At 73.7% G+C, this 56,011-nt stretch carries 54 protein-coding genes (2 of these 54 cut by a window edge); 29 read left to right on the top strand and 25 right to left on the bottom strand.

Going from position 1 to position 56,011, the window contains the following annotated elements; all coding sequences use genetic code 11:
• The 6 genes from H505_RS0123890 to H505_RS44005 all read right to left on the bottom strand — a co-directional run.
• Positions 1-752 carry the 5' portion of an anti-sigma factor family protein gene (locus H505_RS0123890; RefSeq protein WP_125618939.1) on the bottom strand. 40 nt of this gene lie to the left of the window's left edge, so only the first 752 of its 792 coding nucleotides appear in the window; the start codon lies at positions 750-752; its stop codon lies beyond the left edge, outside the window.
• Complete coding sequence (gene sigM / locus H505_RS0123885) at positions 749-1,372, bottom strand: RNA polymerase sigma factor SigM (protein WP_026403987.1); 624 nt, start codon at positions 1,370-1,372, stop codon at positions 749-751. Before sigM ends, H505_RS0123890 begins: the two co-directional genes overlap by 4 nt.
• A 177-nt stretch (positions 1,373-1,549) precedes the next feature.
• Positions 1,550-3,208, bottom strand: coding sequence for a protein kinase family protein (locus tag H505_RS0123880; RefSeq protein WP_026403986.1), 1,659 nt, complete (start codon positions 3,206-3,208; stop codon positions 1,550-1,552).
• A 206-nt stretch (positions 3,209-3,414) separates the two neighbouring features.
• The gene (gene murJ, locus H505_RS44015) at positions 3,415-5,310 is read right to left on the bottom strand and encodes a murein biosynthesis integral membrane protein MurJ (protein WP_245592617.1); all 1,896 of its coding nucleotides are present in this window, start codon (positions 5,308-5,310) and stop codon (positions 3,415-3,417) included.
• A gap of 673 nt (positions 5,311-5,983) precedes the next feature.
• On the bottom strand, positions 5,984-8,377 hold the full coding sequence (locus H505_RS44010) for a DUF6049 family protein (RefSeq protein ID WP_051301092.1): 2,394 nt from the start codon (positions 8,375-8,377) through the stop codon (positions 5,984-5,986).
• 185 nt (positions 8,378-8,562) lie between these two features.
• On the bottom strand, positions 8,563-9,165 hold the full coding sequence (locus tag H505_RS44005; RefSeq protein WP_064743692.1) for an aminoacyl-tRNA deacylase: 603 nt from the start codon (positions 9,163-9,165) through the stop codon (positions 8,563-8,565).
• 403 nt (positions 9,166-9,568) lie between these two features.
• On the opposite strand from H505_RS44005, the gene H505_RS44000 reads away from it, so the two are divergent.
• Together H505_RS44000 and H505_RS0123850 are read left to right on the top strand one after the other, a co-directional pair.
• Positions 9,569-11,149 carry a CCA tRNA nucleotidyltransferase gene (locus tag H505_RS44000; protein WP_157433105.1) on the top strand — a complete coding sequence of 527 codons (1,581 nt, stop codon included), beginning with the start codon at positions 9,569-9,571 and terminating at the stop codon, positions 11,147-11,149.
• On the top strand, positions 11,146-12,468 hold the full coding sequence (locus tag H505_RS0123850) for an adenosylmethionine--8-amino-7-oxononanoate transaminase (RefSeq protein WP_026403985.1): 1,323 nt from the start codon (positions 11,146-11,148) through the stop codon (positions 12,466-12,468). The genes H505_RS44000 and H505_RS0123850 overlap by 4 nt, the downstream gene beginning before the upstream one ends.
• Here the strand turns inward: H505_RS0123850 and H505_RS0123845 are convergent.
• The 4 genes from H505_RS0123845 to H505_RS0123830 form a co-directional block, all read right to left on the bottom strand.
• On the bottom strand, positions 12,465-13,748 hold the full coding sequence (locus H505_RS0123845; RefSeq protein ID WP_026403984.1) for an MFS transporter: 1,284 nt from the start codon (positions 13,746-13,748) through the stop codon (positions 12,465-12,467). The two genes, H505_RS0123850 and H505_RS0123845, sit on opposite strands and share 4 nt — an antisense overlap.
• A gap of 207 nt (positions 13,749-13,955) precedes the next feature.
• Positions 13,956-15,737 carry an ABC transporter substrate-binding protein gene (locus H505_RS0123840; RefSeq protein ID WP_051301091.1) on the bottom strand — a complete coding sequence of 594 codons (1,782 nt, stop codon included), beginning with the start codon at positions 15,735-15,737 and terminating at the stop codon, positions 13,956-13,958.
• A 185-nt stretch (positions 15,738-15,922) separates the two neighbouring features.
• Complete coding sequence (locus H505_RS0123835; RefSeq protein WP_026403982.1) at positions 15,923-17,002, bottom strand: inositol-3-phosphate synthase; 1,080 nt, start codon at positions 17,000-17,002, stop codon at positions 15,923-15,925.
• 73 nt (positions 17,003-17,075) lie between these two features.
• Complete coding sequence (locus tag H505_RS0123830; RefSeq protein WP_026403981.1) at positions 17,076-17,696, bottom strand: PadR family transcriptional regulator; 621 nt, start codon at positions 17,694-17,696, stop codon at positions 17,076-17,078.
• 492 nt (positions 17,697-18,188) lie between these two features.
• Between H505_RS0123830 and H505_RS52485 the strand changes: the two genes are divergently transcribed.
• From H505_RS52485 to H505_RS48040, 4 genes are all read left to right on the top strand, one after another.
• Positions 18,189-21,908, top strand: coding sequence for a transglycosylase domain-containing protein (locus H505_RS52485; protein ID WP_051301090.1), 3,720 nt, complete (start codon positions 18,189-18,191; stop codon positions 21,906-21,908).
• A gap of 896 nt (positions 21,909-22,804) precedes the next feature.
• A complete protein-coding gene (locus tag H505_RS0123820) occupies positions 22,805-25,018 on the top strand; it encodes a transglycosylase domain-containing protein (RefSeq protein WP_026403980.1) in 2,214 nt (737 codons plus the stop codon).
• Between the two features lie 154 nt (positions 25,019-25,172).
• A complete protein-coding gene (locus H505_RS43990) occupies positions 25,173-26,615 on the top strand; it encodes a glycosyltransferase family 87 protein (RefSeq protein WP_084550711.1) in 1,443 nt (480 codons plus the stop codon).
• A 161-nt stretch (positions 26,616-26,776) separates the two neighbouring features.
• Entirely contained in the window at positions 26,777-27,307 is a 531-nt protein-coding gene (locus H505_RS48040) for a barstar family protein (protein ID WP_026403979.1), read from the top strand.
• 13 nt (positions 27,308-27,320) lie between these two features.
• On the opposite strand, the gene H505_RS0123805 is transcribed toward H505_RS48040, so the two are convergent.
• The 3 genes from H505_RS0123805 to H505_RS0123795 all read right to left on the bottom strand — a co-directional run bounded on the left by H505_RS0123805 (position 27,321) and on the right by H505_RS0123795 (position 29,148).
• On the bottom strand, positions 27,321-27,692 hold the full coding sequence (locus H505_RS0123805; RefSeq protein ID WP_026403978.1) for a DUF4190 domain-containing protein: 372 nt from the start codon (positions 27,690-27,692) through the stop codon (positions 27,321-27,323).
• A 205-nt stretch (positions 27,693-27,897) separates the two neighbouring features.
• Positions 27,898-28,668: a deoxyribonuclease IV gene (locus tag H505_RS0123800; RefSeq protein ID WP_026403977.1), complete on the bottom strand. Its 771-nt coding sequence runs from the start codon at positions 28,666-28,668 to the stop codon at positions 27,898-27,900.
• Between the two features lie 153 nt (positions 28,669-28,821).
• Positions 28,822-29,148 (bottom strand): hypothetical protein, encoded by a 327-nt coding sequence (locus H505_RS0123795; RefSeq protein ID WP_125618492.1) that lies wholly within the window; start codon positions 29,146-29,148, stop codon positions 28,822-28,824.
• A 204-nt stretch (positions 29,149-29,352) separates the two neighbouring features.
• Between H505_RS0123795 and H505_RS43985 the strand changes: the two genes are divergently transcribed.
• The 6 genes from H505_RS43985 to H505_RS43980 all read left to right on the top strand — a co-directional run bounded on the left by H505_RS43985 (position 29,353) and on the right by H505_RS43980 (position 32,530).
• Positions 29,353-29,553: a hypothetical protein gene (locus H505_RS43985; protein ID WP_034519533.1), complete on the top strand. Its 201-nt coding sequence runs from the start codon at positions 29,353-29,355 to the stop codon at positions 29,551-29,553.
• Positions 29,554-29,802: 249 nt separating this feature from the next.
• Positions 29,803-30,093, top strand: a complete 291-nt coding sequence (rpsF, locus tag H505_RS0123785; RefSeq protein WP_026403975.1) for a 30S ribosomal protein S6 — start codon at positions 29,803-29,805, stop codon at positions 30,091-30,093.
• Between the two features lie 38 nt (positions 30,094-30,131).
• A complete protein-coding gene (locus H505_RS0123780) occupies positions 30,132-30,695 on the top strand; it encodes a single-stranded DNA-binding protein (protein ID WP_026403974.1) in 564 nt (187 codons plus the stop codon).
• Positions 30,696-30,834: 139 nt separating this feature from the next.
• Positions 30,835-31,071, top strand: a complete 237-nt coding sequence (rpsR, locus tag H505_RS0123775; protein ID WP_026403973.1) for a 30S ribosomal protein S18 — start codon at positions 30,835-30,837, stop codon at positions 31,069-31,071.
• A gap of 19 nt (positions 31,072-31,090) precedes the next feature.
• Positions 31,091-31,537 (top strand): 50S ribosomal protein L9, encoded by a 447-nt coding sequence (gene rplI, locus H505_RS0123770; RefSeq protein WP_026403972.1) that lies wholly within the window; start codon positions 31,091-31,093, stop codon positions 31,535-31,537.
• 270 nt (positions 31,538-31,807) lie between these two features.
• Entirely contained in the window at positions 31,808-32,530 is a 723-nt protein-coding gene (locus H505_RS43980) for a peptidoglycan recognition protein family protein (protein WP_084550715.1), read from the top strand.
• 9 nt (positions 32,531-32,539) lie between these two features.
• Here H505_RS43980 and H505_RS0123760 read toward each other — a convergent pair whose 3' ends face one another.
• Together H505_RS0123760 and H505_RS0123755 are read right to left on the bottom strand one after the other, a co-directional pair.
• On the bottom strand, positions 32,540-32,728 hold the full coding sequence (locus H505_RS0123760) for a hypothetical protein (RefSeq protein WP_026403971.1): 189 nt from the start codon (positions 32,726-32,728) through the stop codon (positions 32,540-32,542).
• Positions 32,729-32,820: 92 nt separating this feature from the next.
• Positions 32,821-34,149 carry an MATE family efflux transporter gene (locus H505_RS0123755; RefSeq protein WP_026403970.1) on the bottom strand — a complete coding sequence of 443 codons (1,329 nt, stop codon included), beginning with the start codon at positions 34,147-34,149 and terminating at the stop codon, positions 32,821-32,823.
• 334 nt (positions 34,150-34,483) lie between these two features.
• Between H505_RS0123755 and dnaB the strand changes: the two genes are divergently transcribed.
• Positions 34,484-36,655, top strand: a complete 2,172-nt coding sequence (gene dnaB, locus H505_RS0123750) for a replicative DNA helicase (RefSeq protein WP_026403969.1) — start codon at positions 34,484-34,486, stop codon at positions 36,653-36,655.
• A gap of 28 nt (positions 36,656-36,683) precedes the next feature.
• Here the strand turns inward: dnaB and H505_RS0123745 are convergent, their stop codons facing one another.
• Entirely contained in the window at positions 36,684-37,241 is a 558-nt protein-coding gene (locus H505_RS0123745) for a TetR/AcrR family transcriptional regulator (RefSeq protein ID WP_026403968.1), read from the bottom strand.
• Positions 37,242-37,304: 63 nt separating this feature from the next.
• Between H505_RS0123745 and H505_RS0123740 the strand changes: the two genes are divergently transcribed.
• The gene (locus H505_RS0123740; RefSeq protein ID WP_026403967.1) at positions 37,305-38,267 is read left to right on the top strand and encodes a DsbA family oxidoreductase; all 963 of its coding nucleotides are present in this window, start codon (positions 37,305-37,307) and stop codon (positions 38,265-38,267) included.
• Between the two features lie 12 nt (positions 38,268-38,279).
• On the opposite strand, the gene H505_RS0123735 is transcribed toward H505_RS0123740, so the two are convergent.
• Positions 38,280-38,774, bottom strand: coding sequence for a hypothetical protein (locus H505_RS0123735; protein WP_026403966.1), 495 nt, complete (start codon positions 38,772-38,774; stop codon positions 38,280-38,282).
• A 1-nt stretch (position 38,775) separates the two neighbouring features.
• The gene (locus H505_RS0123730) at positions 38,776-39,738 is read right to left on the bottom strand and encodes an aldo/keto reductase (protein WP_026403965.1); all 963 of its coding nucleotides are present in this window, start codon (positions 39,736-39,738) and stop codon (positions 38,776-38,778) included.
• Positions 39,739-39,840: 102 nt separating this feature from the next.
• Between H505_RS0123730 and H505_RS0123725 the strand changes: the two genes are divergently transcribed.
• From H505_RS0123725 to H505_RS0123715, 3 genes are all read left to right on the top strand, one after another.
• Positions 39,841-40,440, top strand: a complete 600-nt coding sequence (locus H505_RS0123725; protein WP_026403964.1) for a TetR/AcrR family transcriptional regulator — start codon at positions 39,841-39,843, stop codon at positions 40,438-40,440.
• Between the two features lie 34 nt (positions 40,441-40,474).
• A complete protein-coding gene (locus H505_RS0123720) occupies positions 40,475-41,053 on the top strand; it encodes a TetR/AcrR family transcriptional regulator (protein ID WP_026403963.1) in 579 nt (192 codons plus the stop codon).
• Positions 41,054-41,125: 72 nt separating this feature from the next.
• Positions 41,126-41,908: an oxidoreductase gene (locus H505_RS0123715; protein WP_026403962.1), complete on the top strand. Its 783-nt coding sequence runs from the start codon at positions 41,126-41,128 to the stop codon at positions 41,906-41,908.
• 51 nt (positions 41,909-41,959) lie between these two features.
• Here H505_RS0123715 and H505_RS0123710 read toward each other — a convergent pair whose 3' ends face one another.
• Together H505_RS0123710 and H505_RS43975 are read right to left on the bottom strand one after the other, a co-directional pair.
• A complete protein-coding gene (locus H505_RS0123710; RefSeq protein WP_026403961.1) occupies positions 41,960-43,306 on the bottom strand; it encodes an ABC transporter permease in 1,347 nt (448 codons plus the stop codon).
• The gene (locus tag H505_RS43975) at positions 43,303-44,103 is read right to left on the bottom strand and encodes an ABC transporter ATP-binding protein (RefSeq protein ID WP_034519579.1); all 801 of its coding nucleotides are present in this window, start codon (positions 44,101-44,103) and stop codon (positions 43,303-43,305) included. The genes H505_RS0123710 and H505_RS43975 overlap by 4 nt, the downstream gene beginning before the upstream one ends.
• A gap of 763 nt (positions 44,104-44,866) precedes the next feature.
• Between H505_RS43975 and H505_RS0123695 the strand changes: the two genes are divergently transcribed.
• Entirely contained in the window at positions 44,867-45,499 is a 633-nt protein-coding gene (locus tag H505_RS0123695) for a DUF2975 domain-containing protein (RefSeq protein ID WP_051301088.1), read from the top strand.
• Positions 45,499-45,720, top strand: coding sequence for a helix-turn-helix domain-containing protein (locus H505_RS0123690; RefSeq protein ID WP_026403959.1), 222 nt, complete (start codon positions 45,499-45,501; stop codon positions 45,718-45,720). Before H505_RS0123695 ends, H505_RS0123690 begins: the two co-directional genes overlap by 1 nt.
• A gap of 73 nt (positions 45,721-45,793) precedes the next feature.
• Here H505_RS0123690 and H505_RS0123685 read toward each other — a convergent pair whose 3' ends face one another.
• Complete coding sequence (locus H505_RS0123685; RefSeq protein WP_026403958.1) at positions 45,794-46,297, bottom strand: GNAT family N-acetyltransferase; 504 nt, start codon at positions 46,295-46,297, stop codon at positions 45,794-45,796.
• A gap of 37 nt (positions 46,298-46,334) precedes the next feature.
• Positions 46,335-46,790 carry a MarR family winged helix-turn-helix transcriptional regulator gene (locus tag H505_RS0123680; protein ID WP_026403957.1) on the bottom strand — a complete coding sequence of 152 codons (456 nt, stop codon included), beginning with the start codon at positions 46,788-46,790 and terminating at the stop codon, positions 46,335-46,337.
• Between the two features lie 89 nt (positions 46,791-46,879).
• Between H505_RS0123680 and H505_RS43970 the strand changes: the two genes are divergently transcribed.
• On the top strand, positions 46,880-47,269 hold the full coding sequence (locus H505_RS43970) for a nuclear transport factor 2 family protein (protein ID WP_034519528.1): 390 nt from the start codon (positions 46,880-46,882) through the stop codon (positions 47,267-47,269).
• Positions 47,262-48,380 carry an epoxide hydrolase family protein gene (locus H505_RS0123670; protein ID WP_026403956.1) on the top strand — a complete coding sequence of 373 codons (1,119 nt, stop codon included), beginning with the start codon at positions 47,262-47,264 and terminating at the stop codon, positions 48,378-48,380. Before H505_RS43970 ends, H505_RS0123670 begins: the two co-directional genes overlap by 8 nt.
• A 6-nt stretch (positions 48,381-48,386) precedes the next feature.
• Here the strand turns inward: H505_RS0123670 and H505_RS0123665 are convergent, their stop codons facing one another.
• The gene (locus H505_RS0123665; RefSeq protein ID WP_026403955.1) at positions 48,387-49,175 is read right to left on the bottom strand and encodes an SDR family NAD(P)-dependent oxidoreductase; all 789 of its coding nucleotides are present in this window, start codon (positions 49,173-49,175) and stop codon (positions 48,387-48,389) included.
• A 37-nt stretch (positions 49,176-49,212) separates the two neighbouring features.
• On the opposite strand from H505_RS0123665, the gene H505_RS52480 reads away from it, so the two are divergent.
• Positions 49,213-49,647: a TetR family transcriptional regulator gene (locus tag H505_RS52480; protein ID WP_051301087.1), complete on the top strand. Its 435-nt coding sequence runs from the start codon at positions 49,213-49,215 to the stop codon at positions 49,645-49,647.
• Positions 49,647-49,946: a hypothetical protein gene (locus H505_RS43960; protein ID WP_034519521.1), complete on the top strand. Its 300-nt coding sequence runs from the start codon at positions 49,647-49,649 to the stop codon at positions 49,944-49,946. Before H505_RS52480 ends, H505_RS43960 begins: the two co-directional genes overlap by 1 nt.
• 36 nt (positions 49,947-49,982) lie before the next feature.
• Here H505_RS43960 and H505_RS0123650 read toward each other — a convergent pair whose 3' ends face one another.
• Entirely contained in the window at positions 49,983-51,161 is a 1,179-nt protein-coding gene (locus H505_RS0123650) for a methyltransferase (RefSeq protein ID WP_051301086.1), read from the bottom strand.
• A gap of 86 nt (positions 51,162-51,247) precedes the next feature.
• Between H505_RS0123650 and H505_RS0123645 the strand changes: the two genes are divergently transcribed.
• From H505_RS0123645 to H505_RS0123620, 6 genes are all read left to right on the top strand, one after another.
• On the top strand, positions 51,248-51,634 hold the full coding sequence (locus H505_RS0123645) for a YrdB family protein (RefSeq protein WP_034519518.1): 387 nt from the start codon (positions 51,248-51,250) through the stop codon (positions 51,632-51,634).
• Positions 51,631-52,002, top strand: coding sequence for a DUF6086 family protein (locus H505_RS0123640; RefSeq protein ID WP_026403952.1), 372 nt, complete (start codon positions 51,631-51,633; stop codon positions 52,000-52,002). The genes H505_RS0123645 and H505_RS0123640 overlap by 4 nt, the downstream gene beginning before the upstream one ends.
• A gap of 246 nt (positions 52,003-52,248) precedes the next feature.
• Complete coding sequence (locus tag H505_RS0123635) at positions 52,249-53,124, top strand: ABC transporter ATP-binding protein (RefSeq protein ID WP_341849570.1); 876 nt, start codon at positions 52,249-52,251, stop codon at positions 53,122-53,124.
• Positions 53,121-53,918, top strand: a complete 798-nt coding sequence (locus tag H505_RS0123630; protein ID WP_026403950.1) for an ABC transporter permease — start codon at positions 53,121-53,123, stop codon at positions 53,916-53,918. Before H505_RS0123635 ends, H505_RS0123630 begins: the two co-directional genes overlap by 4 nt.
• A 25-nt stretch (positions 53,919-53,943) precedes the next feature.
• Complete coding sequence (locus tag H505_RS43955) at positions 53,944-55,305, top strand: sensor histidine kinase (RefSeq protein WP_084550704.1); 1,362 nt, start codon at positions 53,944-53,946, stop codon at positions 55,303-55,305.
• On the top strand, positions 55,302-55,964 hold the full coding sequence (locus H505_RS0123620) for a response regulator (protein WP_026403949.1): 663 nt from the start codon (positions 55,302-55,304) through the stop codon (positions 55,962-55,964). Before H505_RS43955 ends, H505_RS0123620 begins: the two co-directional genes overlap by 4 nt.
• A 20-nt stretch (positions 55,965-55,984) precedes the next feature.
• Here the strand turns inward: H505_RS0123620 and H505_RS0123615 are convergent, their stop codons facing one another.
• Positions 55,985-56,011: the 3' portion of a DUF4180 domain-containing protein gene (locus H505_RS0123615; protein WP_026403948.1), read on the bottom strand. Its footprint extends 342 nt past the window's final position; only the last 27 of its 369 coding nucleotides appear in the window; its start codon lies off the right edge, out of view; it ends in the stop codon at positions 55,985-55,987.

Genomic DNA, 56,011 nt, shown 5'->3' with positions numbered 1-56,011 from the left:
GAACATTCCGGGCCGACGACCCAGATGTTCCACCCCCCTGTCCCTTCACCGCGCAGCGCTATCACGGTGGCCTGCCGGCCCTCGTACTCGGCCTGGTCGACCAGGTCGGGCGCACGTCCCCCGGTGACGCCCTGGACGCAGTCGGCCAGCCGGCCGCCGGGCGGCGCGGCCGGGAGCTTCCCGGCGCGGCCGGCGAGGCCGTCGACCTGCGCGGTCAGCGTGCCCGCGCGGTAGCCGGTGCCGCTGTGCACGACGGAGAACGCGGATCCACCCATGATCTGCGAGCCCGGCGACGAACCCTGCCCGGGCGGCGGGGCACCCGACGCGCCCTCCTCGCCGGACGCGTCCGCCGGGTCGTGGGCGGGCGTGGACGCCTGGCCGTGGTCGCCGTTCATCTCGTCCAGGGTGATGCCGCCGACCAACCCGGCGCCACCGAGCACGACGACCGTCGCGGCCGCCGCCGACAGGATCCGCCAATGCCGCCTACCGCGCCGCTGCTCCAGGCTCACCACGGTGGCGTTGTTCAGCGACTCCTCCGCAAGGGCGGTGTCGATGCGCTCAGCCAGCTCGGCGGGCATGGAGGGGACGGGTGCCTCCGCCAGGATCCGGGAGACGTCCGCGAGGTCGGCGGATCGGTCCCGGCAGTCGGCGCAGGTTTCCAGGTGCGCGTTGACGGAGGCGGCTTGATCGTCTTCGAGCAGTCCCTCGGCCAGGTCGGCGAGGACCTCGTAGTCCACATGTGCGGGGTTCACTTGGGCATGCCACCTCCTTCCACACCTCCGACGTTTTTCGGGTCCCGGCGGTTCCGGTGGTGGCGAAGGAGCGGCGCGAGCCGGGCCCGCCCGCGGGCGCACCGGCTCTTGATCGTTCCAGGTGGGACGTCGAGGACGCGCGCCGCGTCATCGACCGAATACCCCATCATGTCGACGAGGACGAGCGCGGCCCGCTGCTCGAACGGCAGCTGGAGCAGCGCGGTGCGGACGTCCAGGGAGACGCCGTGCGCGTCGGTCGGGTCGGGCATCTTCGGCGCGACGGCGTCGAAGGTGGCGTCGTCCCCCATCGGGGTGGCGGGCCGGACGGACTTGCGGCGGATCCGGTCGAGGCACGCGTTCACCACGATGCGGTGCAGCCAGGTGGTGACGGCGGCGTCGCCGCGGAACCGCCCGGCGGCGCGGAACGCCGACAGGCAGGCGTCCTGCAGGGCGTCGGCGGCCTCCTCCGGGTCGCCGACGGTGCGCAGCGCGACCGCCCACATCCGGTCCCGGTGCCGCTGCACGAGGACGGAGAAGGCGTGCGGGTCCCCTTGCGCGTGCCGGGCCAGCAGCTCCTTGTCGGGAACCTCGTCGACGGGGCGCATGCTCACCGACGCCATGAGCGACCGCCTTCTCGTCCGCGACCGGCCGCGCCTGCTGGGGAAGACACCACGGAATCCTGGGGGGAGGGGGACAATCTGCTCAGAGGCACGATACAGACAACGGCGACTTCCCGTCACAGGTCAGAGACTTCGCCCATCCGGAGATCACCAACGGCCGGGGGGCGGCGTCCGGGATCAATTGCCGTAGACGGTGACCTCGCCGAGGCGCCCCTTCAGCGTCCCGGGGAGTTCGGTGAACCACGCGAGGACGTACTGGCCGGTGGCCGCCGGGTTCGCGGTGAACGTCAGCTCGCCCTTGTTGCAGGGCTGCTGCCCGATGGGCTTCATCGCCTCGGGGGACGCGCTGTCGCCGACCTTGACCTGGAGGGTTCCGCCGGAGACGGGGCAGGCGACCTTGACGCTCGCGACGTTGACGGGCTTGCCCATGTCGAGCGTGACGCCCAGGCCCTCGGTGAGCCTGCCGAAACCGGTGTCGGCGTAGGTCTGGGTCTCCCACCCGCCGGACGGGCTGCCGTCGATCAGCGTTTCCTTGTTCTTGCGGATCGTGGCGTCCGGGTGGTTGCCGATCGGCTTCTCGGCCGCCTCGATGCCCTGCGGACGCAGCGCGCTGGGGGACGGCGCGGCGCTGTTCGTCTGCTGCGCCGGGTCGGTGACGCCGCCGTTCGGATCGCCGTTCGTGTCGTCGCCGCTGCTGGTCAGCGCCCAGGCGCCGACGCCGACGATGACGGTGAGGGCGGCCGCGGCGATGCCCATCAGCGCGCGGTTGGCGGGCTTGCGGGCGGCGGGGTCGCCGGGCGCGCGGTGGCCGGACGGCGTGTGCCGCGCGGGCCGCGTCGGCTGCGCGGCGTCGTGCCGGGCGGCGCGCTGCGGGATCTGCGCGGTCGCGTCCGGGGACGGGGGGCGCCGCGGCGGCGGGGGCGCCGCGCGGTGCCCGTGGTCGGCGCGGTTCGGCTGGTGGGTGTGGTGCGGGCGGTGCGGCGGCGGGGCCGGCTTCGCGGCGGGCCGGCGCGGCGGCGGCTGGGTGGAGCCGAGCCCGGCGAACAGCGGCAGCGGGGTGCGCGGGACGCCGCGCAGCGCCTTCGTCAGCTCCGCGGGCGTGGCGATCGGCTCGCCGCCGGGTGCGCCCTGCTCGATGCCGAGGCAGCGGCACACGATCGCGTCGACCGCGTGCGAGATCCCCGCCTGGACCTGCCGCGGCGGATGCGGGACGCCGTCCGTCGCGGGCGCGGCGGGCAGCACGGTGGACGCGCCGGGCGCGTCGGGGCCGCCGGGCCAGTGCGCGGTGAGCGCCGCGTACAGCAGCCGGCCGAGCCCGCGGACGTCCTCGGCGGCCGGGTCGGCGCTGGTGCGGTCGCGCAGGACGGCGTCGGTGGCGATGCCGAGCAGCTTCACGGTGCCGCCGGTCGTCCAGACGAGGTCGCCGGGCGCGAGGCACAGGTGCGACAGGCCGGCGGCGTGCGCGGCGGCCATCGCCTCGGACGCCTCGTACAGCAGGGTCGCGGCGCGGCCGGGCTCCAGCGGCGCCTTGGCGAGCATGCCCTCCAGCGTCTCCCCGACGACCCACTCGCTGACCACGTAGGCGCTCTCGCCGCTGTCGTCGGCGTCGAACACCTGGGTGAGGCGGGGGTCGGTGAGCCGGCTGGCGGACCGGGCGGACGTGACGACCTCGGCGATCCGGGGGAACTCGGGGTCGAAGGTGCGGACCGCGACGGCCCGCGCGAGGATCTCGTCGACGGCCTTCCACAGGGTGGAGCCGCCAGAGTCCTTGATGCGCTTCTCAAGCCGGTAGCGACCGGCGAGACGATTACCGGGCTCGATCATCGACGTGCTCAAGGCAACGTCCTGCGCAGGTGGTCAGATCCCATGTCCGTGGCGTGGCAGCTTACGCCTCCGACCCTCCTCTTTGCGTTCCCCAGGGTGTCGCCCCGCAAGCCGTAGTCCCCCACATGGTAGTGGCTAACCGCCCGGGCGGCCGCCTTATCGGCGCGCGTCCCGTGTACTTTGCCGCGCTTTACCGCCGTCCGGTAGTCACCGGACGGTCAGCGTCCCGGGATACGCCGGGCGAACGTGGAGACCATCGTCTGCACCTCCTCGACCCGCAGCAGCTTCGCGGCCACCAGGTAGAGCGCCCCGCCGCCGGCGGACCCCACGACCAGCGTGAGCAGCGCCGCGGGCATCGAGTCGACGCCGATCAGGGCGTCCACGGCGAGGTGCGTCGCGTACGCGAACCCGGCGAGCGGGACGACGGCCGCGAGCAGCTTCAGGTGCCCGCCGACGATGCGCCGCCCGTCCATCCCGCCGAGCATGCGGCGCAGCACCAGCCAGGACGTCACCGCGCCGGCGGCGTTCGCGATGCCGAGGCCCGCGGCGATGCCGACGACGACCCACGTGACGTCCAGGACGGCGTAGGCGGTGACGGCGAGCGCGATGTTGCAGCCGACGGTGACGAACCCGATCAGGGCGGGCGTCCGCGTGTCGCCGTGCGCGTAGAACACCCGCAGCATCAGCTGGTAGGTGGAGAACGGCACGAGCGCGATCGCGAACATCTGCATGATCCGCGCGATGACGAGCGCGTCGTCGGACGTGGCGTTGCCGTGCGCGAACAGCACCGTCGTGATCTCCGGGCCGAGCACCAGCATCAGCGCCGCCGCCGGCATGATGATCACCGAGGAGAGGCGCAGGCCGCCGGAGAACGCGGCGCGCAGGTCCGCGACCTTGCCCTCCGCGGCGAACCGGCTCATCCGCGGCAGCAGCGCCGTGATCACCGACACGCCGACGATCGCGTACGGGAGCTGGAACAGCTGGTAGGCGTTGAAGTACGGCGTGTACCCGTAGCCCTCGCCGAGGCCCGCCTCCACGGCGTTGTTCCCGGCCATGTTCGTGAGCCGCGTGATGACGACGAGCGCGCTCTGCGTCAGCGCGACGTACAGCAGCGTCCAGCCCGCCATCCGCGCGACCTCGCCGATCTCCCCCTTCTGGAAGTCCAGCCGGGGGCGCCAGCGGAAGCCGACCTTGCGCAGCGACGGCCACAGCGCCAGCGTCTGCAGGACGATGCCGCCGGTGGTGCCGGCCGACAGCAGGAGCAGCATCTCGTCGGAGATCGAGCCCGGGTCGACCGGCCCGGCGGTGATCGCCAGGAACGCGCCGCCGACCGCGATGACGACCAGGTTGTTCAGGACGGGCGCCCACATCGGCGCCCCGAAGCTGCCGCGCGAGTTCAGGATCGCGCCCGCGAACGCCCCGATGCCGTAGAAGAAGATCTGCGGCAGGAAGAACCGCGCGAACAGGATCGCGACGTCGCGCTGGTCGCCGGTGAAGCTGCTGCCGAGGATGTCGATGAACACCGGCGCGAACAGCACCGACACCAGCGTCAGGGCGCCCAGCCCGAGCACCGCGAGCGTGAACACGCGCTGCTCGTACCGCTCCCCGTACGTCCGGTCGCGCTCCTTGGCGCGCACCAGCAGCGGGACGACGATGCTCGTCAGGATGCCGCCGAGCAGCAGGTCGTAGATCTGGTTCGGGATCGTGTTGGCGGTGTTGTAGGCGTTCGCCAGCAGTCCCGTGCCGAGCGCCGCGACGATGACGGCCGTCCGCAGGAACCCGGTCACCCGGGACGCGAGCGTGCCCACCGCCATGATCGCGCCGGACTTCAGGATCCCGCCGGACGAGCCGCCCGACGAGCCGCCGCCGTCCGCGGCGCCCCCGCCGTCCGGGGGGACGACCGGGATGCCGTCGACCATGGTCTCCGCCGGGGCGGTCCCGCCGGGGGCGGGCATGTCGACGGCCGTCTCGTCCGCCACGGCGGGCGGCGGGACGCCCGGCGCGCGGGGGGCGCCCTGCGGGGCCGGACGTCCGAACGCGTCGTGGCCGGGAGCCCCGCCCTGCCCCGGGTGCCCCGGGTGCCCCGGGTGTCCGGGTCCCGGACGTCCGGGCATGCCCTGTCCGCCGCCCTGTCCGCGGCCCTGCTCGCCGGGGCTGCCCTGCCCGTATCCGGGGGCGGGCTGCGGGACGCCGAACTGCGCCGTGTGCGAGCGGCCCTGGCCGGGCGGGTGCTGCGCGCCCTGCCCCGGGTGCCCGTGGGCGGGAGGGCCGCCCGCGGGCCCGCGTCCGAACTGCGCGGTGTCCGAGCGCCCCTGCCCGGGACGTCCCCCGGCGGGGCCCGGCGGCGGCTGCGGCGGCCGGGGCGCCTGCGGCCGGTCCCACTGGCCCTGCCCCTGCCCTTGCCCGCCGGCGGGGCCGTGCTGGGCGCGGCGCGGGTCGGTCTGGCTCGGACGGCCGTCGGCGGGGCCGTGGCCGTACTGCGGCGCGCGTCCGGGCGGCGGCGGACCGCCGGGGCCGGCCTGCGGTGCCTGCGGCCGGTCCCACTGACCCTGGCCGGGCGCTCCCCCACCGGGAGGCGCCTGGGCGGCGCCGTGCCCCGGGTGCGGTGCCTGCGGGCCGCCCTGCGGCCGGTCCCACTGACCCTGCCCCTGCGGGGCGCCGCCGGGCCGGGCCTGCGGCTGCTGCGGCTGCGGCCGGTTCCACTGGTCCTGCCCGGGCGGTCCGGACGGCGCCGGCCCGGGACGGCCCTGCCCTGCGGGCGGACGTCCGTGGCGGGGCGTGTACGGGTCAGCGGGCGGTGTCGCCTGCCCCGGGGTCGGCGCGGGTGGCGCCTGACCGGGATATCCCCGGGTCGGGTCCGCCGGGTCCTGCGGGCGCCCCTGCGCCGGGCTCGGCCCCCGCCCCGTCGGCGTCCCAGGGGGCGGCCCCTGAGAGCTCGGGGTCGGGTAGGCCGGGTCCGGCGAACCCGGGGCCGGGGACTCCCCCCGGTCCTCCGGTCGCTCCTGGTCCCATTCCCGTCGACCCGTCACCGGCTGCCTCCGCTTTCCGGCGGCGCCTTGCTCTGATGGCCCGCACTCCGACGCCCACGAAGAGTACGGCAAGTCCGCCGCCGGTGATGAGCAGTGCGATCTGCCCGTATCCGGTGGCGTGCACGATCACGGTCTCGCCCTCCCCGAACGGGCGGCCGGTACTCGGGTTCACCATCTGCAGGTCCATCCGGAAGATGCCGTTGCCGCGCGCCTCCGCCGGCACCCACCGGGTGACCCGCTCCCCCGGCTGCAGCTCGATGATCTGCGCCTCGGGTTCGAGCGCGCCGAGCTGGAGCTTGGCGGTGCTCTGCGAGGCGATGACGAGCCGGACCCGGACCGCCTGGCCGGGCAGCGTGTTCTCGATCGACACCGGCAGCGTCCCGGTGCTGCCGGTCATGTTGATCCGCTTGCTCTCGGGGGTGAGGAACTGCACACGGCCCATGTCGCGGTCGAGCCGGTCCGCCAGGGCGACACGGGCCGCCTTGGCGTCCTCGGAGTCGGCCCGCCACGCCGACGACACGATCCGCAGCATGGCCTTCTCGTAGGAGAGCCGGTACGGCTCGATCATCACCGAGTGGAACGACTCGGCGCGGCGGCCGATCGTCCACACCCGCTTGAGGTAGCTCTCGCCGAGTTCGTACCGCTCGTAGTGGTCCGGGTAGTTGTTCCAGGTGCGGGGCTGCGGGGCGGTGTCCTCGATGTCGCTGAGCGGGGTCTCCGTCAGCCAGTCGGCGTTCTTGGTGTACTCCAGGAGCCGCTGGGCGAGGCCGGGGACCGGGTCCCAGCGCCGGTCGGGCGCGACGACGACGGTCCGCTGCAGGGCCGGCGCCTCCGCGGCGATCATCGCGGTCTCGGCGAGGAACCGCTGCTCGGTGAGCAGGGACGACCCGATCGTGTCGCCGCTGTCGCTGACGATGTCGCTGAGCTTCTCGTCGTAGAGCAGGGTCGGCTTGGCGCCGTGGCCGGTCTCGAAGGTGGTGGCCGCGTTCGGGGAGCCCTGCGCCGGGGCCTGGAAGTGCCGGCTGCTGAGCAGGAACGCGCCGCCGTCGCCGAGGACGTTCTTCGCCAGCCAGTCGGCCGTGTCGTGCCCGACCGAGCCGCCCGTCGGCCACGCGATGCGCGCGTCCGGGGCGCGGCCGAGGACCTCGGTGGCGATCTGGAGGTTCTGCGGCGCGAACGCGGCCCGCACCTGCTGCGGCATCTTGTGCCGGACGAGCGCGACCAGGTCGGGGTCGGCGTAGGGCAGCGTGAAGTACGGGTCGTCCTTGGCGGTCGCGGCGAGCGCCTTCAGCCACGCGTCGGCCTCCCGGCTCTGCGGCTTGCGCTGCCCCTTGTCCGCTCCCGGCGGCTGCACCGTGTACTCGCCGGACGCCATGGTCTTGACGTCGTCGAGGAGCGCGGGGTCGACGGCCCACGTGATCGGCGTGTCGGTCGCCTCGGCGGCGTTGACGAGCTGCGACAGCCGGCCTTCGGGGGCGAGGCCCTCGCGGAGCCCGTCGTCGAGGAACGTCGCGTCGTTCGTGCGGTGCTGCTCGTCGGCCAGCGGCCACACCCAGCCGAGCGCGACGGGCTTGAAGTTCGTGTCGTCCGGCATGTAGGTGATGAACGTGGTGAGGCCCCCGACGGGGGCCCCGGCCGCGTTCAGCACCTCGACGCCCACCGGGTAGACGCCGGGCGTCCCGGTGGGCGGGAGCCGCAGCGCCTCGGCGGTGGTCTCGAGCTCCCAGGCGTACTTCACGCCGGGTTCGGCGGCGGACCGCAGCCGCTGGGCCGGCCCGTAGTAGGGGAGCCGGTACGCGGGGGTCTCGCTGTACTCCTCCAGCGCGCTGCGGCTGATGATCGGCCGGTTGCCGAACCGCAGCCGCACGCTGACGCCGTCGAGGGCGGCGTCCGTCCGGTTGCGGACGAGGCCCTTGAGCTTGACCTTCGAGTTGCCGCGGACGGTCTTGGGGCCGATCTCCGTGAGGGCGATGCCGACCTGCGCGCGCGCGGACATGGGCGTTTCGGGCTGCAGCGGCCCCGCGGCCGTGCCCGTGCGGACGGTCGCCGCGCCGGGGGCCGCCGCGGACGTTCCGGCCAGCGCGGGGTTCGCCGCCCACAGGAGGCAGGGCAGCAGGGCGGCCGCCGCGGCCGCGCGTCTGATCGTTCGCACGCCGTATCCGCTCCAGGGCCGTCCGCTCAAGGGCCGTCCGCCATCGGGGACGCCGCGGGGCGGCGGGCATCGATTTCCCGCACCACGGCCCCGATGTTAGTCCGCGCGCCGGGGGCGTCAGACCTCCTTCCCGCGCGAGTGCCGAAATCCCGTCGATACCGGGCCGGAAGCCGCGCGGGCGTCCGTCAGGCGACGGGGTGGCGCGGGCCGGGCGCGTTGGGCTCGCCCTGCTGCCCGATGTGCCGGAGGGATCCGGCGGGGACCTCCTGCCGGACGTGCTCCGCGCGCAGCCCGGCGCCGAACAGGTCGGCCGGTTCGGCGCCGCACAGCTCGTACAGGGACCGGGCCCGGATGCCGAGCGCCGTGGACGCCTCCCCGGTCGGCGTGTAGACGACGTCGTCGGGCGGCAGCGCGTCGACCAGCCGGCGGTCGATCAGCAGCCGCATCGTGTCGGGCAGCAGCAGCGGGCAGACGAGGTCGGCGGCGTACTCGGTGGCCGCGTTGATGACGTCCGGACGGGCGGGACGCGCGTGCCGCGCGCCGACGGCGCGCCGGACGGCCTCGGCGGGCGGCCGGTCCCCGGCGGGGACGATCGCCCCGGTGAGGAAGCGGCCGGTGCCGCGGTGCCCGTCGCAGCTCAGGACGCGCGTCGCGAGGCAGCGGCCCGCGGGCAGGCCGAGGGCCCGCGGCAGTTCGTCGGCACCGCCGATCGCGATGGGCAGCCGTACGATCTCGTGCACGGTCTCCCATGCGAGCAGCGCGCGGTGGATGGCGAGAGCGTCCAACATGTTCGGCTCCATCCCGCGGGGCGGACCCCGCCTCACCCGAAACCGGTCACCCGGTGTCCCCATGCTTCGCACTGTGTGCCGAAAATCGGGGCATACCCGACGCGTCGGACTTCATCCGCGCGGCGCGGCACGCCGGACCCGTTCGATGCGCCGCCCTCACGCGCGCTGCCGCACCTGCGGCGGACCGGGGGCCTGCGGTGTCCCGCTACCGTTGTCGTGCGGGAGGCTCACCGGCGGTCGCGTCGGCGTCATCGGGGCATGTCCAGAACGTAACCCGGGGATCGCGCCATGTGAAGGGCCCGCGTCCTTCTTCCTCCGGCCGCGTCCCGCAAGGGCTCCCGCGCGCGTCCCCGTGGACCGCCGAAAGTCCTTTGTCAGCCCGTCAACCAAGGAAATACGCTCGATGGCCGTGCCCAATCAGGTGCCCAACCCAGACGCGAGCCCGGAGTCCCGGTTGCCGAACGACGACGCGAACGCCGCACCCGGGACGTCCGGCCGGAACGGGACGCCGGACGCGTCACCGGAAGCTTCGCCGGCGCAGCGCACCGCGATCGCCGAGCTGCTGCGCCGGATCGCCCCCGTCGCCGACGAGCTCGGCGAGCGCTTCGCGGCCGCCGGACACGAGCTGGCCCTCGTCGGCGGGCCCGTCCGGGACGCGCTGCTGCGCCGCCCCACCAAGGACGTCGACCTCACCACCGACGCGCCGCCGCCGCGCATCCTGGAGATCATCGACGGCTGGGCGGACGCCGTCTGGACGATCGGCATCGAGTTCGGCACCGTCGGGCTCCGCAAGAACGGCGTCGAGCTCGAAATCACGACGTACCGCAGCGAGTCCTACGACCCGAAGTCCCGCAAGCCCGAGGTGTCCTACGGCACGTCCCTGCACGAGGACCTGCGGCGCCGCGACTTCGCCGTGAACGCGATGGCGGCGCGACTGCCCGGGCACGAGTTCGTCGACCCGTTCGGCGGCCTCACCGACCTGCGGCGCGAGGTGATGCGCACGCCGGGCCGGCCCGAGGACTCCTTCAACGACGACCCGCTGCGGATGCTGCGCGCCGCCCGGTTCGCCTCGCAGCTCGGCTTCACCGTCGCGCCCGACGTCGTCCGCGCGATGACCGACATGGCCGGGCGGATCGAGATCGTCTCCGCCGAGCGGGTCCGCGACGAGCTGTCGAAGCTGGTCTGCGGCCGGCACCCGCGGGAGGGCCTGGCGCTGCTCGTCGACACCGGCCTCGCCGCGCACGTCCTGCCCGAACTGCCGAAGCTGCGCCTGGAGATCGACGAGCACCACCGGCACAAGGACGTCTACGAGCACTCGCTGATCGTCCTGGAGCAGGCCATCGCCCAGGAGGAGGACGGGCCCGACCTCGTGCTCCGGCTCGCCGCGCTGCTGCACGACATCGGCAAGCCGAAGACCCGCCGGTTCGAGTCCGGCGGCCGCGTGTCGTTCCACCACCACGAGGTCGTCGGCGCGAAGATGACCCGCAAGCGGCTGACCGCGCTGCGCTACCCGAAGGACGTCATCGCCGACGTGTCCCGCCTCGTCGAGCTGCACCTGCGGTTCCACGGGTACGGCACCGGCGAGTGGACCGACTCGGCCGTCCGCCGGTACGTCCGCGACGCGGGGCCCCTGCTGTCCCGGCTGCACAAGCTCACCCGCGCCGACTGCACCACCCGCAACCGGCGCAAGGCCGACCGCCTCCGCCGCACCTACGACGACCTCGAAGCGCGCATCGCGCGGCTCGAGCAGGAGGAGGAGCTCGCCGCGATCCGCCCGGAACTCGACGGCAACGAGATCCAGGAGCTCCTCGGCATCACGCCCGGCCCGCTCGTCGGCCGCGCCTACAGGTTCCTCCTCGACCTGCGGCTCGACCGCGGCGTCATCGGCAAGGAGGCCGCGGCGGACGAACTGCTCCGCTGGGCCCGCGCGGAAGGCGTCGTCCAGGACGGCGCCGCGCCCGCCGACGGGACGGAGGACGCGTGATCTCCCTGCAGCTCGGGCGGATGAGCCCGCACGAGGCCCAGCGGATCGTCGACTTCGACCGCGAGCACATCTGGCACCCGTACGCGCCGATGCCCGCGTCCGTCCCGGCCCTGCCCGTCGTGTCCGCGTCCGGGGTGCGGCTGACCCTCGCCGACGGCACCGAGCTGATCGACGGCATGTCGTCGTGGTGGGCGGCCGTGCACGGGTACCGGCACCCCGACCTGGACGCCGCCGTCACCCGGCAGCTCGGCAAGATGGCGCACGTCATGTTCGGCGGGCTCACCCACCCGCCCGCCGTCAAGCTCGCCGAACGGCTCGTCGAGCTCACCCCCGAACCGCTGACCAAGGTGTTCTTCGCCGACTCCGGCTCCGTCGGCGTCGAGGTCGCGATCAAGATGGCGCTGCAGTACTGGCGGTCGCAGGACCGGCCCGAACGGCACCGCCTGCTGACCGTCCGCGGCGGCTACCACGGTGACACGTTCGGCGACATGGCCGTCTGCGACCCCGTCAACGGCATGCACCACCTGTTCGGTGACGTCCTCGCCCGGCACGTGTTCGCGCCGCCGCCCCCGCTCGGCTACACCGCCGAACCCGACCAGGGCTACCTGGACGAACTCGCCCGGCTCGCCCGCGAGCACGCCGGCGAACTCGCGGGCATCATCGTCGAACCCGTCGTGCAGGGCGCGGGCGGCATGCGCTTCTACGCGCCCGAGTACCTGCGCGCCCTCCGCGACATCGCCGACGAGCACGGCATCCTGCTCATCCTGGACGAGATCGCCACCGGTTTCGGCCGCACCGGCGAACTGTGGGGCTGCGACCACGCCGAGATCGCCCCCGACATCATGTGCCTCGGCAAGGCCCTCACCGGCGGCTACATGACGATGGCCGCGACCCTCTGCACCGACCGCGTCGCGCACGGCATCACGTCCGGCACGGCGGGCGCCCTCATGCACGGGCCCACCTTCATGGCGAACCCCCTCGCCGCCGCCGTCGCGTCCGCGTCCATCGACCTGCTCCAGGCGCGCGACTGGCGCGACGAGGTCGACACCATCGAGGCGATCCTCACCAGCGAACTCGACGGCGCCGGCGAACTCCCGGGCGTCGCGGACGTCCGCGTCCTCGGCGCCATCGGCGTCGTCGAAGCCGACGACCCCGTCGATGCCGCGACCGTCCAGGAGATCGCGATGTCGTACGGGGTGTGGCTCCGCCCGTTCGGCCGGCTCGTCTACACGATGCCCCCGTACGTGTGCACACCGGACGAGACGACGCACATCGCCGCCGCCCTCCGCGCCATCGCCGAATCCTTCGGCGAGGACTAGCCGACCGCGGCCCGCTCGGGCGCGCGCGCCGCCGTCGCCCGGTACACCACCGTCCCGGCCCCGTACGCGACGATCACCAGCGCGAGCGCGAGCGGCGCCCGCCCGTCCGCGGGCAGCAGCGTCGCCGCGACCGCCGCCGCCAGCGCGAACACGGCGTTGAACAGCATGTCGTAGACCGCGAACACCCGGCCCCGGAACCGGTCGTCGACCGTCTCCTGCAGCGTCGCGTCCACGCACAGCTTCACGCCCTGCGACACCACCCCGAGGACGAACGCGCCCGCCGTCCACGCCCGCTCGTCGAACGGCAGGCACAGCACGAACAGCCCCACCGCGCCCGCGGCGAGCAGCCCGGACGTCCACGCGTCCTTCCCGATCCGCCGCACCGCCGGCGGGGTGAGCACCGCCCCGACGAAGAACCCGGCGCCGGACGCGCCCAGCACGAGCGTGAACAGCGCCATGCCCGCGTCCGCGTCGTCGGTGAAGTGGTACCGGCACAGCAGCAGCGTCATGATCAGCACCACGCCGTACAGGAACCGGTGGAACGAGATCGCGCCGAGCGCGAGCGCCGCCTGCGGGCGCCGCGCGAGGTGCCGCGCGCCGTCCCCCAGCCCGTCCAGGACGCCCCCGACCGCCTGCCGCGCCGACGACCGCTCCACGGCCGGCGGCCCCAGCCGCCCGCGCGGGAACCCCGTCGCGACCGCCCCGGCCAGCACGTACAGCCCCGCGGACGCCGCCAGGATCGCCGCCGTCCCGGTGTGGCCCGCTCCGAACGCCCACCGCAGCAGGGCGCCCACCCCGCCGCCGACGAACGCGACCACCGTCCCGGACGTCACCGAGAACGCGTTCGCGAGCACCAGCTCCCGGCGCCGCACCACGTGCGGCAGCCCCGCCGACAGCGCCGCGAGGAAGAACCGGTTCACGCCCAGCACCAGCAGCGCCCCGAGGAAGAACCCGGCGCCGTCCCGCCCGGTCGCGACCAGCGCCGCCACCAGCAGGACGAGCGCCGCGCGCAGCACCGGCGCCCACACCAGGATCTGCCGCCGCCGCCACCGGTCGATGAACACGCCCGCGAACGGGCCCAGCACCGAGTACGGCAGCAGCGTCACCGCGAACGCCGCCGCGGCCTCCCCGGCCGTGGCGCGCTGCTCGGGGGAGAAGAACACGAAACCGGCGAGCGCCACCTGGAACACGCCGTCGGTGAACTGCGAGGCCAGCCGCGTCGCGTAGAGGCGCCGAAAGTCCCGTCCCCGGAGAATCCCCCGCAACTCACCAGCCTTCACCCACCCACCCTACGCTCTCCCTTTACCGGCGGCCGACCGTCCGCCGAGGTGGGAGAAGGCGCACGGCCTCCGGGCGCAGGGCGCCCTCCGCCCGCGCGTGGCCAACCCCCGGGGGCGCGTGGGTTGGTGGGCGGGTCGCGCGTGTGTGGGTGTGCCGTCTGGTCGCGCGGGGTGGCCGCCCGGGGCGTGTGGGTGGCCGCCGGAAGGTCAGTCGTCGGTGGCGAGCCAGATGTGGGTGTAGTCGTAGCCGGCGGCGGTGGGGAGGAAGCGGGCGTTGCGGACGCGGGACGAGCGGAAGATCGTGTGGTCGCGGTTCAGCAGGGGGACGATCGCGGCGTCCTGCATGATCAGGACGTCGGCCTGCCGCCAGCACTCGGCGGTCTCCTCCGGGCCGGACGCCGTGAGCGCGGCGTCGATCAGCTCGTTCACGCGCGGGTTGTTGTAGCCGCCGTAGTTCGTCGAGCCGTTGCCGTAGGCGCGGCCGTCGAAGAGCGGCTGGATGATCGAGCGGCCGTTGTTGCCGTACCAGTCGGGCGTCCAGCCGGGCGCCGCGATGTCCCACTGGCCCTCGCGGGCGCGGGCGGGCGTGGTGATCGTCCCGCCGTAGAAGGAGCCGCCGGTGTCGGGCGCCAGCTCGGCCGTGACGCCGCAGGACGCGAGGTTCTCGGCGATCGCCTCCGCGAACAGCTTGTGCAGGCTGTTCGTCCGGTAGGGGAACTTCAGCGTGAGGTCCGGGTGCCCGGCCTGGGCGAGGAGGGCGCGGCACTTGGCCGGGTCGCCCGAGTCGTTCCGCGTCGGGTAGTGGTTCACGGCGGCGTGGCCCGAGTTGCCCGCCGGGATCACCGTGTGCAGCGGTTCCGCGACGGCCGGGCCGCCGACGAGCTTGACGAGCGCGCTGCGGTCGATCGCGTACTGGAGCGCCCGCCGGACGTCCCGCTTGCCCAGCGCGCCGGCGTTGTTCGGGCTCAGCAGGTTGAACACCAGGTAGGGGCTGGCGCTCGGCGTCTTCATGATCGCGAAGCGGGGGTCGTCGCGCAGCCGGGGGACCGCGGAGGTCGGCACCGGCTGGTCCCAGGCGAGGTCGGAGGTGCCCTGCTCGAGCTGCTGCTGCACGGCCTCCGGCGAGTCCTGGCCGAGGGTGATCCGGATGCGGTCGACGTGCCGGGAGCGCAGCGGGTCGCTGTGCGGCCGCCACGCCGGGTTGTGGGTGAGGATGTACGAGATCCCCGGCCGGTACTCGGCGATCTGGTACGGCCCGTTCGAGATCGTGTGGTGCCGGAAGTCGGGGCCGTCCGGGACGAACCGGTCGTACTCGTGCGGGGCGGCGGCGGTGAACGGCAGCGCGAGGAGGTGCAGGAAGTCGCTCGCCGGCTCCTCCAGTTCGAAGACGATCGTGCGGTCGTCCTCGGCGCGGACGCCCTCGATGCCGTGGTCGCGCTGGTAGGCGGCCATCGCGGCGGGGTCGCGCGGGTCGACCTTGAGGAAACCGTCGCAGAACGCCCGCATCCCGACGAGCGTGGACACGTAGTAGCCCCGGCCGATCGACGGCGCCGCCGGGTTGCACAGCCGCTCGAACCCGCGGACGAAGTCGTGCGCCGTCACGGGGCGCGGCGGCTCGGTGTTCCACAGGACGTCCTCGCGCAGCCGCACCGTGTACTTCTCGCGGTCCTTGCTGACGCCGCCGTTGTCGCACGTCGGGATCCGCACCGCGACGTCCGGCTGCACCGGCACCGTCTCCGCGAACTCGTTGGACGCGCGGGTGCCGAACAGCGTCCGCGCGAACGTCCGGACGAGCCCGTACGCGCCGACGCTCGCCACGGACGCGGGGTCGAGGTGCTCGACGTCCGACGAGCCCACGATGCGGAGCACGCCGCCGTCCCGGACCGGTTCGTCGGCCGACGCGCCCCCGCCGTCCCCGCCGATGCAGCCGGTCAGCCCGGCCGCGAGCACGGCGAACCCCGCCGCCGCCTTGACCACCGCACGTGCCATCACGCCTCACCTCGAACCCGGAACCGGAGCGTGCAATCACCGGCGGTGTCACAGTAGGGCCAGAGAGTGACGTGAGGACGACACATCACGGTTTTCTCTATAGAAGTCAAGGACGCCCCGGCGGTGCCATGGGCACTGCCGGGGCGTCCTCACGCCTTGCGCGGGCGGGCGTCGGCCCGCCGGGGTCAGCGGTCGAGCTCGCCCGCGATGAACTGCTCGACGGCGTCGCGCGCCTCGTCGTCGGTGTACTGCACCGGCGGCGACTTCATGAAGTAGGAGCTCGCCGACAGGATCGGGCCGCCGATGCCGCGGTCCTTGGCGATCTTGGCGGCGCGCACCGCGTCGATGATGACGCCGGCGGAGTTGGGGGAGTCCCACACCTCGAGCTTGTACTCCAGGTTCAGCGGGGTGTCGCCGAACGACTTGCCCTCGAGCCGGACGTACGCCCACTTGCGGTCGTCCAGCCACGGCACGTGGTCGGACGGGCCGATGTGCACGTCGGCCTTCGCCATCTCGTGGGGGATCTGCGAGGTGACCGACTGCGTCTTGGAGATCTTCTTCGACTGGAGGCGCTTGCGCTCCAGCATGTTCATGAAGTCCATGTTGCCGCCGAAGTTGAGCTGGTAGGTGCGCAGCAGCTCGACCCCGCGGTCCTCGAACAGCTTGGCCATCACGCGGTGCGTGATCGTCGCGCCGACCTGGGACTTGATGTCGTCGCCCACGATCGGGACGCCGGCCTTGGTGAACTTCTCGGCCCACTCGGGGTCGCTGGCGATGAACACCGGCAGCGCGTTGACGAACCCGACGTTCGCGTCGATCGCGCACTGGGCGTAGAAGCGGTCGGCCTCCTCGGAGCCCACCGGCAGGTAGGACACGAGCACGTCGACCTCGGCGTCCTTGAGCGCCTGGACGACGTCGACCGGCTGCGCGTCCGACTCCTCCACCATGTCGAGGTAGTACTCGCCCAGGCCGTCCAGGGTGTGGCCGCGCTGCACGATCACGCCGCTCGGGGGGACGTCCGCGAACTTGTACGTGTTGTTCTCGCTCGCGTGGATGGCCTCGGACAGGTCCATCCCGACCTTCTTGGCGTCCACGTCGAACGCCGCCACGAACTCGACGTCACCGACGTGGTACTCGCCGAACTGGACGTGCATGAGGCCGGGAACCCGCGTCTCGGGGGCCGCGTCCTTGTAGAACTCGACACCCTGGACGAGCGAAGAGGCGCAGTTGCCCACACCCACGATGGCTACGCGCACCGAACCCATCCGGTTGCTCCTTCTCCTGTTGCGGAACATGTGGTGTTCTTCACCCGACCTCGAAGGCGACGGGCCCGCTGGGTCAGCGGCCCTTCTCCCGAGGCATGTCCTGATCAATTTCTGAAGACTTGGCTAGTTTTTCCTGCTCGGCCCGCTCGCGGCCGATGAGCTCGTTGAGCCACCGGACCTCGCGCTCGACGGACTCCAACCCGTGGTTCTGCAACTCGAGGGTGTAGGAGTCGACCCGTTCCCGGGTCCGTGCCAGCGCGGCGCGGAACCCCTCCAGGCGCTCCTCGAGCCGGCTGCGCCGGCCTTCGAGGATCCGCAGCCGGACGTCGGCGCGGGTGTGCGAGAAGAAGGCGAAGTGCACGCCGAACCCCTCGTCCTCCCAGGACGCCGGACCGGCCTCGGTCAGGAGCTGCTGGAGGCGCTCCTTCCCGTCGGCGGTGAGCTTGTAGACGATCTTCGACCGGCGGCTCTGCAGGGCGAGCGGCACGTTGGGCTCCTCCGGCCGGTCCTCCATGATCAGTCCCCTGGCGAGGAGCTGCTTGAGGCACGGATAGAGGGACCCGTACGAGAACGCCCGGAACATGCCCAGCAGGGCGTTGAGCCGCTTGCGCAGCTCGTACCCGTGCATCGGGGACTCGTGCAGCAGCCCGAGCACGGCGAGCTCCAGCACGCCCGCGCCCTTCCTGGCCGCCATCCCGGTTCCCTCCGCAGAGCCCGATGTCTCAGGTCGATGTATCGAGTGAATGTATCGGCTCGATACATTCGCAAAGATACGTACCGGGGCGCGTCATCGCAAGCCGCCCTGAACGAGAGCCGGACCACCCTCCGTCCGGTTTCTCGCGCGCGCATACGCGCGCGTTCTACGGTCGTTTTATTGCACGCGCGCGGACCGTCCGGCTACGAAGAGTGCGAGAGGCCCGCGAATACGGCGAATTCCGGGTCTATGTGGCCGAAGTGTGTCAAAGTGGCGCTGGCAGCCATCCGGCGACGTCGCACGCCCCCGGTCGCGGGCAACGGGCCCCCGAGCCGCGGACGATCGAGGAGGGATGCGCCGACCGAAACGTCGGTGAGGGACGTTGACCAGCCGGAACGGAGTACCGCCTTGCACAGCGCTCCCCCCGCTCACCAGCCCGCACAGTACTCTTCGGACGGCGCACGAGTCGTTGTCCCCTGTTGATGAGGTCGCGTGAGTAATCCAAGCCAGCCCCGACCGGAGTCCGGGTCGCAGTGGCCGGGCGGGCAGCACCTTCCCCGCCCCGGCGATCCGGAGGTTCCGGCCGCCCCCGCCGAACCCGCGGGGGCAGCCGACGCAACGGCGATCTTCGGGCCCCCGCCGGCCGCACCGCCGGGCGCGCCCGCGCCCCCCGGCCCGTCCGACGCCCTCGGCGGCTTCGACCTCCCGGGCGCGCAGGGCCCCGGCGGCTTCCCCGGTGCCGGGAGCGGCGCCGACCTCGGCGACGCGACCGTGCACGTCCCGCCCGGGTCGAGCCCCCTGGGCGGCCCCGCGTCCGGAACGTCCGGGACGTCCGGTGGCGGGCTCGGCGCACCGGGCGCCGACCTCGGCGACGCGACCATGCACGTTCCGTCCGGGTCGGACCCCCTCGGGGCCCCGGGCGCCGGCTTCCCGGGCCTCGGCGCGGGCGACCAGCCCGCCGCCGGCCCCGGACTGGGCGACGCGACCGTGAACCTTCCTCCCGGTACGGATCCGCTGAGCGGCTTCGGCGCCCCGCCCCCGCCCCCGCCCCTGCCGCCGTCCCCGCCCCCGCCCCCGTCCTCGGGAGCGGACGCGGGCGACGCCACCATGCGGGTCTCCCCCGGTAGCGACCCCCTCGGCGACCCCCTCGGCGGCGGTCCGCTGGGCGCGGGACCGCTGGACGGCGGTCCGTTGAGCGGTCCAGGCGCTTTCGGGAGCGCGCCGGGGACCGATCTGGGCGATGCCACGATGCGCGTGCCCTCGGGCGGCGACCCCCTCGGCGGTCCGCTGAGCGGCCCCGCGCCGGCGGCCTCCGGTCCGGGCCCCGAGATCGGCGACGCGACCGTCCATGTGCCTCCCGGTTCCGACCCTCTGGGCGGTCCGCTGGGCGGGCCGCCGTCCCCTGCCGCGAACGCGGAAGGCGCCCCGGCCGCGGGCGGGCCCGGAAGCGGCCCGCCGGGGACCGGCCCGAGCGCGTCGGACGGGTTCGGCGATGCCACCGTGCACGTCCCCCGCGGCGGCGACCCCTTGGGCGCGCCTGCGCCGAACGGGCCCGCTCCTTCGTCCTCGAACGTTCCGGGTGCCCCCGGGGCGAGTCCCGCACCGGGTGCGGGCTTCCCCGCGCCCGGGCCCTCGGGCTCGGACGTCCCGGGCGCCGACCGGGGCGCGCCTTCCCCGGAGACGAGCGTGGACGTGTTCCGGGGCGGGGCGCCCGTGCCCGCCGGCCCGGGGGCTCCGAACGCTCCGGGCGCGTCCGGTGCCCCGGGCGGGTTCGGCGGCGCCGCGATGGGCGCGCCGGGGACGCCGCCCGGCGGCGGAGCGCAGACGACGGCGACGGACCCGCCCGCGAAGGCGGTCGGGTTCGGGTCCGGGGGCGTGCCGGGCGGACCGGGCGGCCCCGGCGGACCCGGGGGGCCGGGCGGGACCGGCGGCCCCGGGAAGGGGAAGCGGGGCCTTCTCGGCCACCTGCGGTCGCGCGACAGCGGCTGGCGGCGCTTCCTGCCCTCGTGGAAGCTGGTGGCCGGGGTCATCGGGCTCGGGGTCGCGAGCGTGGTGACGCTGGTGTGGGTCGCGTACTCGAACACGCCGACCCCCGCGGAGCCGACGGTCGAGGGCGTCCAGGACCAGGCGTCGATCTTCTACTACACCGACGGCAGCGAGATCGGCCGGATCGGGAAGAAGCGGCAGAGCGTCGACCTGGAGAAGGTCCCGGAGGTCGTGCAGAACGCGGTGCTGGCGGCGGAGAACCGCAGCTTCCGCTCCGACCCCGGGTTCTCGGTCAAGGGCACCGCGCGGGCGGCGTGGGAGAACCTGACCGGCGGGTCCGGCGGCGGTTCCACCATCACGCAGCAGCTCGCCAAGAACTACTACTCCGACCCCAACAACCGGACGATGAGCCGGAAGTTCAAAGAGCTGTTCATCTCGGTGAAGCTCGAGGAGAAGTACACCAAGGACGAGATCCTCGAGCTGTACCTGAACACCATCTACCTCGGCCGGAACACGTACGGGATCCAGGCGGCGTCCCGGGAGTACTTCGGCAAGGACGTCTGGGAGCTCAAGCCCGACCAGGCCGCCCTGCTCGGCGGGCTCATCCAGCACCCCAACCGCGACCCGGCCGAGAAGCAGTGGCGGCAGTGGGCGCAGGGCCGCTACGAGTACACGCTGAACGGGCTCGTCGGCATGGGCCAGATGAAGGCGGCGGACGCGGAGAAGTACAAGAAGACCTTCCCCAAGGTCTTCTCGCGCAACGCCGGCGACCAGCTGTACGAGGGCCAGCAGGGCTACATGCTGATGCGGGCCAAGGAGGAGCTGCGGCGGCGCGGCATCGACGAGCAGGAGCTCACCACCAAGGGCCTGCGGGTGTACACGACGTTCAACCGCAAGCGGATGGCGGACGCGCGCAAGGCCGTCGAGGACAGCATCTCCCAGGTGAACCCGAAGAAGCTCGCGAAGAAGGACATCCAGGTCGGGCTGGTGTCGGTCAACACCGAGAACGGAGAGGTCATCGCGTTCTACGGCGGGCCGGGCTACCTGGAGCAGTCGTTCAACACCGTGTGGCAGGGCTCCGCGCAGGCGGGGTCGGCGGTGAAGCCGTACGTGCTGGCGACCGCGCTGAAGCAGGGGTACAGCCTCAAGAGCCTCGTCGAGGGGCGGTCGAACACCCCGATCGACGCGAACGGCAACGTGGTGCCGAAGGGGACGGCGGGCGCGACGGTCGTCCCGAACACCCACGACGTCGGCCCGGCGATCACGCTGACGAAGGCGCTGCAGGACTCGGTCAACACCGCGTTCCTGCAGCTCGCCGGGAAGGTCGGCGTCGACGAGGTGAAGGAGACCGAGACCGACGCGGGCATCTCCCCCGACCTGCTGAAGGGGCACGTCGGGATCAACCTGGCGCTCGGCGTCAACGACATCCGGGCGATCGAGCAGGCGGCCGGGTACCAGGCGTTCGCCAACGGCGGCGTCTACCACGAGCCGCACGTCATCCGGGTCGTGAAGCAGACCGACAACGAGACGGTGCGGCTGAAGCCGAAGTACGAGTCGCGGCGGATCTTCAGCAAGGGCGTCGCGGCGGACGCGACGTACGCGATGCAGCAGGTCGTCCGGGGCGGCACGGCGACGGCGGCGCGGCTGCCGGACGGACGGGACGTCGCGGGCAAGACGGGCACCACGGACCGGAACGTGTCGTCGTGGTTCGTCGGCTACGTGCCGCAGGTGTCGACCGCGGTGACGATGTTCAGCGACGCGAACGGGCCGGACGGCAAGAAGAAGTCGGTCGTCCTGCCGGGGATCGGCGAGGTCGAGGGCGGGACGATCCCGGCGCGGCTGTGGCGCGCGTACATGGTGCGGGCGACCGAGGGCCTGGAGGCCAAGGCGTTCCCCGAGCCGACGTTCGGCGGGATCGTGCAGAAGTGGGCGAAGCCGCCGAAGCCGAAGAAGCCCGAGAAGCCGGAGTGGTGCGACGAGCCGTGGGGCAACCTCGACCCGCGGTGCCGCGGCGAGGGCGGCGGGGGCGGCGACAAGCCGCCGTGCCGGTCGCCGATCCCGAACGGCGAGTGCGACATCCGCAAGCCGCCGAGCGACCCGCCCCCGCGGTGGTGGTGCCAGATCAACCGCGGCGCCGAGCAGTGCCGGGGGCGCGGGGGCCGGAACCGCGACACCGAGTTCGAGGACGTGCGGCCGCTGCTTCCGTTCGGCAGACCGCCGGAGTGAGGCGGCGATGACGGTGATCGCGGCCCGCGGCGCGGCGGGCGCCGCCGGGCGTCCCGCCGGTGAGGTCCTGTCAGATCGGGGTGTGACATGAATTATGTTCGCGTACCGCCGCGGGCCGTGCCGCCCGCGGCGGCGGGCGGCACGGCGCCCCCCGCCGCCGCCGCGCGGCCGGGCAGGCCGGGCCGGGAATCGGGCATCGCGCCGGAACGGTCCGGACGAACCGGTACCGGATGGCATGATCGAGGTCGTTCGACCCCCACAGGGGCATCGGGCGCAACCGCTCCCGCCCCCACGTCCGCACGTGCGCAGTACCCTCTGACGACGCACAGCCGTACCCCAGTTGATGAGGCCGCGTGAGTAACCCAAGCCGATACGGACCGGAATACGGAGACAGCCAGGGCCGCAGGCGCGCCCCCCGCCCCGGCCCTTCCGGCGGCGGTCAGCGCGGGAACCCCGGCGGCTCCCCGCCGCCCGGCAGGCAGCCGCGGCCGGGGCCTCGCCAGGGCGGGCGCGGCGGCGGTCCGGCCCGTCCCGCGGGCCCCCCGGGAGGGCGGCGCCGCGGGCAGCCCGCGGCGATGCCGTCCGGCCCGTCCGGCCCCCCGCCGGGACGCGGCCCCGGCGGTCCGGGAGGGCCCGGCGGGCCTGGACGTCCCGGCGGCCCGGGCGGTCCGGGCAGGCCGGGCGGCCCCGGTGGCCCCGGTGGCCCCGGCGGGCCCGGTGGGCAGGGGCGTCCCGGCGGGCCGGGCGGTCCCGGTCCGCGGCGGCAGGGCGGTCCGGGCGGACCCGGCGGCCCGGGCGGTCCCGGGGGGCGGCGCGGCAAGCCGTCGGACAAGCCGGAGAAGACCGGCTGGCGGAAGTACGTCCCGTCCTGGAAGGTCGCCCTCTCGGTCGTCACCGTGGGCATCGTCGCCATCGCGACGCTCCTCGTCGTGGTGTACGTGCAGACGCCGATCCCCGACGAGGCGCAGGCGGACGCCGTCCGCCAGTCCTCGGTGATCGAGTACAAGGACGGCGAGGTGCTGGCGCGGGTCGGGATGAACCGGACCAGCGTCCCGCTCGATCAAGTGCCGAAGCACGTGCAGAACGCGGTGCTCGCGGCCGAGGACCGCAAGTTCTGGACGGAGCCGGGCGTCTCGCCGTCGGGCATCGCCCGGGCGGTCGTGACGGCGGCGACCGGCGGCGAGGTCACCGGCGCGTCGACGATCACGCAGCAGCTCGCCCGCAACTACTTCGCGGGGCTCAGCCAGGAGCGGACCGTCAGCCGGAAGCTGAAGGAGATCATGATCTCCATCCGGCTGGGCAACGAGGAGAAGAAGGAGAAGATCCTCGAGCTCTACCTCAACACGGTCCCCTTCGGGCGGCAGGCGTACGGCATCCAGGCCGCGGCCCGCGCCTACTTCCACACGACGGTCGACAAGCTGACCGTGGAGCAGGCCGCGCTGCTCGCCGCGATGATCCAGCAGCCGAGCTACTTCGTCACCTACGGCAACCCCACCGACCCGGAGAAGAAGAAGGCCAAGGAAGCGCTGGTCTTCCGCTGGAACTACGTGCTGAAGGGCATGGTCGAGGAGGGCTGGCTCGAGGAGAGCAAGCGCCAGGCGATGAAGTTCCCGCAGACCCAGAAGGAGTGGAGCGACGTGCAGGGCGGCGAGCAGGCCGGCTACCTGCGCGAGCGCGTCGTCCGCGAGCTGGAGGCGCTGGGCATCCCGGAGACCGCCCTGGAGACCGAGGGCCTGAAGATCACGACGACCTTCGACCACGGGCTCCAGGAGTTCACCGCCAAGGCCGTCGAGAAGATCAAGAAGGACAACGGCCTCGGCAAGGAGATCCACTTCGGGCTCAGCGCGGTCGACCCGAAGACGGGCGGCGTCATCGCGGCGTACGGCGGCCCCGGCTACGAGGAGCAGCAGTTCGACGACTCGTTCCAGGGCAAGGTGCAGCCCGGTTCGTCCTTCAAGCCGATCGTGCTCGCGACCGCCCTCAGCCAGGGCATCAGCCTGAAGACCACGATGGACGGCAGCTACCGGCGGGTCATCAACGGCACGCCGTTCACGAACGACAACCGTGCGGAGGACGGCGTCTACGACCTCCAAGAGATGACGGCGATGTCGATCAACACGTCGTACGTGGAGCTCGGCCAGAAAGTCGGCCTTGAGAACGTCATCCAGATGGCCAAGAAGATGGGCATGAAGGACGCCCCGCTCGAGCCCGTCACCTCGCTGCCGCTGGGCGTCATCGACGCCAGCTCGGTCACGATGGCGTCGGTGTACTCGACGTTCGCGGCCGGCGGCGTCCACCGGCCCGCGCACGTGATCAAGTCGATCGAGAAGATCAACGGCGATCCGGTCAAGAACGAGGACGGCGAGGTCGTCAAGAAGAACCCGTGGGGCGACGGCGAGCGGGTCTTCGAGGAGGGCGTCGCGCGCGACGCGACCGCCGCCATGCGGGACGTCGTCACGAGCGGTACCGGTGAGCGCGCCGCCCTCCCGGACCGCCCGGTCGCCGGCAAGACCGGTACCACCGACAAGCACCGGTCGGCCTGGTTCGTCGGCTACACCCCGCAACTGTCCACGGCCGTGGCCATGTGGCGCGAGGACAAGAACAGGAACCGGCTGTCCCTGGAGGGCATCGGCAACTACACCCAGGTCTACGGTGGTACCGTCCCCGCCGACCTGTTCAAGACGTTCATGATGCAGGCGCACAAGGGCCAGCCGGTCATGCAGTTCGAGCCCGCCGTGTACGGCGGTGAGGTCGCCGCCTGGGCCAAGCCCGAGCTGACGACGCCCTCGCCGTCGTCGTCGCCGTCCACGTCGACGTCCCCCTCCTGCCGCCCCGGGCAGGACGGGCCGGGCGGCCAGGACGGCGAGAACTGCCAGAGCGAATCGCCGCCGGCGACGGAGAGCCCGACCGGCCAGCCGACCGGCGGAGCGAAGAAGCCCTGCACGTCTCCGTGGAACACGCCGGTCGGCTGCGACCCCGCCCTCCCCCCGCCGGGCTACCCGGACTGGTGGTGCGACCGGGAGAACAGGCGGGAGACCGTCCCCGAGTGCCGCCCCGAGAACCCGGAGGGCCCCGGCGGACCCAACGGTCCCAATACGCAGAACGACTGACGGGACGGCGGTAACGCCCCAGCCCGGCCGGAAGGCCCGGAGCCGCAGCACGCGGATCCGGGCCTTCCGCGTGCCGGGAGCGGCGCCCCCGGCCGAATGGACCGGTGCAAGCCCCGGGCGCGCGCGGGCTCGATCACCAATAGTCTTGCTGTCCATGTCGTCGTCTTCTGAGAGGCTCGCGAAGCCCGACGCCGAGACCGGGGACGTCCGCGGGCGCATGGCGCGGCTCGTCCCGGTCCTGACGGGCGCCACGGCCCTGGTGTGCCTGCTGGGATGGCTGCAGAAGCGGCCGTGCTCGTCCGCGGGCTTCGACTTCATCGAGACGACGACGAACGCCTGCTACACCGACGTCTACCCGCTCTACTACGTGCGCGGGCTGAACGACGGGCTGATCCCGTACTTCGACTCGTTCCCCGGCACCGACATCCGGTTCGTCGAGTACCCGGTGCTGAGCGGCGGGCTCATGCAGCTCGTCGCGTGGCTCGTGTCCCCGTTCGGCGACGACGGACGGGGCATGGCGTTCTACAACGTGACCGTGCTGCTGCTCGCCGTCCTCGCGGTCGCGACCGTCCTGGCGACGGCGTACGCGGCCGGGCGCCGCTCGCTGCGCACCGGGCTCATGGTCGCCCTGTCCCCCGCGCTGCTCCTCAGCGCGTACATCAACTGGGACCTGCTCGCCGTCGGGCTGTCCGCGCTGGCGCTGGCGGCGTGGTCGAAGCGACGGCCCGCCCTCGCGGGCGTCCTGCTGGGGCTGGCCATCGCCGCGAAGTTCTACCCGCTGCTGTTCCTGGGCCCGCTCGTCCTGCTCTGTGTGCGCGCGGGCCAGTGGCGGGCGATGGGGCGGATGCTCGCGGGCACCGCCGCCGCGTGGCTCGCGGCGAACCTCCCCGTGATGCTGTTCGCCTGGGACGGGTGGCTGCAGTTCTACACGTTCAGCCAGGACCGCGGCATCGACTGGGGCTCCATCTGGTTCTTCCTCCGCGACCAGGGCATGCCCGGACTGGACGACACCGGCCGGCTCAACCTCCTCGGCACCGGCACCTGCCTCGTGCTCTGCGCCGGCATCGGGGTGCTCGCGCTGGCCGCGCCGCGCCGCCCCCGGCTGCCGCAGCTGATGTTCCTCGTCCTGGTGGCGTTCATGCTGCCCAACAAGGTCTGGTCGCCGCAGTACGTGCTGTGGCTGCTGCCCCTCGCGGTGCTGGCCCGGCCGAAGCTCCCCGCGTTCGTCGCCTGGCAGGTCGGCGAGATCGTCTACTTCTTCGGCATCTGGTGGTTCCTGCTGTCGGTGTCCGCGCAGACCACCGGCGCGGACCTGTCCGGCACGCTGTCGGCGGTGCTGGCCCTGGACGCCCCCGAGGGCGGCATCGGCCAGGACGTCTACAACATCGCGCTGCTCGCCCGGTTCGTCACCGTGCTCGCGCTCGCCGCGCTCATCGTGTGGGAGGTCCTGCGCCCGTCCGCCGACGCGGTCAGAGCCGACGGCGCGGACGATCCCGCGGGCGGCGTCCTCGACGGCGCGGACGACGCGGTGTCGCTCGGGCGGTGGCGCGCCGCGCGCCGCACGGCCCGCGGGGCCGCTGCATCGGCCGTCCCGTAGGTCACGGAGGTCACGCGCGCCCCGGCGGTTCCGCGGGTCGCCCAAGGTCACGGAGAACTTCGGGGATTTGCGGTGCGCCGGAGGCCCCTGGGACGCGGGCGTGCCGGGCCGGACGTCCGGCACGTGGGTGGAACGCATGGTTTTGCGGGGGTTTCTGGGGCATGATCGCCGTTGCCCGGGACCCCGCGGACGCGGGGCGCGCGAACCACCGGGGAGATGACGACGTGGACGCGAATCGAGCACTGGACGAACTGACCGCCGGACGCCTCGCACCGGGCGTCTACCAGTGGCGGACGCCCCCCGCAGCGGGAGCGCTCGGCGACGCGGCCTGGACCGAGCGGGCCGGGGAGGTCGGCTGGCGCGGCTTCCACCTGGACGGACGCCGCGCCTCCGACAGCGGCGAGTTCCTGCGGCTGTGCGGCGAGACCTTCGGCTTCCCCGAAGGGGTGGGCACCACCTGGGAAGCACTGGAGGGCGCCCTCACCGACCTGTCCTGGGCGCCCGCGGAGCACGGGTACATGGTGCTGTACGAGTCGTGGTCCGAACTCGCGGAGGACGACCAGCCGGCGTTCCGCGCGGTACTGGACCTCTTCGCCGGGGCGGTCAAGCGCTGGCGCGACACCGCCACCCCCATGACCGTGCTCCTGTCGAGCGTCGGCGTGGAGGTGGCGGGCGTGCCCCGGCTCGCGTGACCGTCCGGGCGGGCTAGTAGGTGGAGTTCGTGCTGGCCCCGAACATCGCGATCACGCCGATGAAGTAGAGGAGCCAGACGAGCCCCCAGATCGCCGTGACGATGTACCCCATGACGAGCCCGGCGGTGGCCATGCCCGAGCCGCCCTCGCGCGTCCGCCGGATCTGGGACTGCGCGACGTGCCCGAAGATGATCGCCAGGATGGACGTGAAGCCGCAGAACACGATGCCGATCAGCCCGCACACCATGGAGGCGGTCGCCATGCCGTTGGTGGGGGGCGCCGACGGCGGGCCGTAGTGGTGGTGCTGCACCGCGGGCTGGGCCTGGTACTGGGCGTACGGGTCCTGGGACCCGTAACCGTAGGGGTCGTAAGGGGGCTGTGCCATGGGTTCCCCGTTCGGTTCGCGCGCCACCGGCGAGATCGCGCGTGCGCGGAGGACTGGTTCCGGATTAAGCCAGTGTGACCCACGAACGGATCACGGCGCCATCCTGTGTTGTCGATCGGGTTAGACGCAGCCCGCGCCGCTCGGGTTCCCGCGAACTCCGAGGAAGACCGTCCGTCCGCGCTCCGGGACCGGACGGGCGGGACGGTCAGCCGAGGTTCTCGCGCAGCCAGGCGATGTCGTCGGCCTGCCCGGCCGCCGGGGTCTCCACCACGACCGGCGCGCCCGCCGCCCGCACCACGGTGAGGATGAGGTCGGTGTCGATGCTGCCGCTGCCGAGGTTGGCGTGCCGGTCGGCGCCCGACCCGAACGCGTCCCGGCTGTCGTTGCAGTGCACGAGGTCGATGCGTCCGGTGATGGCCTTGATCCGGTCGACGGCGTCGATGAGCGCCTCGCCCGCCGCGTGCGCGTGGCAGGTGTCGAGGCAGAACCCGAGCTTGGACTCCAGCCCCGGGACGCCCGACAGCACCTCCCAGAGCCGGGCGATCCGGTCGAACTTCCGGGCCATGGCGTTGCCGCCGCCCGCGGTGTTCTCGATGTAGACGGGGATCGGGCACTCGACCCGCTCGAACACCTTGCGCCAGTTCTCGAAGCCGGTCTCCGGGTCGTCGTCCTTCAGGACGTGCCCGCCGTGCACGATCAGCGCCTTCGCGCCGATGGACGCCGCCGCCTCGAGCTGCTGCGTGAGGTTCTTGCGGCTCGGGATCCGGATGCGGTTGTTGGACGTCGCCACGTTGATCGTGTACGGGGCGTGCACGAACACGTCCACGCCGGACCCGGCCAGCGCCTCGACGCCCTCGGGCAGGACGGGCTTCTTCCACCCCTGCGGGTCGCCCAGGAAGAACTGCACGACGTCGGCGCCGATGGCGCGTGCGTTGTCCAGCGGGTTGGTCTGGTCGACGTGGGCTCCGATGCGCATGCCACCGAGGTTAGCCGCGGAGGACGACAGTACGGTGCGACTTCGCCCACGCTCCGGCGCGCGTCCCAGCGCGCGTCCTCGGGCGTGCGCGGGGCCGCCGCCCCGGCGCCGCGCGAGGGGGGCGGGCGCGCGGGAGAGCGGCCCCGCGGGGGATCAGACGGAGAAGCCGCCGTGGCTCAGCGCGAACGCGCCGCCGAGGAACGCGGCGATCATGCCGATGATGTTGAGCCACCGCTGGTTGATCGTTCCGGAGATCATCTGGGAGTAGAGCGCGAGCGGCAGGCCGATGACGGCCGCGATCGCGCCGGGGAGATGGGTCGCGGGGATCCAGCCCAGGACGAGGGCGGCGATCCCGATCGTGATGGAGGCGGCGGCGAGCGCGTTCCCCACCGCGTGCGATTCGGTCTGGACGTCGGGACGCGCGGCCGCGTCCGGACCGCTTCGGGCCGCCTGCCTGCTCCCGGCTGCCTCCTGTGGCATCGGACCTCCTCGTGGTGTGTCGCCGCTCGGCCGGCGGGCCGGTCGACCGGACGGACGGTGATCTAAGGGTTCCCGGGACGGATGAGGATCAACCTGCGAGCCCGGGCGGAAAATGTCGGCCGCACCCGGTACGGTCGAACACGGATTCGAGAACGAGTCGAGGCCGTCCCCGAGGGGAAGCGGGGAGAAGGCGGAGGCGAGGCAATGGACCACAGCGAGCTGGCCCTGATCGGGGACGCGGAGCTGGTGGAGGAGCTGACGCTGCTCACGACGCAGACCGCCCGGATGCGCGCCCGCATGACCGACATCATGACCGAGCTGGAACGGCGGCGCTGCTCGGCGTCGTCCCGTCCCGGTCCGCGTTCCGGCGGCCGCCAGGGCGCGCGTCCCGGAGCGCACCGCTGACGGGAGCCCCGCGGCGGCCGCGTCCGGGGACGGCGCGGACGCCGGGGGCGCGCGCCGGCGGGGAGCCGGCGCGCGGCACCGGCGGCGTGCGGAACGCGGTCACGGGCCACCTGCCGAGTTGGTAGCCTGTATCGGTCCCGTGGCAGGTCCGCCCGGCGATCCGGGCAGCCGACCGCCGCGGGAGACGCGACAGCCCTCCTGTCACGGAGAGACCGTGACCGCACCAGTCCAGAGGAGGTAGGGACCAGCATGCGTCGTTACGAAGTCATGACGATCCTCGACCCCGGCATCGACGAGCGCACCGCTCCGGCGGCCCTCGAGCCGTTCCTTAAGGTCGTCAAGGACGACGGTGGCAGCGTCGAGAAGGTCGACGTCTGGGGCCGCCGTCGCCTGGCGTACGACATCCAGAAGAAGTCCGAAGGCATCTACGCGGTGGTCGACCTGTCGGCTGAGCCCGCCACGGTCAAGGAGCTCGACCGGCAGCTCAACCTCAGCGAGTCGATCCTCCGCACGAAGGTCATCCGTCCCGAGGTCCACTGAGCCAGGGCTCAGCCCTCAGAGCAGCCGGAGCGAGCCCCATGGCAGGCGACACCGTAATCACCCTCGTCGGGAACCTCGTCGAGGACCCGACCCTGCGCTTCACCAACAGCGGCGTACCTGTCGCCTCCTTCCGCGTCGCCTCGACGCCGCGGTCGTTCGACCGCCAGTCGGGCGAGTGGAAGGACGGCGAGACGCTGTTCATGTCCTGCAGCGTCTGGCGGCAGGCCGCGGAGAACGTGGCCGAGAGCCTGCAGCGCGGCATGCGGGTCATCGTGCAGGGCCGGCTCAAGGCGCGGACCTACGAGGCCCAGGGTGACAAGCGCACCGTCTTCGAGATCGACGTCGAAGAGGTCGGCCCGTCACTGCGCAGCGCCACCGCCAAGGTCAACAAGACCCAGCGGCAGGGCGGCGGAGGCGGCGGTGGCGGCTTCGGCGGCGGCGGCGGTTTCGGCGGCGGCCAGCAGGGCGGCGGCGACGGCTTCGGGGGCGGGCAGCCCCAGGGCGGTTTCGGCGGCGGCGGCCAGCAGCAGGGCGCCCCGGGCAACGACCCCTGGGCCACCGGCGGCGGTGGCGGCGGCTACAACGACGACCCGCCGTTCTAGCGCCTGCCCCGGCGCCGGCCGGCACCCGGCGGCGGTTCCGCGCCGCCGCGGTCCCAGACGTCCGCCGCACCCCGGCGGAGCAATGATCCAGCACACGTCCATTCCCGCGTGAGCGGGGCTCTCCCAAAGGAGCACCACGATGGCGAAGCCACCTCCGCGCAAGCCGAAGAAGAAGGTTTGCGTGTTCTGCCAGGAGAAGATCTCCTACGTCGACTACAAGGACACGGTCCTGCTGCGGAAGTTCATCTCCGACCGCGGCAAGATCCGTGCCCGTCGTGTCACGGGCAACTGCACCCAGCACCAGCGCGACGTCGCCACGGCGATCAAGAACGCCCGCGAGATGGCGCTGCTGCCCTACACCAGCACCGCGCGCTGAGGCCGGGGGGAAGCAGATCATGAAGCTCATCCTGACCCAGCAGGTCTCCGGGCTCGGCGAGCCCGGTGACGTCATCGAGGTCCGCGACGGCTACGGCCGCAACTACCTGATCCCGCGCGGGTTCGCCATCCGGTGGACGCGCGGCGGCGAGAAGGAGATCGACTCGATCAAGAAGGCGCGTTCGGCCCGCGAGATCGCGACCGTCGAGCACGCCAAGGAGGTCGCCGACCGGCTCGGCGGGCTGCGCGTCACGCTGCGCACCCGGACCGGCAGCAACGGCCGCCTGTTCGGCGCGGTGACCGCCGCCGACATCGCCGAGGCGGTCAAGGCCGCCGACGGCCCCGACCTGGACCGCCGCCGCATCGAGATCGGCAACCCGATCAAGACCGTCGGCACGCACCGGGTCAGCATCCGGCTGCACTCGGACGTCAACGCCACCATCGACGTCGACGTCGTCGAGGGCTGACGCCCGCACGGCCCCGAAACGGCCCCCGCGCGGTTCGCCGCGCGGGGGCCGCTTCACGTGAAACGCCAGCGACCCCCCCGGTGCTTGGGTGATCGACCACCGCCGGATACGTTCCGTTACTAGATCACTACGGGACGGACGGGGAGGGTGTTGATCGTGCGATCGGGGGAGGATCCGCAGTTCGAGCCGCCGGTGTCGCGCCGGACGGTCATCGGCGGGGCCATGGGGGCCGGCTTGCTCGCGGCGGGACTCGGGCCGCACCATGGGGCCATGGCGGACGAACGAGCCGCCGGGCCGCCCGGCGGGCAGGCGCCGCCCGGCGAGGAGCCGCCGCCCGGTGAGGAGACGCCGCCCGGCGAACGCGCGGAGTTCCGGGCGAACGAGCCCCGGGTCTACACGCGCGAGGACTGGAAAGCCCGTCCGCCCAAACGCGCCGCGAAGGTGCTGAACCGGGCACCGGACCGCATCATCGTGCACCACACCGCCACGGCGAACAGCAAGGACCGGTCCCTCGCGCACGCGTTCGCGCTGTCGCGCAGCATCCAGCGCTGGCACATGCGGGACAACGGCTGGGACGACGCCGGCCAGCAGCTCACGATCAGCCGCGGCGGCATCGTCATGGAGGGCCGCAACCAGAGCCTGAGCTCGATCCGGGCCGGGCGGCTCGCGGTCGGTGCGCAGGTGCTCCACCACAACGACCACACCATCGGCATCGAGAACGAGGGCACCTACACCAGGAGCGGCGTGCCCCAGCGGCTGTGGGGTTCGCTGGTCGAGGTGTGCGCGTGGCTCTGCGAGCAGTACCGCCTGGACCCGTCCGACGCGATCGTCGGGCACCGCGACTTCAACGCGACCGCCTGCCCGGGCGACCGGCTCTACCGGCGGCTCCCCGACCTGCGCCGCGAGGTCGCGAAGCGGCTGGACGGGCCGCCGAAGGGCGGCGGCGGGTACCCGGAGGCGTCGATCTTCCCGCCGTTCGACCCGTTCGGCTGAGCGCGCCCGTCACGTGTCGCGGGCGGTGTAGCCGGAGCGGCGGCGGGCGATCTCCGGATCGAGTTCCTCCACCAGCGACCAGATGCCCGCGACCCGCTCCACCAGCGTCTCCGGAGGCAGCTCGGCCAGGCCCTCCGCCGCCAGGTCGTCGATCGCCTGCGCCAGCCGGGCCAACCGCTCGCCGTCCGTAGAACACATGTTCGAATAGTAGTGAGCGTGGAGCATGGGGCGTGTGTGCTTTGCCGATTCGATACGCACACTTTCGAACACGTAACGTGACTCCGCGTAGCTCAGCGGACGGCGCCGGTCACCATCCAGCGGTCGCCGCGCGCCCGCAGGCCGAGCGTGAGCATCCGCGTGGCCATCCACAGCCCGATCGCGATCCACAGCCCGACGAGCCCCGCGCCCGTCCAGTACGCGACGAGCGCCGCGGGCAGGAACACCAGCGTCGCGGCGAGCGTCGTCACCGCGAGGTACGCGCCGTCGCCCGCGCCGATCAGGATGCCGTCCAGCACGAACACCACGCCCGCGACCGGCTGCAGCAGCGCGACCAGCAGCAACGACGCGAGCAATAGGTCCCGCACGGCGTCGTCGCCGGTGAACAGCCCCGGCAGCAGCGGCCGCGCCGCGAGGATCAGCACGCCGAACAGCACCCCGCAGACGACGCCCCACCCCACCATCCGCCGGGTGACCGCCCGCGTCCCCGCGACGTCCGACGCCCCCAGGTACCGCCCGGTGATCGCCTGCCCCGCGATGGCGATGGCGTCGAGCGCGAACGCCAGCAGCGTCCACACCTGGAACCCGACCTGGTAGGCCGCGATCTCCGCGTCGCCCATCCGCGCCGCGATCGACGTCCCGACGATGAGCACCACCCGCAGCGCCGCCGTCCGCAGCAGCAGCCCGACCCCCGCGGTCGCCGCCGTCCGCAGCCCCGCGGCGTCCGGCCGCACCGGCGCCCCGTGCCGCCGCGCGCCCCGCAGCACCACCGCGACGTAGACGGCCGCGCTCGCCGTCTGCGCGATCACCGTCCCCCACGCCGAGCCCGCGATCCCCCACTCCAGGACGATCACGAACAGCACGTTGAGCACGAGGTTCGCGCCGAACCCCCCGACGGCCACGAGCAGCGGCGTCCGCGTGTCCTGCAGCCCCCGCAGGACGCCCGTCCCGGCGAGGACCACGAGCATCGAGGGGATGCCGAACAGGCTCACCCGCAGGTACGTCTCCGCGTACGGGGCCACGTCGGGCGAGGCCCCGAAGGCGTCCACGATCCCCGGGACCAGCGACCACGCCGCGGCGACGATCACCGCGCCGATCGCGAGGGCGAGCCACATCCCGTCGATGCCCTGCCGGATCGCGGCCCGCAGGTCCCCGGCGCCCACCTGGCGCGCGACGCCCGCGGTCGTCCCGTACGCGAGGAACACGCACAGGTAGACCAGGGTGCTCAGCGCCTGCCCCGCCACCCCGAGCCCGCCGAGCTGGTGGGTGCCGAGATGCCCGATGATGGCGCTGTCCGACAGCAGGAACAGCGGTTCGGCGACGAGGGCGCCGAACGCCGGCACGGCGAGCCGCAGGATCTCGCGGTCCTGTGCGGTCAGGAAGCGGCGGCGGGGGTTCGTCACCGCTGAAACCTACCAGGCTGTAACCGGCGAAACGGCTTTCACCCCTTACCTCGGACTTCCCGGCCGACTTTCTTTCCCCCACACCCGGTGGATGACGTCATGCCTGGTCAGCGACTCGCCAGGCGATCTTGTCGAGAACTTTCCCCAGAGTTGTCCACAGGTCGTGCACAAGCTCCACGGCGTGTTTGCACAGGTTGTCCACAGAGTTGTCCACAGGCCGCTTTGCTCCCGGCCCGCCGCGCTCGGGAGAATGTCCGACGCCTCGGATAGACCTGAGACGCACGGGCGTCGCGCGGACGGGGCCGCCGCCGTCCGAGATGAAGGGGGTGCAGCCGTGAGCGTGTCCGACATCGGGCCTCATGAGCAGGAGTTCGAACGCACTCCCCCGCACGACATCGCCGCCGAACAGGGCGTCCTCGGCGGCATGCTCCTCTCCCAGGACGCCATCGCCGAGGTCATCGAGGTCCTGCGCACCTCCGACTTCTACCGCCCCGCGCATCAGATCATCTACGACGTCGTCCTCGACCTCTACGGCCGCGGCGACCCCGCCGACGCCGTCACCGTCTCGGGCGAGCTGACCAAGAACGGCGAGATCAACCGCATCGGCGGCGCCCCCTACCTGCACACGCTGATCTCCTCGGTGCCCACCGCCGCCAACGCGGGCTACTACGCCAAGATCGTCCACGAGCGCGCGGTGCTGCGCCGCCTCGTCGAGACCGGCACCCGCATCGTCCAGATGGGCTACGCCGCCGACGGCGCCGACGCCGACGAGGTCCTCGACCGCGCCCAGGCCGAGGTCTTCGCCATCGCCGAGAAGCGCGCCGGCGAGGACTACGTGCCGCTCAGCGAGATCATGCCCGGCGCGCTGGACGAGATCGAGGCGATCGGCAGCCGCGGCGGCCAGATGGTCGGCACCCCCACCGGCTTCGCCGACCTCGACGCCCTCACCAACGGCCTCCACCCGGGCCAGATGATCGTCGTCGCCGCCCGTCCCGCGATGGGCAAGGCGCTCGGGCTGGACACACCGCTGCCGACCCCCACGGGCTGGACGACGATGGGCGAGGTCCGGGTCGGCGACCGCCTGATCGGCGCCGACGGCGAGCCGACCCGCGTCGTCGCCGCCACCGACGTGATGCGCGACCGCCCCTGCTACGAGGTCGAGTTCTCCGACGGCGAGGTCATCGTCGCCGACGCCGGACACCAGTGGCGCACCACCGCTCCGCCCGGGCACCTCCGCCCGGCGGGCCAGGGCAGGAGGACCACGACGGCCATGCTGACGGCCGCCCACCGGTGCACGTCCCCGGCGGCCGCCGAGACCGGCGGCCGCGCCGTCCGGACGACGGCGGAGATCTTCGCGACGCTCCGCCACGGCACGCGGAACCACGCGGTCGAGGTCGCCGCGCCCTTCGACCTCCCCGAAGCCGACCTCCCCGCCGACCCCTACCTCCTCGGCCTCCGCCTCGGCGCCGGCCGCGCGCCGCACCTCCCGGACGTGTGCCTGCGCGCGTCCGTCCGGCAGCGCCTGGCCCTGCTGGACGGCCTCCTCGACACGGCGGCGACCACCGGGGCGGACGGCCGCGTCCGGTTGACGCTCGCGGACGAGGTCCTCGCGCAGGCCGTCCGCGAACTCCTCCTGACCCTCGGCAGGCGCGCCGCCGTCGAACCCGCCGGCGACGGCCGCACCCACCGGATCGTCCTCGACGACGCGCGGGAGCGGCACATCGTCGACGTCCGTCCGGTGGCGAGCGTGCCGGTGCGGTGCGTCCAGGTCGACAACGACGACCACATGTACCTGGCGGGGCGCTCGTGCATCCCGACCCACAACTCGACGCTCGCGCTCGACTTCGCGCGGGCGGCGTCGATCAAGCACGGGCTGACCTCGGCGTTCTTCAGCCTGGAGATGGGCCGCAACGAGATCACGATGCGGCTGCTGTCGGCGGAGGCGCGGGTGGCGCTGCACGCGATGCGGTCCGGCACGATGCAGGACGAGGACTGGACGCGGCTCGCGCGGCGGATGAGCGAGGTCGCGGAGGCGCCCCTGTTCATCGACGACTCCCCCAACATGTCGATGATGGAGATCCGGGCGAAGTGCCGGCGGCTGAAGCAGCAGCACGACCTGCGCCTGGTGATCATCGACTACCTGCAGCTGATGACGTCCGGGAAGCGGGTGGAGAGCCGCCAGGTCGAGGTGTCGGAGTTCTCCCGGTCGCTGAAGCTGCTCGCGAAGGAACTCGGCGTCCCCGTCATCGCGCTGTCGCAGCTCAACCGAGGCCCCGAACAGCGAACAGACAAAAAGCCCATGGTGTCCGACCTTCGCGAATCGGGCAGTATCGAGCAGGATGCGGACATGGTGATCCTGCTGCATCGGGAGGACGCGTACGAGAAGGAGTCGCCGCGGGCCGGTGAGGCCGACCTGATCGTCGCCAAGCACCGCAACGGCCCGACCGCGACCGTGACCGTCGCGTTCCAGGGGCACTACAGCCGGTTCGTCGACATGGCCCAGTAGCGGACGGGGCGGGCACGAGGGTCCGGGGTCAGTTCCGGAACAGGCGCCAGAAAGCCAGGGCGGTCTCCTCGACCGGCGCGGGGGCGTCGTCGTCGACCCAGGTGGCGAGCACGCCGATCAGGGCGCCCGCCAGGTACGCGGCATGCACCCCGGCCGGCACGTCGTCGACCCCGGCGGGGCGGCGCCCGTCCCGGAACGAGGCCGCCAGTTCGCTGGTCAGCCGTGCCCGCATGCGCGCGGCGAACAGCGCGCTTCCCCGGCTGCCCAGCATGCGCCGATACAGGGCCGCGTTGTCGGAGACGTGCTGGAACAGCGCGCGGAGCGGTGGCGGCACGTCGTCCCGGGGCGCGTCGAGGGGGCAGAGCGCCGCCGCGCGCGCCACGTGGGCCAGCGCGTCCTCCATGGCGTCGGTCACCAGCGCGTTCACGTCGGGGAAGTGCTGGTAGACGGTGGCCCGGTTCACGCCGGCGTGCCTGGCGACTTCCGCCATGGTGATCGCGGTGGTCTCCTTGGCCGCGGCCAGGTCCAGGATCGCCGTCCGCAGCCGGGCGCGGCTGCGGACGGCGCGAGGGTCGTCCGGGTTCATGCCGCCACACTAACCGACATCTGTCGATTTACTAATCGACAGATGTCGGTTAGTGTCCTCGGCATGCGAATCGAGATCTGGGCGGACGTGGTCTGCGCGTGGGCGTTCATCGGCAAGCGGCGCCTGGAGAAGGCGCTGGACGGCGCCGAGGCGGAGGTGGTCTGGCGTCCCTTCAGGATCGACCCGACCACGCCCGACCGGGCGGTTCCCCTTGAGGAAGCCTTGCGCGACCCGATGGTCGACGGCGCCCTCCGGCAGTGCGCGCCGGGTCTGACGCCGGCGGAGAACCGGATCCGCGTCTCCCGGATCGCGGCGGACGAAGGGCTGGGGCCGCGGTGGGGGGCGGCCTGGCGCGCCGACAGCCACGGCGCGCACCGGCTGCTGCACCTGGCGCTGGAGCACGGCGGCACCGCGCTGCAGAACGAGGTCGCCGAGCAGGTGATGAGGGCGCATTTCATCGAGGGCGCCGACATCAGCGACCGCCGCCTCCTCGGGGACGTCGCCGTCCGGTCGGGATTCGCCGAGGGGGCCGCGTTGCTCGGCACCGGCGCCGGGGACCGCGAGGTGCGGGAACTCCTCCTGGTCGGCAAGGCGAGGGGCATCGCGACGTCGCCGACGATCGTGGTCGGCGACCGGGCGCTGGCGGGCGCCCAGCCGCCGGAGGCGATCGTCGGCTTCCTCGCCGGCGGAGACCGCGGCCGCGAGATGCCCGCGGAGGTGCGGCGGCTGCGCTGGGCCGAGTCCCTGCTGGACCGGCGCGACCCGCTCGGCGCGCTGGTCCTGCTGAAGCCCCTGCTGGACGGGCACGGCGACGACCTGAACGTCCGCCGGGTCGCGGCCCGCGCCTACTTCCACTCGGCCCAGCTGGCCCGCGCCCGCGGCGTGCTGGAGCGGCTGATCGCCGACGCGCCGGACGACGCCTACGCGCGGCTCCTGCTGGGCCGCACCCTCCAGCGCCAGGGCGAGGCGGACCGGGCGGCCCCGCACCTGAAGATGGCCGCCGCCATGGCGCCCGAGTTCGCCTGACCGGCCGGCCGGTCAGGCGGGGGCCTGTCCGTCGCCGGGGCGCGTGCGCCCGGCGGCGAGGCGGGGGAGCGCGTCGGCGAAGTCCTGGAGGAACCGGCTGAACGGCTCGCCGCCGGTGACCTCGCCTCCCTGCCGGTACACCCAGTAGGGCGGGTCCGGCAGGGTCAGGTCTTCGGCGCGGAAGTAGAAGAACAGGTATCCCTGGTGGGTCTGGAAGACGAACGTGTCGGCGAAGGACGCCCAGTCGAGCCCGTCGTCGACGACGATCTCTCGGGCGGTGTCCTTGGCTTCTTCCAGCAGCCAGGTGTAGTCCCACTCGTAGCGGGCGAGCCAGTAGGGGGTGCGGCCGCCGAACTCCAGGAACTCCCGGTAGAGGGCGGGGAGCGCGGTGACGCCCTGCGCGGCCATCAGCGCTTCGATCTCGCCGGCGGTGCAGCCGTCCAGGTCGTCGGGGCGGACGAGGCCGCGGCGGATCAGCGGCCCGGCCAGGTCGGCCATGAAGCCCATGTCAGATCCAGGTGGGGACGGCGCCGCCGGCGTAGCGGGCCCCGAAGCCGCCGGTGGGCAGGATCTCGGCGATGGCGTCCAGGTCGGCCGGGGTGAGCCGGAGGTCGGCGGCGGCGGTGTTCTCCTCCACCCGGGCGGGGCTGCGGGTTCCGGGGATCGGCACGATGTCGTCGCCCTGGGCGAGGAGCCAGGCGATGGCGAGCTGGGCGACGGTGGCGTCCTTGGCCGCGGCGAGGTCGGTGAAGCGGCGGACGGCGTCGAGGTTCTTCTCGTAGTTGCCGGGCTGCCAGCGGGGGTCGTGGTTGCGCATGTCGGTCGGGTCGTACTCGCCGGCGGGCTTGGCGGTGCCGGTGATGAAGCCGCGGCCGAGCGGGGAGTAGGCGACGAAGCCGATGCCGAGTTCGCGCAGGACGGGGAAGAGCTCTTCGACGTCGCGCTCGAACAGGGAGTACTCGGTCTGCAGGACCGAGACGGGCTGGACGCTGTGGGCGCGGCGGATGGTCTGCGGCCCGGCCTCGGAGAGCCCGAAGTACTTGACCTTGCCCGCTTCGATGAGTTCCTTGACGGTTCCGGCGACGTCCTCGATGGGCACGTCCGGGTCGACGCGGTGCTGGTAGAGGACGTCGACGTGGTCGACGCCGAGGTAGCGCAGGCTGTTGTCGAGGACGTCGCGGATGTGGTCGGGGCGCGAGTCGGTGCCCATCTCGCGGGTGAAGCCGAACTTGGTCGCGATGGTGATTTCGTCGCGGAAGGGGGCGACGGTCCGTCCGACGATCTTCTCGTTGGCGCCCCAGCCGTACAGTTCGGCGGTGTCGAAGTGGGTGACGCCCAGCTCGCGGGCGCGCCGGATGGCGGCGGCGCCCTCGGCGTCGTCGCCGGGGCCGTAGCCGAGCGAGATGCCCATCGCGCCGTAGCCGATGGCCGAAGCGACCAGGCCCTGGCGGCCCAGAGTGCGCTGCTGCATGGTGGTTCCCTCCCGAGGACGAACCGAACCGTTCGGTATGGCCAGCCTAGTGTGCCTCGGCGCGCGGTCAAACCGAACGGTTCGGTTGGCTAGGCTGACGGCATGGCCAGCACCGACTCCACCCGTGACCGGATCGTCGCCGCGGCGGGGGCCGAGTTCGCCGGGCACGGGATCGCCGGTGCCCGGGTCGACCGGATCGCCAGGGCCGCCCAGACGAGCAAGGAACGCGTGTACGCGTACTTCCGCAGCAAGGAGAAGCTGTACGCCTTCGTGGCCGCGCGGGAACTGGCGGCCGCGGCCGACGCCGTCCACCTGGACCCGGCCGACCTGCCCGCCTATGCCGGGCAGCTGTTCGACTACTTCGCGGCGCACCCCGACCGGTACCGGTTCATCGCCTGGGGGCGGCTGGAGTTGACCGGCGACGTCTCCGACGACCCCGCCTCCGCGCTGTACCGGGACGCGATCCGCTGCAAGGTCGAGCGGATCCGCGGCGCCCAGGAGGCGGGGGACCTGGACGCCTCGTGGGATCCGGTGGACGTGCTGGCCCTGGTGTCGCAGATCGCCCACACCTGGCTCGACCAGGGGGAACTCTCGGCCGTCGCCCGGTGCGCGGCGGCCGATCCGGCGCCGTCCGCCCGCCGGGACGCCGTCGTCCGCGCGGTCGCGGCGATCTTCCCGCCGCGCGCCGGGGAAGGTTCTTGACCTAGGGGTCAAGAACCGTGCTAGTGTTCCGGGCATGGGGAGGCCGAAGCAGTTCGATCCGGACGTCGCGGTCGAGCGGGCGATGCAGGTGTTCTGGCGCAAGGGCTACGCCGGGACGACCCCGCAGGACCTGGTCGACGCGATCGGCATCGGCAAGGGCAGCCTCTACAACGCCTTCGGCAGCAAGCACGAACTGTTCGAGCGGGCGCTCCGGCGGTACCGGGACGACCAGGCGGTGGCGTTCGTCGCGGTGCTGGAGCGTCCGGGGCCGGTGAAGGAGCGGCTGCGCGGGGCGCTGGAGATGCTCGTGGCGATGGACCTCGCGGACGGCGGGCGGCGCGGCTGCATGGCCGTGAACACGGCCGCGGAGCTGGGGCGCGACGACCCGGAGGCGAGCGAGCTGGTCCGGCGGATGCTCGACCGGACCGAGGCGGCCTTCCGCGCGTTGGTCGAGGAGGGGCAGCGGGCGGGGGAGATCGCGCCGGAGCGGGACGCGGCCGCGCTCGGCGGCCTGCTGTCGAACACGGTCGTGGGCCTGCGGCTGCTGGCCCGGGTCGCCGACGGCCCCGAACGGCTCAACCGGGTGATCGACGGGGTGATCGACTCCCTCTGACTCTGTATGCGGCGGTTCGTCCGCCGTTTTTTCGGCCCTTGTTTTGTACCTGTAGTTCAAGAAGGAGACGTCATGCAGCTGAACCTCGACGCGAAGACCGCCGTGGTCACCGGTGCCAGCCGGGGCATCGGCCTCGCGACCGTCCGGACCCTGACGGCCGAGGGGGTGCGCGTCGTCGGCGCCGCCCGCACGGTCACGCCCGAGCTGAAGGAGACCGGGGCGCACGCCGTGGCGGCCGACCTGAGCACGCCGGACGGCGTCGCGGCGCTCATGGACGAGGCGTTCGCCGAACTGGGCGGCATCGACCTGCTGGTGAACAACGTCGGGGGCGGGGACGCCGTCGAGCCCGGCGGGTTCCTCGACGTCGACGACGCCGCGTGGGGCTCGATCCTCGACGTGAACCTGATGAGCGCCGTCCGGGTGACGCGCGCGGCGCTGCCGAGCCTGATCGAGCGGCGCGGGTCGATCGTCAACGTGTCGTCCATGAACGCGCGGATGCCCGCCGCCGGCCCGGTCGCCTACAGCGCGGCGAAGGCGGCGCTCACCGCGCTGGGCAAGTCGCTGGCCGAGGAGTTCGGGCCGCGCGGGGTGCGCGTGAACACCGTCTCGCCGGGCGTGACCCGCACCGCGATCTGGGAGGACCCGGACGGCTTCGGCGGCAAGATGGCCGCGGCGGTCGGGGTGGAGCACGCCGCCCTGCTGGAGGGGATGCCGGCCGCGGCCGGGATCACCACCGGCCGCATCACCGAACCCGGCGAGGTCGCGGCGCTGATCGCGTTCCTGCTGTCGGACGTCGCGGGCAACACCATCGGCGCCGAGTACCTGATCGACGGCGGCTCGGTGAAGGCGAGCTGAACGACGTTCGTCCCCCGCGGGAGCCTCCCGCGGGGGACGGACCGTGCCGGATCAGGCCGAGACAGCCTCGATCGCGGGGGCGCGCAGGACGCGGCGGGTCGACAGGGCGGCGGTCGCGCCGGTGAGGACCGCGGCGAGCGCGACGACCCCGACGTACGTCCACACCCCGCCCTCCGGCACCGGCGAGTCGACGCGGACCAGGCTGAACGGGACGATCGTGAACAGCGAGGCCGCGGACCCGCAGACCACGCCGATGACGGTCAGCAGCGCCGACTCGACGGCGACCGTGCCCATCACCTGGCGCGGCGTCGCCCCGGCGAGGCGGGTCTGGCCGAACTCGCGGCGGCGGTGCGCCGTGGCCGCGACCAGGGTGTTCACCAGCATGATCGCCGTGAAGAGGACCACCATCCCGATCACCACGAAGTTGAGCGTCTCGATGTTCCTGTCCTCGGAGGTCTTGACGATCCCCGCGGCCGCCGCGGCGGAGTTCTCGGTGGACTGCATGTAGAGGGTGCCGACCGCGATGCCGGTGAACAGGATCACCGGGGTGACGGCGGCGGCCGTCGCGCCCGTCCGGCGCAGCATGCCGGTGACCGCCAGGTCGCCCGCGACGCCGCCGAACCGGCGCAGCGGACCGGCCAGGACGGACGCCGCGCGCCGCACGATCGCCGGAGCGAGCAGCGCCAGGCCGAGCGCGGCGAAGATGTCGGCCTGCCCGGAGGTGGCCATGGCGTTGCTGCCCTCGTCCCGCATCACCGTCACGGTCACGACCGCCTCGCCGAGCGCGACCGCGAAGAAGAGCCCCGCGAAGGCGGCCCGCTTCCTCGTGAGCCGCCCCGAGTCGGTCTCGGCGAGCGTGTCGGCGATCCGGCCGCGCGCCAGGCGGCGCGCGGTGAGCAGCGCGGCGCCGACCGCCGAGACGAACGTGATCCCGACGCCCATCGAGACCGCGACCGGGCCGAACGCGTGCGGCACGCTTCCCGGGACCTGCCCGGTGTCGTGCAGCAGCCCGAGCAGGGCGCGCCCGGCGAGGACGGCCGGACCGACCGCGAGCAGCGACGCGACCACCGCGAGCACCGCCGCCTCCCCGGTGATCATGCGGGTGAGCTGCGCGGGCGTCGCGCCGACGCTCTTCAGCAGCGCCATCTCCGCGGACCGCTGCCGCACCGACAGCGTCAGCGTGGACGTCACCGCGAACACCACCAGCAGCAGCCCCCAGCCGCCGACGACGCTCGCCATCGTGACCAGCGTCTCGTGGGCCGCCCCGCTCGTGCCGGACGCCGTGTCGAGCATCGACGCGAACGCCATCAGGATCGTCGCGCCGAGGAACAGGGCGAGGAAGCTCGCCGTGAACGCGCCGGTCCGCTTGCGCAGCGAGCGCAGTGCCAGGGCGGTCACCGGCCCGCCCCCGCCGGGACGCGCTGGCGCTCGACCTCGTCGGCCAGATGCGTCATCCGCTCGGCGACGGCCTCGGCCGTCGGCGCCGGCTGGTGCCCCACGATCCGCCCGTCCGCCAGGTAGAGGACGGCGTCCGCGCAGGCCGCCGCGACCGGGTCGTGCGTCACCATCACGATCGTCTGCCCGTCCGCCCGGACGGTCTCCCGCAGCAGCGCGAGGACCTCCCGGGCGCTCCGCGTGTCGAGCGCCCCCGTCGGCTCGTCCGCGAACAGGACGCGGGGCCGGGCGACGAGCGCCCGCGCGATCGCCACCCGCTGCTGCTGCCCGCCGGACAGCTCCGCCGGCAGATGCCCGAGCCGGTCGCCGAGCCCGACCCGCCGCAGCACGTCCGCGGCCGCCCCCCGGTCCACCGGGCGCCCCGCCAGCTTGAGCGGCAGCGTCACGTTCTGCATGACCGTCAGCGCGGGCAGCAGGTTGAAGTGCTGGAACACGAACCCGATCCGCTCCCGGCGGAACCGGGTGAGCGCCGCCTCGGTCTCGCCCGCCAGCTCGGCGCCGTCCACCAGGACCCGCCCCTCGGTCGGCCGGTCCAGCCCCGCGGCGCACTGCAGCAGCGTGCTCTTCCCGCTTCCGGACGGGCCCATCACCGCCGTGAACGACCCCGCGGGCAGCGACAGCGACACCCCGTCCAGCGCCGCCACCCGGCCGTCGCCCGTCCCGTAGACCTTCCGAACGCCCTCGAGCCGAAGGGCCTCACCCGACCTCTCGGCCGGGGGCGCGGTCTTGCGTCCGAACATCGATTCCGCCTTCCGCCCGTGCGCCCCCACCCGGAGCGCCTCCGGATACGAAGCTACGGACCGCGCACGCCCCGGCAGATGGGTCCAGCACGCCGATCGAGGTAGACAAAACCCCACTGTGTTTATTTGCAAGGCCCTCGGCGTCAGGCCGCGGGGCGGCCTTCCTTCAACGGGCCTTGCGTGCGATTGCTGCATCGCTCCGACTTGCCCAGGGGGCTCGCTGCGCGATCAGGTTCTTGCTTCGCTCGAACCTGGCTTCGCTCGCAATCGCAGTGGTACCGGCCCGCTCCGGCTAAGGAACCGGTGGCTGAGGAGCTGACGGCCGGGGACCTGGTGGTGGAGGACCTGGTGGCCGGGGACCGGGTGGCGAGGGCCCGCTGGCCAGGGGCGGGTGGCGATGGGTCCGGTAGCGAGGGACCGGTGGCCGGGACCTGGGGGCGAGGGTCCGTGGCCAGGGTCCGGTGACTGAGGAGTTGGCGGCCGGGGACCTGGTGGCTGGGGACCGGAGGGCGAGGGTCCGGTGGCCGGGACCTGGCGGCGAGGGGTCCGGTGGCGAGGGGTCCGGTGGCCAGGGACCGGCGGCCAGGGTCCGGTAACCAGGGTCCGGCGGCCAGGGACCGGATGGCGGAGGTTCGGTGGTCGGGGGCCTGGTGGCGAGGGGACGGTGGCTGGGGGGGGACCGGGGGTGGGGGGGGGGATGCGGGCGGGGGCTCTTGGGGGGTTGACAGGGGGTTATCGTTTATCGTTATTATCGATTAACGATATGGAGCTCCTGGAGGGGGCGGGGATGGACGCTGTGGCGTGGTGGAGACGGGTCGACGGGCGGGCGCTCGAGGGGGTGGTCGCGCTGGTGCTGCTGCTGGTGGGGCTGTTCGGGGTGGTGGTCCCGGTCCTGCGGGTGATCGGGCCGCTCCCGGGGGTCGACTCCCGGACGGTCGGGCTGGACGGCGCGGAGGGCGTCGGGGGAGCGGTCGCCGGGGACGGCGTCGAGCTGCGGGGGCTGCACGAGGCGGAGCTGGTCTTCGCCGACCCGGGACTGTGGGAGCGTGTCCTGATCGTGCTCCCGGGGGTGACCGGTGCGATCCTGTTCGTCGTGATCCTCGAGCGGCTCCTGCGGATGGTGCGCACCTTCCACGACGGCGACGCGTTCGCCCCGGAGAACGCGCGGCGGCTGACGGCGATCGCGGTGGCCGTCCTGCTCACCGGCACGCTCGTCCCGCTGGTGGCCGGGCTCACCGCGGGCGCGCTGGTGGACGGGACGTGGGCCGAGGAAGCCGCGCGGACCGGCTACGAGCCGTCCGGGCTGTGGGTGCTGGTGGCGATCCTGCTGTTCGCGGTGGCGGGCGCGTTCCGGCACGGCACCCGGCTGCGCGCCGACACCGAGGGCCTCGTCTGATGCCGTCGGAGGACGCGCACCAGATCACGGTGCACCTCGACGCGCTCCTGAAGGAGCGGGGGATGACGCTGGCGCAGCTCGCCGAACGGGTGGGCGTGACGGTCGTGAACCTGTCGGTGCTGAAGAACGACCGCGCGAAGGCGATCCGGTTCTCGACGCTGAGCGCGATCTGCCGGGAGCTGGACTGCCAGCCGGGGGACCTGCTCAGGTTCGACGGCTGAGGCCGGCGGCCCGGGACGCCGCCGCCCGCCACGCCGATGACGGCGCGGCGGGCGGCGGCGTCGCGGTGCGCGGTCAGGCGGGGCGTTCGAAGAGCAGTTCGCGGCCGTCCTCCTCGTCCCACTGCTCGCCGACGTGGACGAAGCCCTGCCCGGCGATGGTCGCGAGCGAGCCCGCGTTGTCCGGGCTGATCGACGCGCGGACCGTCCGGACGGACGGCTCGGCGGCGGCCCGGTCGAGGAGCGCGGCGAGCATCGCCCGCGCGTGGCCGCGGCGGCGGTGCGCGGGGTCGACGGCGTAGGCGATCTCGACGGTGCCGGTCCCGTCGGGGGCGGCGTGGTAGCCCGCGTGCCCGACGACGACGCCGTCCGGTTCGGCGACGGCGGCGCGGGCGATCCAGGGCGCGTCGGCCGGGTCGCGGGCGAGCTGGTCGAGGCGGCGGCGCCAGAGGCCCTTGGCGTCGTCGGTCCGGAAGTAGTCGGTGAGCGCGACGCCGGCGGCGGCGGAGGCGCGGTCGAGGTCGCCGTCGGCGAGCGCGCGCAGCGCGGCTGCGGGCAGTTCGACGAAGCGGATGGGCATGGGCGGCTCCTCGTGGGGGGCGATCGACCGGCGGAGGTCAGCCGGGCGGCGCGTGGTGGTCGGTGAGGCGGGCGAGCAGGTCGACGAGCCGGTCGCGGTCGGTGGGGGGCAGCGGGGCGAGCAGATCGTCCTGGACGCCGGCGATGACGGTGTCGAGCCGCCGCAGGCGGCGGGCGCCGTCCGGGGTGAGGGTGACGATGTTGCGGCGCCGGTCGGCGGGGTCGGGGGCGCGGTCGACGCACCGGTCGGCGGCGAGTTCGTTGAGGGCGGCGACGACGTCGCTGCGGTCGATGCCGGTGCTGCGGCCGAGTTCGGCCTGGCTCGCGGGGCCGAACTGCTCGAGGGCGGCGAGCAGCCGGTAGTGGTACCCGCGGGCGCCGACGGCGGCGAAGGCGTCGGTCACCAGGCGGTGGCTGTGCGCGGACGCCTGGGCGATCAGCCAGCTCGGCAGGCGGTGGAGGCGGTCGAGCGGCCCGGAGTCGGCGGTGTTCACGCGGGCCAGCCTACAAGGTTGTTGGCAGCACCAACGATCGGTTATCGTTGGCGTCGCCAACGTTGGAGTAACCAACGAAAGGAGCGTCCGTGGACGCCCACGACCGCATCGAACTCACCGACCTGGTCACCCGGCTGGGGCGCTGGCTGGACGGCGCGACCTTCGACGACCCCGCGCGCTTCTTCACCGCGGACGCCGAGGTGCACACCGCCGGGGGCGCCGCGCGGGGACGGGACGCGCTCGTCCGGCAGGCGCGCCGGAACCACACCGTGCCGACCCAGCACTTCATCACCGACCACCGGTTCGAACCGGACGGCGACCGGGTGCGGGTGACGGCGAACCTGCTGGCCGTCTTCGCGGGCGCGGACGGCCCGCGCCTGCTCGGCGAGCGCTACGACCTGCGGGCCGTCCGGACGGCGGACGGCTGGCGCATCACCCGGGTCCAGGCGGACCCGATCTGGGAGGCGGCGAATGTCTGAGATCACCCCGTACACGCTGGACGTCCCGCAACGCGACCTCGACGACCTCGCGGCCCGGCTGGACCGCGTCCGGTGGCCGGACGAGCCGCCGGGCTCCGGCTGGGAGCGCGGCGTCCCGCGGGCCCGCATGAAGGAACTCGTCGACCACTGGCGCACCGGCTTCGACTGGCGGGCCCAGGAGGCGCGGATCAACAAGTTCCCGCAGTTCACGACCGAGATCGACGGCGCGGACGTGCACTTCTTCCACGTCCGCTCCCCCGAGCCGGACGCGCTGCCGCTGATCGTCACGCACGGGTGGCCGAGCGCGTCCGCCGACTTCCTCGACATGCTCGGGCCGCTCACCGACCCGCGCGCGCACGGCGGCGATCCGGCCGACGCGTTCCACGTGGTCGTCCCGTCCCTGCCGGGGTTCACGCTGTCCGGGCCGACGCGCGACACCGGATGGAACGTGGCCCGCATAGCGCGCGCTTGGGCCGAGCTGATGGACCGTCTTGGGTACGGCCGGTACGGCGTGCAGGGCGGCGACTGGGGTTGGCCGGTCTCGCTCGGGTTGGCCGGTCTCGCCCAAGACCGAGTGGTGGGCGTGCACACGAACTACCTGCCGTCCCCGCCAGGGGACACCGAGGGCCTCACGCAGGACGACCTGGAGCGGCTCGCCCGGCAGAAGGAGTACGTGTCCGCCCCGGCCGGGTACTGGGTCATGCAGTCCACGCGCCCGCAGACGATCGCGTACTCCCTCGCCGACTCCCCCGCGGGCCAGCTCGCGTGGATCGCCGACCGGGTCACCGCCTGGACGGACCCCGCGATCGGCGTCGACGACGACCGGCTGCTCACGACCGTGACGCTGTACTGGCTCACCGGGACGGCCGGGTCGTCGTCGCGGCTGCACCACGAGGCCGCGGGCAGCCGGGGCGGGCTGCCCGCGTGCCCGGTGCCGCTCGGCGTCGCCGTGTCGCCGCACGACCTCGTCCGTCCGGTCCGGCGGCTCGCCGAGGCGTACCACGACGTCGTGCACTGGACGGAGTTCGACCGGGGCGGGCACCTGCCGGCGCTGGAGGTCCCCGAGCTGCTCACCGCGGACGTCCGGGCGTTCTTCCGGCTCGTCCGCTGAGCCCGGTCAGGGCGCGGTGAGTGCGTCGGAGAGGGCGCGCAGGCGGGCGCGGGCGTCGGCGTCGCGGGCCTGGGCGTCGGGCCGCGCCTCGTCGAGCCCGTCGAAGAAGCGGCCCGAGACGCCGTCGAGGGCCGGGTCGGTGACGAGCCGGTGCGTGGCGCGGACGCCCTCCTCCAGCGTGCTGATCGGGGACGAGACCATCTTCGTCGGCATGTACGTGGCGGGGTGCAGAGCGTTCGCGGTGACGCCCGTCCCGTCCAGCTCGGCGGCCAGGTCGACGGTGAACAGGATCTGGGCGAGCTTGCTCTGGCAGTAGGCGCGGACCGGGGTGTAGCCGCGGGTGAGCATCACGTCGCCGAAGTCGACGGCCTGCTGCCCGAGGCTGCTGACGTTCACGACGCGGGCGGGCGCCGAGGAGATCAGCACGGGCAGCAGCAGCCGGGTCAGGAGGTATCCGGACAGGTAGTTCACCGCGAACGCCAGCTCGTGCCCGTCCGCGCTCTCCTCCCGGGCGGCCGGTCCGCCGATGCCCGCGTTGTTGACCAGGACGTCCAGGCGCGGGTGGTCGGCGCGGACGGCTTCGGCGAGCGCGCGGGTCTCGGCGAGGGACGACAGGTCGGCCCGGTACCACGACGCGCGGCCGCCGATCTCCTTCAGCGTCGCCTCGCCGCGGGCGTCGCTGCGGCCGTGCACCAGGACGTGCGCGCCCTCGGCCGCGAGTCCGGCGGCGAGGGCGCGGCCGAGCCCGTCGGTGGCGCCGGTGATGAGGATCGTCTGCTCGTTGATGGGACGCATGGTCCCATCGTGCGTGCCAGGCGGGCCGTGCCGCCAGGTGCGGCGAGCCCTGGCGGCGGCCCTCGGCCTGCTCGCCGAGGTCGGCTACGACCGGCTCACCATGGAGGCGGTCGCGGCGCGCGTGCAGGCCAGCAAGGCGACGCTCTACCGGCGCTGGCCCGGCAAAGCCGAACTCGTCGTCGACGCGGTCCGCGCCCACGGCGGCGACGGGACGCCCGGCGGGGACGGCGACCCGCTCGTCCCGTCCGACACCGGGTCGCTGCGCGGCGACCTCGCCGGGGACGTCGACACCGCACTCTCCGTGGAGATCAACTCGGCGATGCTGTTCTCCCGGCTGTTCGTCACCGGCGAGCCGCTCGACGACGCGTTCGTCCGGCACCTGGTGGACGCCGTCCTGATCCCGCTGCTGACCGGCGGCCGCCCGGCGCCCGGTCCACCGGCCGACCGGCCGACGACCCAGGGAGACCAGTGATGTGGTCCGCGATCGTGCTCGGCTTCCTCGGCGGAGTGATGGGCGGCAACGGCGTCCCGCACTTCGTCCGCGGCATCACCCGGCAGTCCTACCCGAACCTGTTCGGCACCGGCCCGATCCCCAACCTGATCGGCGGCTGGGTCGGGCTGGTCGCGTCCGTCCTGCTCCTCGCCCTGGCCGGGCCGGGCGAGCACCCCGGCTGGACGTTCGGGGCCGCGGCCGCGGGCGTCCTCGCCATCGGCCTGCTCCACGCGGGCCCCGGCCCGTTCGGCGCGTCCGAGGAGCCGAGCGGCGCCTGACCGGCGGCCGTCACGGGCGGGACGTACCGCTGCGGGTCATCGGCCCGGAGACCGCCCACCGGAGTCGCGCCGCAGGCGCCACAGGGACGTGACCTCGGCGGCCCGTGCCGCGTGCAGCGGATCGTCCGCGTCGGCCGCCTTCGGATGGACGGGCGCCGCGTCGAGCCGGTCGACCGCCCGCAGGCCCGCGGCGGCGAACGCGGCCGCCAGGTCGCCCCGCGCCCGCAGCCCGAGGTGCTCGGCCAGGTCGGACAGGACCAGCCAGCCCTCGCCGTCCGGTTCGAGGCGGTCGGCGAGCCCGTCGAGGAAGCCGCGCAGCATCCGCCCGCCCGGATCGTAGACGGCGCGTTCCAGCGGCGTCGCGGGCTTCGCCGGGAGCCACGGCGGATTGCAGACGATGAGACCGGCGCGTCCGTCCGGGTAAAGGTCCGCCTGCACGACGTCGACGTCCACCTGTAGGCGCTCGACGTTCTCCCGGGCACACGCAAGCGCGCGCGGATCGAGGTCTGTGGCCACGACCCGTCCCACACCGCGCCGCGCAAGGACGGCCGCGAGGACGCCCGTGCCGGTGCCGATGTCGAACGCCGACGTCACGCCAGGGGGGATCGGCGCGCGCGCGACGAGATCGACGTACTCGCCCCGGACCGGTGAGAACACGCCGTAATGCGGGTGGATCCGGTCGCCGCCGAGAGCGGGAACGGGCACGCCCTTGCGCCGCCACTCGTGCGCGCCGATCACCCCGAGCAGTTCCCGCAGCGGCACCACGTACGGCTCGTCGCACGGCCCGTACGCCTCCGTGCACGCGTCCCGGACGTCCGGCGCCCGCCGCAGCGGGACCACGTGCCCGGCCTCGACCGGCACCAGCACCATGCCGAGCGTGCGCGCGCGCTGGGCCCGCGCCTGCCGGAACAGGTGGAACGCCTGCGCACCGGACGGTTCCGCCTTCTTCCTCTTGCGCGGGGGCGCGTCGACCCGGCGCGCGACGGCCTGCACGAGCTGCCGGGCGTTCTGGAAGTCGCCCCGCCACAGCAGCGCCGTGCCCTCGCACGCCGCCCGGTACGCGTCGTCCGCGCGCGTCGCGTCGTCGGCGACCGTCACCCGGCGGGGCGGGGGCGCGGTCTCCGAGCGCCAGCGCGCGCGCCGGTCCCGACCGTCCTCGAACCAGCCGACGGCCGGTTCGTCCGACACGTCCGCCTGCCCCTGCCCAGCACCCATACCGCGACCGTTCTGTGAGATCCCGCTTGGATCGTACGGGCGGTTCCGTCCCGCCCGTGCAGGACGAACAGTGCGACAATCAACGAATGCGACTTCCCGGGCCCGTGCACATCGCCAACGAGGGCCTCGCCTTCCTCGTCGAGATGGCCGCGTTCGCCGCGCTCGCCTGGTGGGGCTTCGACGCCGGCGGCGGCCTGCCCGCCGGCCTGGCGCTCGGCGCGGCCGCGCCGGCCGCGGCGATCGTCCTGTGGGGCCTGTTCGCCGCCCCGAAGGCCCGCTACGACGCCGGGCTGCCCGCCGTCCTGCTGGTGAAGGCGGCCGTCTTCGCCGCCGCGGCCCTCGCCCTCCTCGGCGTCGGGCATTCCACGCCCGCCGTCGCGTTCGCGGCGATCGCCCTGGTCAACACCGTGCTCGCGACGCTCGACCGGAACGCCCGCTTCCGCACCGCACGCGGCGAGGCGTCCGCGGGGTGAGCCAGTACTTCCAGGCCGGCGACGCCGTCCTGTGGAACCCGGCCACCGCGGTCGCCCGGCTGTTCGCGAGGACGGCCGAGACGCTCGCCGACCTCGCGGACGCACCGTCGGGCATCGGCCCGGAGCAGGCGGACGAGTACCAGGTCGACGTCGAAGCGTTCACGGCGTTCACCGACACCCTCGTCCGCCGCTACGCCTGCTCGAACCACGCCGTCCTGCGAACCCTCATGGACGGCTTCGTCGTCACGGCGCTCGCGCTGGTCCACCGGGCCGGCGGCGACGTCCCGGCCGTCGCCGCCCTCGGCACGGCCGAGGCGCGCGACCTCGCCGAGCGCGCGCGGCACCTCGAACGCACCATGCCGCACTGAACGGCGGCACCGGCTCCCGCTCCTGCCTCGCACCCTCGCCGAGCCGACCGGCCATGCGCCGTCCCGCCCCGGACTGGTACCGCGGTACCGCGCGGGGCGCCGAGGTGTCGACCGGGGGCCCGGCCCGCGGCGGTGATCCGCCCGTAGCGTCGGGCGCATCCGCCCCGGAACCGCCGGGGTCGGCGGGAGACGGCGGTCGTGATCGAAGTACGCGGTCTGACGAAGCGCTACGGAAAGAAGACGGCGGTGGACGATCTCAGCTTCACCGCCGAACCCGGAAAGGTGACCGGGTTCCTGGGCCCGAACGGCGCGGGCAAATCCACGACCATGCGCGTGATCGCCGGACTCGACGCCCCCACCCGCGGCTCGGCCACCGTCAACGGCCGGCGCTACGCCGGGCACGCCGCCCCGATGCGGGAGATCGGCATCCTGCTGGACGCGCGGTCGGCCCATCCGGGGCGCACCGCGTTCGCCCACCTGATGTCCCTGGCGCACACCCACGGCATCCCGCGCAGCAGGGTGCTGGACGTCATCGAGACGACCGGGCTGCAGAGCGCGGCCGGGAGCCGCGCCGGGCGGTTCTCCCTCGGCATGGGGCAGCGGCTCGGCATCGCGGCGGCCCTGCTGGGCGACCCGGCCGTCGTCATGCTGGACGAGCCGGTCAACGGCCTCGACCCGGAGGGCGTGCGCTGGGTGCGCGGGCTGCTGACCGGGCTGGCGGCCGAGGGCCGCACGGTGCTGCTGTCGTCCCACCTGATGGGCGAGATGACGCGGACCGCCGACCGCCTGGTGGTCGTCGGGCGCGGCCGGCTGCTCGCCGACACCACGGTCGACGCGTTCGTCCGGCGGGCCGGGGGCGGGGGCGCGGTGGTGGCGACCACCGAACCCGCGGCGCTGCGCTCGCTGCTGGCCGGCCCGGGGGTCGCCGTCACCGGCACGGGGGAGGAACTGGACGTCACGGGCCTGACCGCCCGCGAGATCGGCGCCGTCGCCGCCCGCCACCGGGTCCCGCTGTACCGGCTCACCGAACGGGAGGCGTCCCTGGAGGACGCCTTCATGGACCTCACCCGCGAGGCCGTGGAGTACCGGGCCGTGCCCGCCGGCAGCGGGGAGGCGGCGTGACGGTCGTGCCGGTCCGCGACGTGACGGCGCGGCGGGTGCTGCGCGCGGAGTGGTCGAAGCTGGGGACGCTGCGCTCCGGCCGGATCGCGCTCGCGGCGGCCGCCGCGGCGCTCCCGGCGATCGGGGTGATCGACGCGGCCGGCTTCGACCCCGCCGCCGTGCCGGAGGACGGCACCGTCCCCGACTCCCGCGACGCGGTCGCCGTCGCGCTGACCGGGATGCCGTTCGCGGTCCTGGCCGTCGCGGTGCTGGGGGCGCTCGGGTCCGCGGGCGAGTACGGCACCGGCCTGATCCGCGCCACCCTGACGGCCGTGCCGCGGCGGCTGCCCGTGCTGTGGTCGAAGTGCGCCGTGTACGGCGGGGCCGTCCTCGCCGTCGCCGTGCTCGCCGCGGTGGCGTCCTTCCTGCTGGGCGGCCTCGCGCTGCCCCCGGAGGCGGACGCCCTGTCGCTCGCGGACCCCGGCGTGCCGCGGCGCCTGGCCGGCGCGGGAGCCCACCTGGCGCTGGTGGCCGTGATCGCGGTGGCGCTGGGCATGCTCGTCCGCAACAGCGCGGGCGCCATCGCCGTCCTGGTCGCCGCCCTGCTCGTCCTCCCCGAGCTGGTCGGGCTGCTGCCCGGCGGACTCCCGGACGCCGTCCGCCCGTACCTGCCGAGCAGCGCGGGCGCTGCCATGACGGCCGCGCCGTCCGCACCGGACCTCCTCGGGCCCTGGGCGGGGGCGGCGGTCCTCGCCTCCTGGACGGCGGCGGCCGTCGCGGGCGCGGCCGTCCGGCTCGTCCGCACCGATGCCTGACGGGCCGACCGGCGACAATGATCCGATGAGCACGCATGCGACGCCGGGCGGGACGGCCGCGACCGCGCCGCTCCCGTGGCCCGCCTCCGCCGCGGGCCACCCGGCGCTGCAGCGGCTGGTCCGCGCGCAGCACCGCCTGCGGCGGGCCGACCGGCGGCGCCCGTGGCGGCTCGACACCGCGGTGGTGCTGCTGGCCGCCCTCGCGGCCGTGCCCGACCTGGTCCGCGCCGGAGGCGCCCCGAGCGGGCCGGCCGCCGGTCTGCCGCCCGGGGGTCTGGCCGTGCTCGCGGTCCTGCTCGTCTCGCCGCTGTGGTGGCGCCGCAGAGCCCCGGCGGCGGTCTTCGCCGCGGTCGCGCCGGGGTGCGCGGCCCAGTTCTCGCTGGGCCTCTGGGCGCAGGGCGGCTTCGCCCTGCTCGTCGCCCTCTACGGCCTGGCCCTGCGCGGTTCCCCGCGCGCGCTCGGCGCGGCGGCGGGCGCCACCGTCACCGGGGTGTGGCTGTCGGGCTGGTTCGTCCTCGCCGCCTACCGGGTGCCGTTCCTGATCCTGCTGACGGGCACGACGGCCGCCGCGGTCGCGCTCGGCCTCACCTTCCGGATCCGCGGGCTGTACCTCGCCGCGCTGGAGGACCGGGCCGTCCGGCTGGAGACCGAGCGCGACCAGCGCGCCCGGCTGACCGCCGCCGCCGAGCGGGCCCGGATCGCCCGGGAGATGCACGACATCGTCGGCCACAACCTGTCGGTGATCGTCGGCCTCGCGGACGGGGCCGCCGCCCTCGCCGCGAACCGGGGCGACGGCGCCGCCGAGCCGCTGCGGCTCATCGGCGACACCGGCCGGCAGGCGCTGGTGGAGCTGCGGCGCGTGCTGGGCGTCCTGCGGGACGAGCCGGGCGCCCGGCCGGCGGACACGGGCCCCGGACGCGAGCCCGAACCGCGGCTCGTCCCGCAGCCCGGACTCGGTGACCTGGACGCACTGCTGGGGCGGGTCCGCGCCGCCGGGCTGAGCACCGCCTGCCGCACCGCGGGCGACCTCGGCGCGCTCGGCGACGGACTCCAGCTCACCGTCTACCGCATCGTCCAGGAGGCGCTGACCAACACGCTCAAGCACGCCGGCCCGGAGGCCCGCGCGGAGGTCGCCGTCGAGGCCCGGGACGGACGGGTCCGGGTGCGCGTCACCGACACCGGGCCGCCGCCCGGACGCCCGGCGCGCCCGGCACCGGACGGAGAACCGGGACACGGCCTCGCCGGCATCCGCCGGAGGGCCGCACTGTACGGCGGATCCGTCACCATCGGCCCGCGCGGCGCCGCCGGCGGCTGGACGGTCGACGTGCTGCTCGACGCGCCCCCGCCCGGCGAACCCGCCGCGCCGGCACCGGGGGGCCGCCCGTGACCACCGTCCTCATCGCCGACGACCAGCCCCTGCAGCGCCTCGGGTTCCGCATGCTGCTGGAGGGGACGTCCGGGACGACCGCCGTCGGCGAGGCCGGGCACGGCGCCGAGGCCGTCCGGATGGCCGCCGATCTGCGCCCCGACGTCGTGCTGATGGACGTCCGGATGCCCGGCATGGACGGCATCGAGGCCACCCGCCGGATCGTCGCCGCGGGCGGCCGCACCCGCGTGCTCATCCTCACCACGTTCGACCTGGACGAGTACGCCTATGCGGGGCTGCGCGCCGGGGCGAGCGGCTTCCTGCTGAAGGACGCCCGCCCCGAGGAGCTCATCGCGGGCATCCGCGCCGTCGCCACCGGGGACGCCGTCGTCTCCCCCGGCCTCACGCGCCGCCTGCTCGACGCCCACGCCCACCGGGTGCTGCGGCCCGCCGGCCCGGCCGACGACCCGCGGCTGCGCACGCTCACCGAACGCGAACGCGAAGTGCTCGTCGCGATCGGCACCGGCCGGACGAACGCCGAGATCGCCGAACGCCTCGCGCTCACCGAGTCCACCGTCAAGAAGCACGTCGGCAAGGTCCTCGCCAAGATCGGCGCCCGGGACCGCATCCAGGCCGTCATCACCGCCTACGACATCGGGCTGGTCGCGCCCCGCAGCTGACGCCGTCCCGCCCGGCGGGTTCAGGCGGACGCGCGGAGGCGGGCGTC

It is taken from the genome of Actinomadura rifamycini DSM 43936, assembly GCF_000425065.1.
In the GTDB taxonomy this organism is placed as follows: domain Bacteria; phylum Actinomycetota; class Actinomycetes; order Streptosporangiales; family Streptosporangiaceae; genus Spirillospora; species Spirillospora rifamycini.
Note: the sequence above shows the minus strand (reverse complement) of the source record. Positions and strands in the feature narration are given on the sequence as shown.

Coding starts and splice junctions, on each gene's coding strand:
- H505_RS0123650 (WP_051301086.1), bottom strand. CDS start 51,161: ATGGGTGCTGGGCAGGGGCAGGCGGACGTGTCGGACGAACCGGCCGTC.
- H505_RS43975 (WP_034519579.1), bottom strand. CDS start 44,103: ATGTTCGGACGCAAGACCGCGCCCCCGGCCGAGAGGTCGGGTGAGGCC.
- rpsF (WP_026403975.1), top strand. CDS start 29,803: ATGCGTCGTTACGAAGTCATGACGATCCTCGACCCCGGCATCGACGAG.
- sigM (WP_026403987.1), bottom strand. CDS start 1,372: ATGGCGTCGGTGAGCATGCGCCCCGTCGACGAGGTTCCCGACAAGGAG.
- H505_RS43990 (WP_084550711.1), top strand. CDS start 25,173: ATGTCGTCGTCTTCTGAGAGGCTCGCGAAGCCCGACGCCGAGACCGGG.
- rpsR (WP_026403973.1), top strand. CDS start 30,835: ATGGCGAAGCCACCTCCGCGCAAGCCGAAGAAGAAGGTTTGCGTGTTC.
- murJ (WP_245592617.1), bottom strand. CDS start 5,310: ATGCCCGGACGTCCGGGACCCGGACACCCGGGGCACCCGGGGCACCCG.
- H505_RS0123695 (WP_051301088.1), top strand. CDS start 44,867: ATGGAGCTCCTGGAGGGGGCGGGGATGGACGCTGTGGCGTGGTGGAGA.
- H505_RS0123645 (WP_034519518.1), top strand. CDS start 51,248: ATGCGACTTCCCGGGCCCGTGCACATCGCCAACGAGGGCCTCGCCTTC.
- H505_RS0123690 (WP_026403959.1), top strand. CDS start 45,499: ATGCCGTCGGAGGACGCGCACCAGATCACGGTGCACCTCGACGCGCTC.
- H505_RS0123805 (WP_026403978.1), bottom strand. CDS start 27,692: ATGGCACAGCCCCCTTACGACCCCTACGGTTACGGGTCCCAGGACCCG.
- H505_RS0123800 (WP_026403977.1), bottom strand. CDS start 28,668: ATGCGCATCGGAGCCCACGTCGACCAGACCAACCCGCTGGACAACGCA.
- H505_RS0123830 (WP_026403981.1), bottom strand. CDS start 17,696: ATGGCGGCCAGGAAGGGCGCGGGCGTGCTGGAGCTCGCCGTGCTCGGG.
- H505_RS0123670 (WP_026403956.1), top strand. CDS start 47,262: ATGTCTGAGATCACCCCGTACACGCTGGACGTCCCGCAACGCGACCTC.
- H505_RS0123795 (WP_125618492.1), bottom strand. CDS start 29,148: ATGCCACAGGAGGCAGCCGGGAGCAGGCAGGCGGCCCGAAGCGGTCCG.
- H505_RS43985 (WP_034519533.1), top strand. CDS start 29,353: ATGGACCACAGCGAGCTGGCCCTGATCGGGGACGCGGAGCTGGTGGAG.
- rplI (WP_026403972.1), top strand. CDS start 31,091: ATGAAGCTCATCCTGACCCAGCAGGTCTCCGGGCTCGGCGAGCCCGGT.
- H505_RS48040 (WP_026403979.1), top strand. CDS start 26,777: ATGATCGCCGTTGCCCGGGACCCCGCGGACGCGGGGCGCGCGAACCAC.
- H505_RS0123740 (WP_026403967.1), top strand. CDS start 37,305: ATGCGAATCGAGATCTGGGCGGACGTGGTCTGCGCGTGGGCGTTCATC.
- H505_RS0123715 (WP_026403962.1), top strand. CDS start 41,126: ATGCAGCTGAACCTCGACGCGAAGACCGCCGTGGTCACCGGTGCCAGC.
- H505_RS0123730 (WP_026403965.1), bottom strand. CDS start 39,738: ATGCAGCAGCGCACTCTGGGCCGCCAGGGCCTGGTCGCTTCGGCCATC.
- H505_RS0123665 (WP_026403955.1), bottom strand. CDS start 49,175: ATGCGTCCCATCAACGAGCAGACGATCCTCATCACCGGCGCCACCGAC.
- H505_RS0123685 (WP_026403958.1), bottom strand. CDS start 46,297: ATGCCCATCCGCTTCGTCGAACTGCCCGCAGCCGCGCTGCGCGCGCTC.
- H505_RS44005 (WP_064743692.1), bottom strand. CDS start 9,165: ATGTTGGACGCTCTCGCCATCCACCGCGCGCTGCTCGCATGGGAGACC.
- H505_RS43960 (WP_034519521.1), top strand. CDS start 49,647: ATGTGGTCCGCGATCGTGCTCGGCTTCCTCGGCGGAGTGATGGGCGGC.
- H505_RS0123735 (WP_026403966.1), bottom strand. CDS start 38,774: ATGGGCTTCATGGCCGACCTGGCCGGGCCGCTGATCCGCCGCGGCCTC.
- H505_RS0123725 (WP_026403964.1), top strand. CDS start 39,841: ATGGCCAGCACCGACTCCACCCGTGACCGGATCGTCGCCGCGGCGGGG.
- H505_RS0123720 (WP_026403963.1), top strand. CDS start 40,475: ATGGGGAGGCCGAAGCAGTTCGATCCGGACGTCGCGGTCGAGCGGGCG.
- H505_RS43955 (WP_084550704.1), top strand. CDS start 53,944: ATGAGCACGCATGCGACGCCGGGCGGGACGGCCGCGACCGCGCCGCTC.
- H505_RS0123760 (WP_026403971.1), bottom strand. CDS start 32,728: ATGTGTTCTACGGACGGCGAGCGGTTGGCCCGGCTGGCGCAGGCGATC.
- H505_RS44000 (WP_157433105.1), top strand. CDS start 9,569: ATGGCCGTGCCCAATCAGGTGCCCAACCCAGACGCGAGCCCGGAGTCC.
- H505_RS0123745 (WP_026403968.1), bottom strand. CDS start 37,241: ATGAACCCGGACGACCCTCGCGCCGTCCGCAGCCGCGCCCGGCTGCGG.
- H505_RS0123840 (WP_051301091.1), bottom strand. CDS start 15,737: ATGGCACGTGCGGTGGTCAAGGCGGCGGCGGGGTTCGCCGTGCTCGCG.
- H505_RS0123780 (WP_026403974.1), top strand. CDS start 30,132: ATGGCAGGCGACACCGTAATCACCCTCGTCGGGAACCTCGTCGAGGAC.
- H505_RS0123835 (WP_026403982.1), bottom strand. CDS start 17,002: ATGGGTTCGGTGCGCGTAGCCATCGTGGGTGTGGGCAACTGCGCCTCT.
- H505_RS43980 (WP_084550715.1), top strand. CDS start 31,808: ATGGCGGACGAACGAGCCGCCGGGCCGCCCGGCGGGCAGGCGCCGCCC.